This window comes from Streptomyces jumonjinensis (assembly GCF_009600885.1).
In the GTDB taxonomy this organism is placed as follows: Bacteria; Actinomycetota; Actinomycetes; order Streptomycetales; family Streptomycetaceae; genus Streptomyces; species Streptomyces jumonjinensis.
Genome location: NZ_VCLA01000201.1, coordinates 1 through 57671 on the forward strand (window position 1 = coordinate 1; position 57671 = coordinate 57671).

Sequence of the window (57671 nt, forward strand, 5' to 3'; positions counted from 1 at the left end):
GGGCGGCGGCCCTCCCGTACCGGCGGCTAGGGCGGAGCCCCGGCCCTCCCTCGCCGGGGCGATCCTCCGGACGCGCACCGGCGTGGCGGGAGGGGAGGGGGCGGTGCCGGTCGTGCCCGTACGAGCCCGCGCGGGGTCCACCGCGCGCTGGACGGCCCTGGGCTCCGGCGCGGACGCGGCGGAAGGAGCGGGGGCCGTGAAGGAGCGCACCGGCAGTTCGGACGGCGCGTTCAGGGGCGTCGTCGCCGGTGCCGGCTCGGCCGGTGTGGAGGGCGGGGGCACGGCGGGCGCACCGGCCGACGCCGGGTCCTGCCGGGGGCCCGTGGTCCCCGGCAGGACCCGACCACGGTCACCGAGCAGCGGAGCGTCGTCGCGGAGCCGGGCGGTCGGCGGCAGCGAGGGGAGGGCGGCGCCGATCCCGCCGCGGGTACGCGCCCGTGAGCCGGACCCGTCCGCCGGTTGCGGGGACCGAGGGGGGCGGGGGTGGCTCGACGGCTCCGGCCCACCCGTGGGGTGCGACCGTTCCGGCGTGGGCGCCGATGCCCTTCCCGGGGCAGGGGCAGGAGCGGGGGCCGGTGACGGGGCAGGCGCGGGAGCCGGTGACGACTGGATCGGCAGGGGAGACCGGGCCTGCGGAGACGGTTGCTGACGCGCCGAGGGCTTCGCCGGCTCCGGCGGGAATGCCGTGGCCGCCGAGTCCGGCGTCTGCCGCCCCAGCACGGGCATGCCCGCTTCCCCTCGCTCTGCCGGGCCGGAGGGCACGGCCATGCCCTGCGCCGCCGGGCCGGAGGGCACGGCCCCGGCGGGCAGCTCGCGCAGAGGTCTGCCCAGGGCGGGGCGCACCGTCGTGGGGGCGGGACCGTCAGCGGCGCGGTGCGGCGGCGGTGCAACGTCCGGCGGGTCGGCCGGAGTCGACCCGCCGGGGCCGCCGCCCGGCCGGTCGGGCGCGGTCGGCCGCACGGTGGTCGTGGTGCCGGAAGCGGCCGGTTCGGAGGGTGCGGATGGTGCGGATGGCGGAATCCCGGCGATGTGCCGCAGCTTCATCGCCGGACGCCGGGCCACGGTCAGGGGCGGGGCGCTCCGCCTCGGACGTACGGCGGCGGGCCGGGCCCGCTGGACCGAAGCCGAAGCCGAGGCCGGAGCTGAAACCGACGACGAAGCCGGTCCGGTGTCCACGGGACGCCACGGCGCGGGCGTGGCGGCCGGGTCCGGACTCTCGGCAGCCGTCGTGTCCTTCGCCGGATCCGCCCCCGCCGTGGCCGGTGGAACGGCATCGCGACCGGTCGGCGGCCGAGGCCGCCGCCCAGGCGCCCCGCTCGGCCGCCGGCCGATCGCGGGGACCGGCTTCCCGCCGGTCGTATGAGTCGCATGAGTCGTATGACCCGCCGGGTCCGCCCCGGGCTCCGCTTCCCCGTCCGCACCGGTCCAGGCGGCGCGCAGCAGCAGCGGTCCACCGGAGGAAACGGAACGCGGGCCGCCCGGACGGGCGACGCCGTGGATGAGGCCCACCGGTGCGGACGGCAGTACGGCATGGCCGAGTTCGCCCCCGAACGAGGGGTTCTGCCACGCGGCGAGGCCGGACCTGAACCGCAGTCCGTCGCTCACCCCGATCGAGGACCGGGCGACGATCGGCGCCGGCGGCGCGACCCGCCGCCAGCCGCCGTCCCAGTCGTCGTGCCAGCCGCCGTCCCGGCCGCCGCTCCGCCCGGCTTCCGGCGCCGGACCGCGCCCGGCGTCCGCCCCGGCTCCGGCCACGCCCCCGTCCCCATCCCCGGCCACGTCCTGGGAGGGTGCCCCGGCCCGCAGCCGGTCCCCTCGGCGGAACCAGTCCGCGAATCCCACTCGATCACCCGCCTTCGTTGACGCGGGTGTTGATCCGCGCAATCTCCCGCACCCACTGCTGACGCTCGCCGTGGGTGAGGTCGAGGATGTCCTCGCGCTGCCAGTGGAAGTGGTAGGCGATGTACGCGATCTCCTCCCGCAGCCGGGGAAGCGCGTACGTCACGATTCCCCCAGGCGCCCACCCGAGAGATCCACCTCGAACGATCCATGGCACAGCGGACAGGTCACCGCGGCGTGCGTATGGCCCTCGCTGTTGATCCGGCGGTAGAAGTCCTGGAGAAACGCCACATCCGTGGCGTACATCCGCTCGACGACCCCGGCGTGCACATCGGTGACCTCACCGAGCCGGGTGATCACCTGGCTCAGCAGCACCACGCTCAGATACGCCGGGTTCTCCTTCACCCGCAGATCGATCTGCGGGCGGAGCTCGTCCCGTGCCGTCGCGAGCCGCATCGAGCCGTGCCGGTGCACCCGGCCGTCGTCGTCGACGTAGCCGCGCGGGAGCTCGAACGCGAACTCCGTACGCAGCTCCTGCCCGTCCCGCTCCCGGGCCCCGGGCGGCGCGGGAGTCTCCGCGCGTGCGGCGGGCGGGGCGGGCGCGAGATCGTCCCGGAGGTCGTCGAGCCCGCCGGACGTAACGGTCCTGCGCCTCATTCGACGACGATCTCCTCGAAGGTGATGGTCACCGTCTCGGTGGCGGCGCTGGACTCGCCGGCCTTCAGCGAGGGGCCCTCCCATTTACTGGCCCACCCCTGCATCAGCTGGATGCGCCGGACCGTCGCGCCCGTCGAGTCCTTGATCTCGATGGTCAGGTTCTGGCGCGCGGTGTCGACGGCCCCGTTGTTGAGCGTCTCCTTGATCCAGTTGGTGAACTCGCTGCTCTGGTCGAGTCCGCGGGTGATCGTCACCTCGCCCGCCTGGCGTGCGCCGGGCTGCTTGCGGATGATCTGCTTGCCCTCGGCGGTCACCTGACGGACCTCGACGACTTCCTCCTCGACGGTCATGCCGCTGACCTCTTGGATCGACTCGACGAGATAGCCGCCGAGCTGCACGCCGAAGACGTGGGTGGAAAGAGCGTCGCCCTCTGCCATGACTCTGTGTCACCTATTCGTTCGCGGACCCTGCCGGGTCACTCGTTGACGAGGCTGGTGCTGTCGGAGAACTGTGCGAGGCGGAAGACCACGAACTCCGCGGGCTTCACCGGCGCCACGCCGATCTCGCACACGACCTGGCCGAGGTCGATCGACTCCGGCGGATTGTTGTCGCGGTCGCACTTGACGTAGAACGCCTCTTCGGCCGTGCGGCCGAAGAGAGCGCCCCGGCGCCACTCCTCGGTGAGAAAGGCGATGACGTTGCGCCGGATGCTCGACCACAGGCGGTCGTCGTTCGGCTCGAACACCACCCATTGGGTGCCCAGGAGGATCGACTCCTCCAGATAGTTGAAGAGACGGCGTACGTTGAGATAGCGCCAGGCCGGGTCGGAGGAGAGCGTGCGCGCGCCCCAGATCCGGATGCCGCGCCCGGGGAAGGCGCGTACGCAGTTGACGCCGATCGGGTTGAGCAGGTCCTGTTCGCCCTTGCTGAGGCGGATCTCCAGATCCACCGCGCCGCGGATGACCTCGTTGGCGGGGGCCTTGTGCACACCGCGCTCGCTGTCGCTGCGCGCCCAGACGCCGGCGACATGGCCGCTCGGCGGCACCAGGGTGTTGCGGCCGGTCGCCGGGTCGAAGACCTTGAGCCACGGGTAGTACACGGTGGCGTAGCGCGAGTCGAATCCGGCGTCGTCGTTGCGCCAGGCGCGGACGCGCTGGGCGTTCATGCCGGGCGGGGCGTCCAGGACGGCGACCCGGTCGCCCATCTGCTCGCAGTGCGAGATCACCGCCAGCTGGACGGTCTTGACGCCCTCGGCGTCGATGTCCCCGCGCTGGTAGGCGCTCATCAGGTCCGGTACGGCGACCATGGTGACCTCGTCGATCGCTTCGAGGCCCGCGAACCCGGTGCGGGCCGAGGCGTCGCCGACGTACTCGGACGGGTCGATCCGTGCCACGCCGGCCCCGGGGCCGGCGGCGGGGGGCGCGAGGGAGAGGGTCTGCTTCTCGGGGCGGCTCTGGGCCGCCCCGGGCTGCTCGGTGACCTCGATGAGCTTGGACTCGCGGGTCTGGGTGACCAGATAGCCCTTGACGTTCTTGCGGCTGGAGACGTCGTAGGTCTCCACCGTCTTGCCGGCCCGCCGCACCAGCAGCCGGAAGCGGTCCTCCGGAGGGTTGTCGCCCTCGGCGTCGGCGACCTCCACGGAGAGGTCTCCCCCGGCGCCGGGCCGTGCGGAGACGAGGAACCCTCCGATGGCGACGGGCGGGACCGCTTCGGGCTCGGCTCCCCGCGCCGAGTCCGAGTCCTGCGCGGGGCCGCCGATGCGCACGATGTAGGCCGCGCCGCCGCCGTTGGCGAAGTAGCCGTAGACCGCGGCCGTCAGATAGGTGTCGGCGGTGAAGGCGCCGAAGGTCTGGACGTACTGATCCCAGTTGGTCACCAGCGTCGGCTGGTGGAAGGGGCCGGTCTCCGCGAAGCCGACGAAGGCCGCGACCGCGGTGCCGACTCCCTCGATGGGCCGCGCTCCGGACTGCACCTCTTCCACGTATACACCGGGGGTGAGGTACGACGGCATGCTCGCTCCTTCGGGTGGTCATCCGTTCGGCGCTCAGTCTTGCCCGGCGGCCGTGGCGGGCAGTAGGCCGCAAGGTCCTGGACCCGGGGCAAGGTCACTGCCTTTCCGGGCACCCGCGTGACGGCGATTCCTGCCCTCGCGGACCGGCGCGTGGACCGGCACCCGGACCGGCGCGTGGACCTGTGCCCGGACCTGCTTATGTCCGGCTCCGGCCGATGCCCGTGCGCGCGTCTCCCCTGCCCCGGGAATCCCGGACATCGCACGTCGCGCCCGCGACGGTTGGGCAATAAATGCCAAGACATCGAGAATCAGCCAGAATTTACCGCGTATTACGAGCCGTCAGGGGAGGTCTCAGTGGCTGAAACGGACCCTTGGCCGCCCACCCGGGCCCGCGACCGTACACCCTCCACCCCGCCGTCCGGAGTGACGGGGAATTTAAAGGTATAGACCTTTAATGTTGATAAGAGAAGGAATCCGCCAACGATCGGCAAGACGGGTTTCCCCCGGCCGGGTTTTCTGCTGTTCTCATCCCCCCTAGGGGGGAGGCCCCCTGGAGGGAGGCGGGAGGCCCGGCGCTGTTGTCTCTTCGGTCGTCTCCGCAGTCGTCTCTGCGGCTGTCTCTACGGTGCGACATCGCTCAGTACGCCGCTGACGTTGAGCACCTGGTGGCATTCGGAAGCCTGCGTCCCGGTCGCTGGAGTGCCAGGTTTCGCGCAGGTCACGGCGGCGGTGACCGTGGCGTTCGCCGGAATCTGGATGGGGGTGACCCAGTGGTAGTCCTGATTGCGAAAGGTCTCCAGAGCGATGGTGGTGATCTTCCGCTCTCCGAAGGAGATGGTCAGCACCCCTTCGTCGCCCTGGAAGTTCGCCACCACGATGTCCGTGACGCGGAACACCTTCCCCTCCGGGACCCGGTACGTTCCCTCCTTCTCGTCCCCGGTCCCGGTCTGCACATCGATCGTCGCCGAGCTCTGCTCGGCTTCCCCGGCGCCCGTGCCCGTGCCCGTGCTGGAACCGCCCGGAGCACCGCCCGTCTCACCGCCCGGAGCGGAGCCTCCAGGCGGGGCCGACTCCCCCGGAGCGGTCCCCTGTCCTTGGCTCTGGCCCTGGTTCTGGCCCTGCCCGCCGGACGGGGCGTCCGTGCCGCCCGGCGTCGCCCCGTCCTGCTGCCGGGCGCGGGCCGTCTCCTCCTGCGCGGCCTGGGTCGCCGCCTGCTTCGCGGTGCTCCGCACCGCGGGCCGGACCAGCGCGAACCACACGAGCAGCAGCGCGAGCAGCGCGGCCAGGACGATCAGCAGCCACCTCGGCAGCAACGGCAGTTGCGCGAACTCGCCCGGCAGCGCCTCGGCCCGGCCGGGCGGCTCTCCTCCGGCGTCTCCCTCGGCGCTCTCCGCGGCGCTCTCCGCGGCCTCGACCTCGAACGGCCAGGCGACCGGCTCGCCGAACCAGATCGGCCGCTGGGCCCGTACCCGCAGTCGCGCCTCGGCGGACTCGCCCGGCTCCAGCCGCCATCGGCCCGGAGTGAAGGTCAGCCGCAGTTCCTCCCCGGCCTGTGTGCCGGTGAGGGCGACGTCGACCGCGGTGTTCCCCTTGTTCTGTACCGCGGTCCGGAAACGGGCGCCCAGCCAGCCGCGGCGCCGGCCCGGGTCCAGCTCCGCCCGGAGCTCGTGAAAGGGCTCGATGACCACCGTCGCCTCGGGGACCACCACCGACTCGGGGTGCTCCGCGGGCAGCACCCGGACGCCCAGGGGCGTCTCGCCCGCCCGGACCTCGTGGGACCGGGGCGGCGCGAGCGTCACGGTCACGGCCTCGGAGGTGCCCGGATAGAGGGACACCCGCGCCGGCTCGACGGTGCTCCACGCGGCGCAGTCGCCGACCACTTCGAGCGTGTACGCCTCGACGATGTCGCCGTCATTGCGCACGGTGAGGGTCATCGTCGCTTCGGCGCCGGGCGACACCGTCACCGTGGGCCTGTCGAGTTCGGCAGATGCAGTCACGATGCGACGTTAAGCCGCCCCCGCCGACCGGCAGCAGAGACGCGAGGGCAACGAGCGGGCAGGGGTGGTGCCCCGGCGGCACACCGGCACGGCGTCCCCGCGCTCCCTCCCCGGGCCCGGGCCCCCTGCCTGAGGCCGGTGCGGTCGAGAGCGTCGACAGACATACCACGCGGAAGCACCTGAGAAAGACGGGCACGGAACGATGACGACGACGGACATGAACAACAGGACGGCGGAGCGCGGCCGGTACCGCGGGCCCGCCGTATCGGATCGCTCCGCCGAGGGCGGCGACCAGAGGACTTCCGGCGGGAGAGTCTCCGTAGCGGTGTACGCGGAGGACCTGATCCTGCAGACCGGCACGGTCCACCAGCTGCGTACGCGGCCCGAGATAGAACTGCTCGCGGAGTCCGAGGCCGACCGGGCCCAAGTCTCGTTAGTGGTCGTGGACATGATGGACGAGCCCACCGTCCGGCTGCTGCACCGCCTCCAGCGCAACACCGCGACCCGCACCGGGCTCGTCGTCGGTCTCTTCGAATCGGGCGCGCTCCAGACGATGATCGAATGCGGCGTCGCCGCCGTGCTGCGGCGCGGGGAGGCCGACCCGGACCGTCTCGTCCACCTGGTGACGGCGATGGCGAACGGTGAGGGCGTGCTCCCGGGCGATCTGCTCGGAAAGCTCCTCGACCATGTCAGCAGCCTCCAGCGCACGGTCCTCGACCCCCGGGGGCTCTCGCTCTCCACCCTCACGGCGCGGGAGGCGGAGATGATCAGGCTGGTGTCGGAGGGCTTCGACACCGCGGAGATCGCCGAGCGGACCTCGTACTCCGAACGGACCGTCAAGAACGTGCTGCACGAGGTGTCGACACGGCTCGAACTGCGCAACCGGGCCCATGCCGTCGGGTACGCCATGCGGCACGGGCTCATCTGACGCCCTGCCGCTCCAACGCTCCGGGGGGAGGGACCGCCGCAAAGGGCAGCGGCTCCTTCCCCCGCTCCGGGTGCTCCGGGCCTGTTCTCTGCTCCGAGCGAGCACGATGCTTGTGGTGGAGAGTCGTCGATCTGACTGTGAGGTGGGCCGTGACCGGCACCGCTGGCCCGTCGATCCACACCCGGCTGGGCCGACTGACGGGCGCCGTGGTGCTGTTGGCGCCGCTGCTGGCGGTGGGCCCCGCGTCCGCCCCGCAGGGCACGCCGGGGCTCGCCGCAGCGGCGGCGGACGACACCCTGGCGGAGGCCGGACGCATCGGCTTCGCCGGCACCGAACACCGCAGCCTCGGCCGGGTCGCCGACCCGCAGACCAGCGACCCGCTGTTCGGCCCCGGACCGGCCCACTACGACCAGGATCCCTCCGCACGCGGCGAGACGCTGGTCTTCACCAGCCGGCGCGACTCCGCGCGACCGCAGGTGTACGTACGCGACGCGGACGGGGCGGTGCGCAAGCTCACCACCGGCCGGGACGCCGCACACCCCGAACTCTCCCCGGACGGGGAGACCGTGGTGTTCGACTCCGCGGAGCCGGACCCGGGACCAGGACCGGGCGACGCGGCCCAGCGCGATCTGTGGACGGTCGGGGTCGACGGCTCCGGCCTGCGACGGCTGACGGAGACCGCCGACGACGAGACCTCCCCGACCTACTCCCCGGACGGCTCCCGGATCGCGTACTCCGGCGACGGCGGCCCCGTGCTGGGCCGGCAGATATACGAGCGGGCCGTGTCCGGCGGCCAGGCGACCCGGATCAGCGACGGCCCGCCCGGCGACGCCACCGAGCCGGCGTGGAACCCGGTGGACGACGACTCCCACCGCGCGCTCGTCGCGTACACCCTCGAAACGGACGACGGGACCGGACCCCGGCTCCGGGTGACCGAGGGCCTCGGAACCGACCGTCCCCTGCTGGCCGGGGACCAGGCCGGCTGGGCCACCCGCTCGGCCGGCTGGCTGCCGGACGGGAACGACCTGGTCTTCCTCAGCCCCGATCCGGACTGCGACTGCGACCACGTCCACCGGGCGACCGCCTTCGCCGGCGCCGCACCGCAGCAGGTGCTCGGCGAGGACCGCGCGGTCGAGTCGCCCGTCTGGCTCGGCTCCATGGGCTCCGGGGCCGTCGTCGTGGCGCGGACGAGCGCCTCGGCGGCGAACGTGGTGACGCTCCAGGACGTCAGAGCGGACGGCTCGGACCCCCGCGACCTCGGACTCACCCTGCTGCGCGAGGACCCGGCCGCCTATACGAACACCGACCCCGCCGTCGATCCGCTGTTCAACCCGGCCGAGGGCTACGACCCGTGGACCGAGCGGCAGAACTACACGCCGGACGGCAGACGTGTCGTCGTGACCCGCTTCGAGGACTTGGACGCCGGGCGCGTCGAGCGCATCTGGCTGACCGACGCCGACGGCTCGAACGCGGCGCCGATGCCGCTCGCCGGACGCGGCCCCCGCGACTGGGACACCGACCCCACCTTCTCACCGGACGGCACCAAGCTGGCGTTCACCAGGACCTCGCCCGGCGGGGTCGGCGGGGCCGCGGGGCCGAGCCGCATCGTCATCGCGGAGGTCGCCACCGGGGCGGTCATCGGCGAGATCGTCCCGCCGGACGGGGAGCAGACGGGCGGCGACGCGCAGCCGACCTGGTCGTCGGACGGCACCACCCTCGCCTTCACCCGCAATCAGGTGATCGACGGCGCCGGCGGCTTCAAACACGTCTGGACCGTGCCGGTGAACGCGCTCGACCAGCAGCGGAACCTCAGCGTCACCGTCTGCCCCGATGGCTGCGGGGTGATCGACGACAGCCCCGCCTTCTCCCCCGACGGCGGCACGCTCGCCATGAACCGCAAGGACGGCGGCGGCGTGGTCAACGAGCGCGCCGGAATCGTGGTGACCTCGCTGACCGGCGGCGACTGCCGGGTCGTGCTGCCGTCCGTCCAGCGGGACGACCCCGACGCCTGCCGCAAGGCCATTCCCGACACCTCGCAGACCGGCCCCTTCCAGCCCCGCGACGCGGCCTGGTCGCCGGACGCGGAACAACTGGTGCTGAGCTCGCGCAGAGCGGTCGCGCCGAACTCCCCGGAGCAGCTGTCCGTGCTCGACCTCGCCTCCGGCGAGCTGACGCCGCTGGGCGACGGACTCCCCGGACGGCAGAAGGAGCCCGCCTTCCAGCAGTCGGTCGATCTGTCGCTGACCGCGCCGCCGACCGGACCCACGGTGGAGGTCGGCTCCTCCGTGTCGGTGACGGTCACCGTCACCAACCAGGGCCCCGCGCCCTCGCCCGGCACCACGTTCACCGTCGACGCCCCGGCCGGAGTGCACTTGGAGGAGCTCACCACCACGGCCGGGAGCTGCGCCGCCGGGTCACCCCAGTGCGCCCTGGGCGTACTCCGGCCCGGGGCCGGTGCGCAGATCACGGCCCGGCTGACCGGAGTGACGACGGGGGACCAGCGGATCGGCTGGTCGGTCGCCGGAGCCGTACTCGATCCGAACCCCACGGACAACGCCGCCGGGACGATCCTCCCGGTCCAGGACACGCCCCCCACGCCGTCGCCTTCGCCTACTCCGTCGCCTACGTCTACGCCTTCGCCTTCCCCTTCGGAGCCCACGCCTTCGGAGTCCACGTCACGTCCGCCTTCTCCCTCGCCTTCGGAGTCCACGTCGCCTGAGCCGCCCGAACCCGAGGCGGGGCCCGCCGTCACGGTGCGGGCGCAGCCCAGCCCCGGCTTCGTCGGCGGCCGGGTGGTGGTGACGTACACCGTGCGCAACGGCGAGAACGCGCTCGCCACCGGTCTGCGGCTGAGGCTCGGACTGCCCTCGCGGATCCCCGCGGGTTCGCTCCCGGCGGGCTGCGCCGCCGGGGTGTGCGCGCTGTCCGACCTGGCGCCGGGGGCCTCCACGGTCGTCCGCGTCGTACTGTCGCCGGACCGGGCGCTGAGGACCTCCGTCACCGCGAGGCTGACCACGACCGGTACCGACGCCGACGCCGGCGACAACGTCTCCCGAATCCCGCTGCGCATCCTCCAGCCCCGTATCGTCGCGGTGCCCGCCGTCGGCGAACCGGGGTTCGTCACCTCCGTACGGGGCAGGGACTTCCCGCCCGGAGCGCCGGTGAAGCTCACCTGGAAGCCCGGGATCACGGCGACCGCGCCGGCCGCCGTCCCACGCGGCGACCGTACGTTCATCGCGCAGCTGCTGATCCTGGTGAAAGACCAGACGGGGCCGCGCACGATCACCGCCGAGGGACCGGGGTTCACCCCGGTCACCACACCCTTCCTGGTGGTCGGCGGCACCATCGTCCCGCCGGACGAGACGGGGCGCCGGTGATCCACGAAGTGGACGAGGGGCTACGGCTGCTGATGGTCGAGGCCGGCCTCCAGGAGAGCGGCGTCGAGCTGGTCTTCGACGCGCCGACGAAGGACTGGGCCGCCCGGCGCAACGCCCCCACGATCAGCGTCTTCCTCCACGGCATCCGTGAGGACACCGACCGCCGCCGTACCGGCACGGCCGAGGAGTACGACGACCGGGGAATCGTCATCGGCCGGCGGACCCAGCCGCGCTGGTTCGAGCTGACCTATCTGGTCACCGCCTGGACCAACCGCCCGCAGGACGAGCACCGGCTGCTCTCCGAGGTGTTGCGCTGCCTCGTACGGTCCGACGTGCTGCCCGTCCGTATGCGCACGGGCAGCCTCGCCGAGCTCGGGCTGACGGTGGAGATCGAGGCGGCGGGCCGGAGCGCCGACGGGCCGTCCGCCTCGGATCTGTGGTCCGCGCTCGGCGGTGAGCTCAAGGCCGGGATCGACCTGCGCGTATGGGCGCCGCTGGCCGGTGAGCGAACTCCCGTGGGCCCGCCGGTCACCGAAGGGCTGGTGGTGCGGGCCGCGCCCGCACCGGGCGGCGACGGGGCAGCACCGGGGCGACGGCTGCGCTACCACGGGGCGTCCGATCCCGAGGCGTCCGACCTCGGAGCGTCCGATCCCGGAGCGTCAGACCCCGGGGCATCCGATTCCGGGGTATCCGACCCCAGCGCGTCCGACCTCGGCGGGCATGGCTTCGCACCGGAACGTGAACGGCGGTCGCCGCCCGGCCGGCGCAGGCGCGGGGGCGGGGGCACGGCTCGATGACCATGACACCGGATGCCCGCGCCGTCCATGAACCGTCGGCCGTTCGTGAACCGTCCGACCCGGAGGCTATCCGTGAACCGTCCGACCCGGAGGCCGTACGTGAGCCGTCCGACCCGGAGGCCGTACGTGAACCGTCCGACCCGGAGGCCGTACGTGAGCCGTCCGGCCCCCAAGCGGCGGGCGTCGAGGACCTCTGGCAGCGGCTCGCCCATGTCGAGCAGCGGGTCAGACACGCCGTGGCGGCCCGGCACGCCGTCGACCCGGAACCGGACGATCCGTACCGGGGGCAGTACCTCACCCCCGAGGCGGTGGAGCGGATCGTCGCGTCCCGCGACGCGTTCGCGCCCGTACCGGCGTACGGCTCCGGGCCCGCGCCGCACTCCCCGCCCGGGAGCCGGATCGGGCGGCTCGCCGAGGACTTCGGCCTGGCGCCGCTCGATGTCGAGCTGCTGCTGATCGCGCTGGCCCCCGATGTCGACATCCGGTTCGAGCGGCTCTACGGCTACCTCAACGACGATCTCACCCGGCGCAGACCCGCCATCGGCCTGGCACTCGAACTCTGCGGACTGCCCGCCGCGAGCTCCGGCCGCTTCCGGTTCTCGCCGTCCGCCCCGCTCGTCGCGGGCGGGCTGCTGGAGATCCTGGAAGCCGACCGTCCGCTGCTCTCGCGGGTGCTGCGGGCGCCGGACCGGATCACCGCGCATCTGCTCGGCGACGACGAGACCGACGGGAGGCTGCACGGCCTCGTCCGGGCGGCCTGGCCCGGGGCGGAGCCCGGCACGGGACCGGAGGCCCGGCGGGTCGCGGCGGCGCTGGGCACGGGCAGCGGACTGGTGTATCTGCTCGACCGGGGCGGCGACCCCGGCGGGCTGGCGGTCGAGGCGCTGCTCGCCGCCGGGCGCCGTCCGCTGGTGGTCGACGCCCCGGCGCTCGCCGCCGCTCCCGGACCGGCGGAGCTCGTACGGGCGCTGGCGGCCGAGGCCCGGCTGAGCCGCGGCGGGATCGTCCTCGGGCCGGTCGAGGCGCTCGCCCCGGAGCGGCCCGAGGGGGCCCGGCTGCTCCGGGGCCTCTGCGCGGCGGTCAGCGGCGCTCCCCTGATCGTGTACGGGAAGAAGAACTGGGACCCCCTGTGGACCGGGGAGAGCCCGGTTCCGGTCCGCGTCCCGCCCCCCGGCCCCGCGGACACGGCGCGGCGGTGGCGCCGGGCGCTCGCCGAGGCCGGCGCGTCCGCCGGGCTGCCCGCCGGTCCCCCGCCGGACGACGACGGACTCATCGAGGCCACCGCCTCCTACCGGCTCGACTCGGAGCAGCTGCGCAAGGCCGCCGCCGTCGCCTCCCGGCTGGCCGTCCTGGCGGAGCGTCCGGTGGACGTGCGGGACCTGCGCACGGCGGTACGGGCGCAGAACGGCGCGGGGCTCGAACGGCTCGCCCGCCGCATCGAGCCCGCGGTCGGCTGGGACGATCTGGTGCTTCCTTCCGCGACCCGTCGCCAGCTGTCCGAGCTCGCCCTGCGCGCACGCCACCGCGACCAGGTGCTCGGGCAGTGGCGGATGCGGCCGGGCGGCGGCCGGGGGCGGGGGGTCATCGCCTTGTTCGCCGGTGAGTCCGGCACCGGCAAGACCATGTCCGCCGAGGTGGTGGCGGCGGAGCTCGGCATGGAGCTCTATGTGGTGGATCTGTCGTCCGTGGTGGACAAGTACATCGGCGAGACCGAGAAGAATCTCGAAAGGATCTTCGTCGAGGCATCCGATGTCAACGGCATCCTGCTGTTCGACGAGGCGGACGCGATCTTCGGGAAGCGCTCGGAGGTCAAGGACGCGCACGACCGCCACGCCAATGTGGAGTCGGCCTATCTGCTCCAGCGGATGGAGTCCTTCGACGGGATCGCGGTGCTCACCACCAATCTGCGGGCCCATCTCGACGAGGCTTTCACCCGCCGTCTCGATGTGATCGCGGAGTTCCCCATGCCGGACGCCGGGCAGCGGCTGGCCCTGTGGGAACGCTGCCTCGGGGAGGCGATACCCCGTGACGCGGAGCTCGATCTGGAATTCTGCGCGGGACGCTTCGAGCTGGCGGGAGGATCGATCCGCGCCTGCGCGGTGACCGCCGCCTATCTGGTGGCGGAATCGGGGACGCCGCTCGGTATGGAGCAGATCGTCTCGGCCGTGCTCCAGGAGTACCGCAAACTCGGCCGGCTGGTCCTGGAGAGCGAGTTCGGCCCGTGGCTGGAGCGTGCGCGGGGGCGCGGCGAGGGGTAGGCCGTGTCCGATGGATCGCGCCGGGGCTCGCGTGCCTTGACGATACTGTTCCCGACCGGGCTCGCGTGCCCTGGCCGCGCTGCTCCCGACCGGGCTCGCGTGCCCTGGCCGCGCTGCTCCCAGGCGCCCCCCTCCAGGCCGGTGCTGCGGGTCCGGGGCGGATGTGTGCGTCCCGGAGGGCTGGGGGCGCTGCCTTACGGGGCAACTCCCGCTGCCCGCACGGCTCTTCCTTCCACCGGGTGCGCCGCTAGGCTCGTACGGGTGAGCCCGCGGGGTGAGCGGCGTCCGGTCCGACCGTCGTCGCCCCGGTCGCGGCGGAAGGGGCCGGCAGCGGTGTACGCACATGAACGGCCGGCGAAGGCGGTGCGCCCAGGACCTTCGGCGCGGGCGGCCGGACGTGCCGGGTCGGCGTCCCGGCCCGGCCCCGGCCCGCTGACGCCCGCACGGCTGATGGAGCTCCAGCGTGCCCTCGGCAACACCGCCGTGGCGCGCATGGTCGAAGAGGAGGCCGGGCACAGCGCGGCCGGACCGGAGCACCGGCAGCCCGTACAGCGCGCCACGGCCCACACGGTGCTCCGCTCGCCGGGCCGGCCGCTGGACGACGGCGTCCGTGCCGAGATGGAGACCCGCCTCGGCTCCGACTTCTCCGATGTCCGCGTCCACGACGACAGCGCGGCCCGTGCCTCCGCCGTGGAGGTGGGGGCCCGCGCCTACACCTCGGGCAACCATGTCGTGATCGGTCCGGGCGGGGCCGACCCGCACACCCTGGCCCATGAGCTCACCCATGTCATCCAGCAGCGCGAGGGGCCCGTGGCCGGCACTGACCACGGCGACGGCCTCAAGCTCTCGGATCCGTCGGACCGCTTCGAACGCGAGGCGGAGGCCAACGCGAGGCGAGCCATGGCCGCTCGGCCGCAGAGCGCGAGCGCGGACGCCCGCTCCGGCTCCCGGACGATCTGACGCCGGGCCGACGCCGAGCCGGCGTCGGCCCGTAAGGGGCGACCCCGCGAGCCCATACAGGCCCGGGTTCCGGCTGCTCGGGAGTGCTCAGCACCGGCGACCACGGGCGACGGCCCACGCTCCCGGCCCAGCGCGTACCAACAGCACGTACCAACAGCACGTACCAACAGCACGTACCAACAGCACGGCCGGAACGGAGCACACCGCTCCACGAGTTCCCGGCACACCGCACCCCGGCCCCTGCCGCCCTCGTACGGCCGCATGCCGCCGCACCGGTCCAAGGGGCCGGATTCCGCCGGGCCCCGATGCTCACCGCCCGTCAGAAGACGCCCGCCCGGCGGTCGGAAAACCCGGCACTTGACTGAATCTACTCAATCCCGTTGTCATTCCTCGACAAAGAAAATGATCGTCTCCTACGTTTAGCGCTCGCCGGTCCTGGCGGCCACTCCCGCGACGGAGCCCCATGGCCCGAGTGCATACGGTCGATTCCCTACGGAGGCACTTATGACCGACCTCTTGACCCCGTTGGCCAGACCCCGGGACCGTGTCTCCCCGGCACGGCGGAGGGGGATGCCGGCGGCCTCCGACCGACCGTTCTATGTCCTGCTCGGCCCGGACGGCGCGGGGAAGTCCTCGGTCCTGACGGAAGTCGGGAACCGGCTGCCCGGCTGGCGCATGCTCTCCACGGACGACGACTTCGCCCACTCCGGGCACCCTCTCATCAGCAGACTGCGGCGCGATGTGGTCCAGGACGTCCTGCCGGGCCTCGGCACCCACTACTCCGCCGACTTCCTCGCCTGCCTCCTCCAGACCGCCGTGGTCCACCTCCGGGACCAGTTGGAGCGCCAGCCCGGCGAACTGCCGCTGCTGATGGACTCGTACTACTACAAGATTCTCGCGAAATGCCGGCTGGCCGGAATACCGACGAACCCCATGTACGCCTGGTGGCGTTCCTTCCCGCAGCCCCGCGCGGTGCTCTATCTCGATGTCTCGCCCGCCTCGGCGTGGCGGCGCTCGGGGAACGGGGCCCGGCTCAATCCGCTGGAGTACTTCGGCGAGCGCCCCGAGTGGCCGGGGTTCGAGAGCTACCAGAAGAGCCTGCGCGAACTGATGCTGGAAGAGGTACGGGAACTGCCGGTGACCGTCATCGGCGAGCAGAGCTGTGTGAACCGGACCGCCGACGCCGTGACGGAGGTGCTCGCAGCATGACCGCTGACACCGATCCCACCAGCGCCGATCCCACCGGCACCGGGAGCACCGGCACCGGTGCCGCCGGCGGCTGGGGCTCCCCCGGCCACGCCGACCGCTACCGACGGCGGGTCTGCGCCGAGCGTGACCGGCTTGCCGTCGCCCTCGGGAGCATGCGCGCCCACCAGCACGACGTCCTCACCGATCTGCTCTCCTTCAACGCGGATACCGCATTCGGCCGGGAGCACGGCTTCGCGCGGATCCGCGACATCGACGACTTCCGCCGGGCCCTCCCCGTACAGGACTACGCCGCCCACGCGCCGCTGATCGAGCGGACGGCGGCCGGGGAGCCGAACCTCCTCTCCGCCGACCGGCCCGTGGTCTACTTCACCAGCAGCGGCAGCACCGGCGACCGGAAGAAGGTCCCGGTCACCCCGCGGTTCATGCGCACCACTTTCTTCCCCTTCTACTACGCGGCCTGGGCGCCCCTCGTGGAGAACTTCCCCGACATCGCGCACCGTCCCGACGCCGTCCTCAACCTCAAGCACGACCCGATCGCCCAGCCGCCCACCACAGCCGACGGCCGCCCCCATGTCGGGGCCAGCCAGGTCGACTTCGGCGCGAAGTTCGGCGAGCCGCTCTCGGCCGAACCGGGCACCGCCGCCCCCTGGGGCGCCCTCCCCGTGGGCGTCGCCCCCGACGACCACCTGGAGAAGATGTATCTGCGGCTGCGGCTCGCCGTGCAGAGCGACATCCGCTGCCTCATCGGCATCAACCCGGCGATGATCGCGGCCGTCCCCTACCAGCTCGCCCTCTGGTGGGAGCGGATCGTCCGGGAGGTGCGCGACGGCACCCTCGGCGGCGTCCCGTACGGCGCCCCCGACCCGGCCCGCGCGGCCGAACTGGAACGGCTCGCCGCGTACTTCGGCACGGTCTCGCCCGCGTATGTGTGGCCCCGCGTGCGGGCGCTCTTCGGCTGGACCACGGGCGTCGCCTCGCTCTATCTGCCCGCGCTGCGCGAGCAGTTCGGGTCCGGCGTGACGGCGCTGCCCGCGCCGGTCGCGGCCTCGGAGGGGCCGGTGGGGGTACCGCTGGACCGGCACGGCTCGGCGGGCAGCCTCGTCGTCACGGCCTCGGCGTACGAGTTCGCCGACGCGGAGGCCGATCTCGCGCCCGACTCCGCGACCCTGCTGCCGCACGAGCTGGAGGCAGGGCGCGAGTATCACGTGATCTTCAGCCATGTCGGCGGGCTGTACCGGTACGCCGTCGGCGATGTCGTCCGCGTCCTGGACATGCCGGGCGGGGTGCCCCGCGTCGAGTACGCGGGCCGCGCGGGCCGGTCCGACGCCGCCGGGGAGCGGCTGCGCGAGTCGCAGGTGATCCGCGCGCTGCGCGCCGCGCTGACGGCCACCGGTCTCAGCCTGGTCAACGTCGCCTGCCGGACCGAACAGGCCCCCGGCGGGCGTGAGGCGCCGCGCTATGTCTTCGCGATCGCCCCGCGGAACGCCTGGCGGCCGGAGGAGACCGAGCGCTTCGCGGCGCTGCTGGACCGGGCGCTGGAGCGGGAGTCCGCGGAATACCGCGGGGTGCGGGCGCGGGGGGCGCTGTCCGCGCCGGCGGTCCGGCTGCTGGACCCGGAGGCGTTCTTCCGGGACTGGCACACGGCCGTGGGGAGCGGGATCCGCCCCACGCAGGTGAAGGACCGGCTGTTCCGGCAGGATGATGCGTTGTGGAAGCGGCTGACCGACGGGTCCGGCTGACGCCCCGACTCCCCCGGTCCGGGCCTCCTGGGGCTCGCGGTACGGGTTTGTACGGGCGGTACGGGCGGGCGTGCCCGTACAACCCGTACAGCCGCCGTGCACGGCCGCATGGGTGCACAGGAGCACGGGTGCGATCCACCCCGTACGACCTGCCCGGAACCCGTCCGGGACCACGCGGCCGACGGGTCCCGGACCGGCCGTCCGCCCGACCGCTTCCGTCATCGGGCGTCCCGGACCGGTGCACCCTCGAACCCGCCGTACGGCCAGGGGAGACCGACCCTGCCGAGGCCGCCCGACCGCAACCGGACCGCCCCGACATCGGCCACCGGGGCTTCCGGGGCCGCCCCGGGAGCCCCCGCCGACACCCCGTCACCCCGACACCCCCGTCCCCGAAGCCCGCAGCGCACGCGGCGCCCCCACCCCACCCCCATCCGACCCGAGGAGACCGACATGATCGACCTGAGCTGCCCGGTGGAGCGGACCGCTCTGCTCACCGCCGCCCTGCGGGCCGCCGAGACCCGGCGCGAGGACCGCATCTACACGGACCCCTACGCCGCACGGCTGGCCGGCGACGCGGGCCCTGAACTGCTCGCCGAGGTACGGGCCGCCACCTTCCCGGCCGGCCGGCGGCGCACCGTCCCCGACACCCCCGACTTCAACGCCATCCGCACCCGGTTCTTCGACGACTTCCTCCACGACGCCGCCCGCGAGCCGGGGATGACCCAGATCGTGATCGCCCCCGCCGGCATGGACTCCCGCGCCTACCGCATGGAGTGGCCCGGCCACATCCGCTTCTTCGAGATCGACCGCACGGATGTGGTGGAGTTCAAGGCCGAACGGCTGCACGGCGTCACCCCCCGGGTCGCCCACCGCACCGTCGCCGTCGATCTCACCGACGCCGACTGGGAGACGCGGCTGACCGACGCGGGCTACGACCCGGAGCTGCCGTCCACCTGGCTGCTCGAAGGGCTGCTCTACTACCTGCCGGAGGGGGACGCCCGCCGTCTGCTGGAGCGGGTGGCCGCCATCGCCGCGCCCGGCAGCCGGATCGCCGCCGACCTGGTCAACTCGGCGGCCCTGACCCTGCCCAGCATGCGCGAGCTGCTGGAGGTCTTCGCCGGCTGGGGCTGTCCCTGGCAGTTCGGCAGCGACGAGCCCGAGGCCCTGTTCGAGCGGTGCGGCTTCGCTGTGGAGGCCGTCCAGCCCGGTGAGCCCGGCGCGGACTTCGGCCGCTGGCCGGACCCGGTGCCGGACCGCTCCGTCGAGGGCGTCCGCCGGGTCTTCTTCGTCCACGGACACCGCCGATGACCGCGCCCGCCGCCGGCCCGGCCCGGCTTCCCCGTCCGGACGCCGCGGGGCCCACCGCCGGTGGAGCACCCGTGATGGGAACATGACCGGCCCAGCACGGCCCCGGGTCCTGCTGGCGCCGGTCACCGTCACCCCGTCGAAGCCGCTGACCCCCAGCCATCTCAAGGGCCTGCTCTGGGCCGATGTGATGTACCGGGCCACGGCGCCGCTCGCCGAGGTGACCTACCGCTACAGCCATACGACGTACCATCCGACCGAACAGACCCTGGGCTTCTGGGAGTTCCTCGACCGCACCCACGGCGACATCGACTACTCCGGTCTGTCGGAGACGGAGATCGGCGAGTTGTACGTGGCCTACCGCGGCGAGGGCGCGACCGCCACCGCCGGGGACATGCGGCCCTACGCCGACGCCGTGGAGCGGACCGGCTTCGTCCACCCGGCCAGCGCGCTCGTACTGCGGCTGTGGGCCGGACACTACGAGAGGCTGGGGCTGTACGATCCGGGGCTGCTGACCCACCAGCCCCCCGGCTACGGCCTGGAGGAGATGGTGTCCGACCTGGTCGCGGCCGGTCTCGGCCTGGACCAGCGGAGGCTGGGCGGCCCGGTCTATCTCGACGCGACCCGGTTCGGGCTGCCGCTGAGGCAGATCATCACCGCCGAGGGCCGCCCCAACTATCTCGCCTGCGCCCTGCGCGAACTGCTCCCCCTGGCACCCCGGTACGACGAGATCGTGGTGCTGTACGACCGGGAGCTCGACCCCGACTACCAGCTGCTGGAACGGGTGCTCGCCCAGCGGGGCCCCACCGTGCGCCGCGTCCCCATCGGCCGGGTGCCGATCGAGGGGCGGATCACCTCGGCCCGGCACGGGGGCTGGCACGGCCACACCGTCGACGCCCTGCTGCGGACGCTGGGCGACCACTGCTCCCCCGAGGCGCTCCGGCTCGGCGTGCGGCTGTACTTCATCGCCGGCCTCGGCCCAGGACAGCGGGAGTCCTTCCGACACGAGCTGCTGCGCCGCAGCATCGCGCGGGCCGGGCAACTGCTGGAACGGGCCGGGAACCAGCCCGACGAGCCGGCGGTACGGCGGACGCCTTCGCAGCTGACCCGCCTCCTGGAGCCGCACCGGCGCGACCATCTCCACATCGATCCGTACCGGCTCACCTCCTCCCTGCTCAAACGGGGCCGGACCCCCTCGCGCCCACTGCTCTCCGAGGTGTTCCTATGACGCTCAGCCCCACGTTCCTGCTCTCCGTCGCCGCCGGCCGGCTGCGGACCACCCGCCCCGACCTCGCGGCGGACCTGGACCTGACCAGCCTTGAGGGCCTGCGCGGGGCACAGGCCGTCCTCGCGGACCGGGAGGCGGCCGAGCACGGCGACCGGACGGTCGTCGTCGCCGTCGTCGGCGACTTCGACCTGCCCCGATGGGTGGTCGACACCTGCCGGTTCGCCCTCGCCGTACCCGCCGAACGGGCCGGAGCATGGCGGCACGCCTTCACCCGTACCGTCTATCTGGCGGGCCGGCCGGACAGTCTGCGGAAACGATTCACCTTTGACCATGTCGCCGAGGACGGCTCGATCGCCTGGTCCGGTCCCGCCCCTGAGGCGGACACGGAGAGCCTGCGGCGGCTGCTCAAGACCTTCAGCGGCGGCCGGGAACTGGCCGCGTGGGCTCCGGTCACCGTCACCGTGCCCGGGGCTGGGCCGCCGCCCGGGGCCACGGGACGCATGGAGGGCGAACCGCACGGGGCCGGAACCCGCCAACCCGTCGCCCGGGATCTGTACATCGCCACGGCGCGGGTCACCGTGGCCGACGCCCTCGTTCAGGTGAACCACCTGCTCGTGGAGTCCGCCATGGACGGGACGGTGAGACCGGGCGACCGGCTGACCCTGCGCTCGGTCCCCCGTCTCACGGGCCTGTCCGTGCCGCTCGCCGCCCTGCGCGTGGACACCGACCCGCACCGCCCCGGCGAGCTGCGAGCCTACGCCGGCCTGACCGAAGCGACCGAGGACAGCTCCGGCCTCCCGGGCTGATGGCAGTAACGGCCGGAACACGGATTCCAAAGTGCCGACGAGGCACCGTCATGGGCGACGGGCCGCCGGGTCTTCCCGGCGGCCCGTCGCTTCCATGAGGGTGCGCGCCGTCCACGGAGGCTGCGGAAGCGCCCGGAAGAAGGGGCCGTCGGGCGCGAAATTCCGCGAATGGATGGCCGTTTCCTCGCCCTGGAGATACGCGAGCATCCATGCGTTGAACGTCATCGCGTACTCGGTGGACACGCACTCGTCCCGCTCGATGACAGCGACGCCCCAGTCATCCGAGCCCTTCCGGGGGCTTCGTGGTCTCTGTCGCCGGCCGGTGCCATCAGGGCTTACAGCAGCGTCGGCGCATGGAACGCGCCGAGGCCGGAGGACAGGTCCCGGTCGACCCAGTAGCGGCGCGGTTCGACGAGCATGACGTCGACGCTGACCGCGAGGATGCCGGGGATCTCGGCCAGCTCGCTGTCGATGAAGAGCGCCAGGGCGGAGCGGTCGGCGACCAGGCCGGTGGCGAGGACGGACATGTCGCTGGCGACATGGGCGACGAGCCGGGTCTGGGGGAGCTGGTCGATGCGGCGCATGACGTCGGGGGTCTCGCCCGGGGCCACGCGCAGGCGGAGCATGAAGGGGGTCTGGAAGCCGAGCCACTCCGACACGATCTCCAGGCGCGGTCTGACCCATCCCTCGTCGAGGACCCGGCGGACGACGCGGTGTGCGGTGGAAGTGGCCAGGCCGGTGGTCCGGGCGATGCTCGCGGCGGATGCGCGACTGTCCTGGATCAGCTCGGCGACGACGGTGCGTTCGGCCTCGCTGAGTGGTTTGGCGGGAGGTGTCGCGGTCGCGGTGGCGGTGCCCCCGGGCCGGGCGCCGGTGAGCTTCAGCAGATCGTCGCGTTCGGTGCCGGTGAGGAACTGAGGGTCCCAGGTGATGCCCCGGCGCAGGGTGCTGAGGGCGGGCAGGGCGTTGACACGGCGTACACCCGGGACGGAGAACATCCGGTCGATCGCCTTGCTGGTAGCCGCCTCGGAAGGGGCGTGGACCACGACGTAGAGAGGGTAGTCGCCGGAGATCTGCGCCAGCAGTTGGAGGTGCGGCAGGTCACGGAGCCGCTGGAGGACGGCCAGCGGAGTCTCCCCGGTGATGTCCAGGAAGACGTGAACCGGCATCGCCGTGGAGTGCATGCCCCAGTCGGCCTGCCCGATCACGCGGACCATCCGCGCCTCGCGCAGCCGGTCGTAACGGCGTTTGAGCGTGCTGGCATCGGCGGCCAGGATCCCGCCGATGTCGTCCCAGGTGCCCCGGGGTGCCAGATGCAGCGCGCCGATGAGGCGCCGGTCGAGCTCGTCGAGGAGAGGGCGGGTCATGGCGTCCTACCTTAGCCTGCCGGTTAATCCCACCGTTACCTCCAAAGGCTAGAGAATCTCTCACCTAAGTGTCATTGTTCGCAGGAACATCCTTCACGTCCCCGAAGAGGTACCGATGAGCACCACCTCCGTCCAGCCTCCGCCGGCCGAGCCGCAATCGAGAGTGCTGCGCACCGCGTTCCGGGGTTTCGCGGCGATCGAGAGGGTCGGCAACCGACTCCCCCACCCGTTCTGGCTGTTCTGGATGCTGGCGGGGGTCGTCGCCGTCCTCAGCGCCGTGCTGGCGGCGGCCGACGTGAGCGCCGTGCACCCCGGCACGAACGAGACCATCACGGTGGAGAACCTGCTCAGCCAGGGCGGTCTCACCATGGCCATCGAGGGGGCCGTCGACAACTTCGCGGCCTTCCCGCCGCTGGCCACCATCCTCACCGTGATGTTCGGCATCGTCGTCGCCGAGAAGAGCGGACTCTTCTCCGCCCTGCTGCGCCGCATGGTCGCGCGGGTGCCGGGCAAGTACCTCACCTTCGCCCTGTCGCTGACAGCGATGGTCAGCCATGTCGCGGGCGACGCCGCCTACTTCACCCTCGTCCCGATCGGCGCGCTGATCTTCCGTGCGGCGGGCCGAAGCCCGGTCCTCGGCTGCATCGTGGCCTATGTCTCGATCTCCGCCGGGTACAACGCATCCCCGTCCCTCACCACCACCGACGTCCTGCTCTCGGGCATCTCCACCGCCGCCGCCCAGACCATCGACGCGGATTACGTCGTCACCCCGGTGGGCAACTACTTCTTCGGAATCGGCTCGTCGGTCCTGGTGGCCCTGGTGATCACCCTCGTCGTCGACAAGGTCATCGCCCGGCGCTCGGACCTTGAGCCCGACGAGCCGACGGCCGAGCCGAACGCCACGGAGCTGGAGGCGATCGAGGTCACCGCGGAGCAGAGCCGCGCGCTGCGCGTGACCGGGCTGGTCGCCATCGGCTTCCTCGCGTTCCTGGTGGCGGCCATGACCCCCGCGTCGTCACCGCTGCGCGGCGAGGGCGGCGGCATCGTCAACTCCCCGGTGATCGGCGGGATGGCGCTCGTCCTGGGCCTGTTCTTCGCCGTGCTCGGTACGGTCTACGGGCGGATGACCGGCAGCTTCTCGGCCGCCCGCGACATCATCGCGGCGATGGTCGACGGCACCCGGTCGATGGCGCCGATCCTCGTCCTGTTCTTCGCGATCTCCCAGTTCCTCGCCTACTTCAAGTGGACCAACATCGGCGACATCCTCGCCGTCAAGGGCGCCGAGACGCTGCGCGCCCTGGACATGCAGGGCTGGACCGTGCTGGTCGGCATCGCCGTACTGATCACGATCATGAACCTCGTCATCACCAGCGGCTCCGCGCTCTGGGCGCTGGCCGCGCCGGTGCTCGTGCCCATGCTGATGCTCATCGGCATCTAGCCCGAGACCACCCAGGCCGTCTACCGCGTCGCCGACTCCGTCACCAATTGCGTCACCCCGATGAGTCCGTACTTCGTGATGGCCCTGGGCTTCATCCAGCAGTACCGCAAGTCCGCCGGGATCGGCACCCTGGCCTCCTTCACCATCCCGATCGCCGCCGTCGTCTGGGTCGCCTGGATGGCGTTCTTCGTGGCCTGGTACCTGCTCGGCATCCCCTTCGGCGTCAGCTGACCCGCCCTTCCGCCGGAAGCCTCCCCTGACCTCGTACGAGAAAGCAGATCATGACCGCATCGCCCGCAGCCGTCCTCACCGCCCGCGCCCAAGAGGTGTCATCGGAGATCGTCGCCGACATCCTGCGGCTCGTCCGCCACGAGACCAACAGCTACGATCTGCCCGGTCTCGCAGGGGGCCTGGACCTTCTGCGCGAGCTGACCGTCCACCGGCTCGGCCGGCCCGACCGCGAACAGCGTCATCCCGGCGGCGAGTGCGGCGACACCCTCACGCTGACCTACACCGGCGCCGGCGCCGGGCACGTCGCGCTCATCGGCCACTACGACACCGTATGGCCGGCCGGCGCCCTCGCAGGATGGGAGCAGCCGACGACGCCCGACGACGGCCGGGTCAAGCTCAGCGGGCCGGGTGTCTTCGATATGAAGGCGGGTCTGATCCAGGGCATTTGGGCCCTGAAGCTGGCCCGGGAGAGCGGCGCTCCCCTGCCCACGGTCACCTTCCTCTTCAACGGCGATGAGGAGATCGGCTCCCTGTCCTCACGGCCGGTGATCGAGGAGGTCGCGCAGCAGGTCGATGCCACGCTGGTGCTGGAGCCGACCGCCCACGGCGCGGTCAAGACCGCCCGCAAGGGTTCCGGGATCTTCCAGGTCACGGCCATCGGCGTCGAGGCGCACGCCGGGCTCGCGCCTCAGGACGGGGCGAGCGCGATCACCGCGCTCTCCGAGTTCGTGATCGCCGCCGCCGCTGTCGCCGCCCCCGACCAGGGCACCACGATCAACACCGGGCTCATCACGGGCGGCTCCGCCACCAACGTCGTCGCCGGTCAGGCCACCGCCAGCATCGACATCCGGATCAGCAGCGAGGCCGAACAGGTCCGTGTCGACAGAGAAATGGACGCCATCAGGGTCAGTGACCCCCGCGTCCGCATCGAGATCGACCACGCCTGGAACCGGCCGCCGATGACCCTCGGCGCCGCCTCCGCCCCCCTGCTCGACCTCGCCCGCGAGGTCGCCCGCGAGCAGGGCCGCCCCGGCCTGCCCGACGCCGCCGTCGGCGGCGCCAGCGACGCCAACTTCGTCGCCGCCCTCGGTCTGCCCGTACTGTGCGGCATGGGCGCGGTCGGCGACGGCGCCCACGCTCAGGGCGAGTTCATCTACCCCGACACCGTACCGGCCCAGACCGCCCTGGTCGCGGGCCTGCTGGGACGACTGGCAGCACCGCTGCGAGGCTCGGCCACGGCGTCCTGACACACGACACGGCAGCGCGCCGGCCGTGGACCGCGTATCCGTGGTTCCTCGGCCCTCCCCCGCAGCCGGGCTCCGCTCCCGCTGGTGGCCATCGCGGCCATCGCGGAAGGGCGGTCACACGCGGCGACCAGGTGGGATGCCCCGAGGGACCCACCCCGCCCGAACCGATCCTGTTCGGCGTTCACGACGAGTCGCGCTGGAGAAGTCGCTCCATGGCGGCGACGTCTTCGGCGAAGGCGTCGTGCGGCTGACGGGGGCCGCAGCCTTGGACGAGGCGGGCGTAGTCGGCTGCCGCGCGGCTGATGCGGTCGGCCAGAGCCGCGCCGCTCTCGTGGGAGCCGAAGTCGTCGGTGGCGGCGTAGACGCCTCGGGGCGACACGATGGCGTGCAGGTAGGAGAACATCGGCCGCAGAGCGTGTTCGAGAACGAGGGAGTGCCGTTCGGTGCCGCCGGACGCCCCGATGAGCACGGGCATGTCCGAGAGGGTGTCTTCCGGCAGTACGTCGAAGAACGCTTTGAACAACCCGCTGAAGGAGGCGTTGAAAGCAGGGGTGACCGCGATGACGCCGTCGGCCTCGGCAACCGTGCCGAACGCCTCCTCCAGGGGCGCCGTAGGGAAACCGCTCAGCATCGCGTCGATGATCGCGTGTCCCAGCGGGCGCAGTTCGACGAACGAGGACTCGACCGTGCTGCCGGCGAGGGTGAGTTCTGTGCGCACCGATGTCCCGAGCCGGTCGGCCAGCAGGCGCGTCGAGGACGGTTCGCGCAGTCCGGCGGTGATGATCACTATCTTGGTGGCCATCTCATCGCGCTCCTCTCAGCTCCCCGGCGTCTGCGGGGTCTGCGGCGTCTGCGGCCCGGTTCCCGCGTCGCGCGCCCGGAGCAACGACTGATGCGTGGGGGCGTCGGGGGCGTCGGGGGACCTGCCGACGGCGAACTCCTTGCGGAGCACCGGCACGACCTCTCCGCCCAGGAGATCCAGTTGTTCCAGCACCGTCTTGAGGGGCAGTCCGGCGTGGTCGACGAGGAAGAGCTGGCGCTGGTAGTCGCCCGCGTAGTCGCGGAAGCCGAGGGTTTTGTCGATCACCTGCTGGGGAGATCCGACCGTCAGGGGCGTGAGCGAGGTGAACTCTTCCAGCGACGGCCCGTGCCCGTACACGGGCCCGTTGTCGAAGTAAGGGCGGAACTCCCTGACCGCGTCCTGGCTGTTGGGGCGGATGAAGACGTGCCCGCCGAGGCCGACGACAGCGGCCTCCGGCGTACCGTGCCCGTAGTGCTCGAAGCGCTTCCGGTAGAGCTCGATCATCGTGCGGGTGTGGGAAGCGGGCCAGAAGATGTGGTTGGCGAAGTACCCGTCCCCGTAGTAGGCCGCCAGCTCCGCGATCTCAGGGGTGCGGATGGAGCCGTGCCACACGAAGGGCGGAATGCCGTCCAGGGGGCGGGGGGCCAGGGTGAAACTCTGCAGCGGGGTACGGAGCTTGCCCTCCCAGTCGACCACCTCCTCGCGCCACAAGCGGCGCAGCAGCCCGTAGTGCTCGACGGTCAGGGGGATCGCCTGGCGGATGTCCTGGCCGAACCAGGGGTACACCGGCCCGGTGTTCCCCCTCCCCAGCATCACATCGGTCCGTCCGTCGGCCAGGTGCTGCAGCACACTGAAGTCCTCGGCTATCTTGACGGGGTCATTCGTGGTGATCAGCGTGGTCGACGTCGACAGGATGATCCTCTCGGTCACCGCGGCGATGTAGCCGAGCAGCGTCGTCGGCGAGGACGGGACGAAAGGCGGGTTGTGGTGCTCGCCCGTGGCGAAGACGTCCAGTCCTACCTCCTCCGCCTTCCTCGCGATGGCCACGGTGGCCCGGATGCGCTCCGCCTCGGTCGGCGCACGGTCCGTGGTCGGGTCGGGGGTCACATCACCCACGGTGAAGATGCCGAACTGCATCCCGGTCATAGCGCTGCCACTCTCCCTACCTGTGTGACGCACGCACCTGTCTGCCGTTCCCGTCCCTCCCATGAGGCGGGCGCTGTCACTCCTCTATGTACGGCGTTCGGCGCACTGCACCCGGGACGTACGGCGTTCGGCGCACTGCACCCGGTACGTACGGTGTTCGGCGCACTGCACCCGGCCGATCTCGGGGATACGGCAACACGCACCTCACCAGCCTCACGGCACCCCTAAGTGTTCCCCCTGCGGGTCGGAGTCGAACCGCTATCCCGCAGATGCGAGCAAAAGGTGAGGTAATGGTCAAAGAGGGGCAACCTCTTCCGCGAACCGGCCGCGCGCGCCGCCCGGCGTGCGGGGGGGGGAGTCACATGGGCGGAGGTCCCCACTCGGAGGCCCTACCGTGATCCCCCGGCGTGACGCGTTCGGGATCGGCGAGCACCCGGCGGGCGACAGCTCTCAGCCCAGGAAACTCAGCCGGACCTGGCGGCGGCGTTGTCCTTGTTGGCGTCCGCCAGCCTCCGTTAGTACAACCTCCACCGTACTCACCAGCCAGGCCGCACCGAGCAGCAGTTCCTTACGGAACCGATGTGGTTGTTCGGCAGGTTGTGTGCAGTCGATGACCCAGTGGTGGTGACGCTGTCTCCGTTGAGGATGCCGCCGACACTGTCGGCGTCCGAGTGGCTCGGCGCCTTCACCAGCAACACCCCGGTCCACCTGATCACCCCCACCACACACCCGGCCCGCCGACCCGGCCCCGTCGCCCGGTACAAGGACTACCTCCCCGAGCGCAACCGGGCCGCCTCCCGCATCACCCCGGTCAAGGGTGGCCGGTCGGGGCATGACCCCGGTCGGTCGCTCCCCGGCGGGACGCGCGGGCCGGAGGAGGTTCCGCGAAGCCCGTCGAAGCGGGAATGCCCGACGTGAGCCCCGCCCGAACCCGATCGTGGTGCGCGGTCCCTCCGGCCGGGTGCCGCAGGGCCGTCGCACCGCGGTCACGCCGCCGGTTCCGCCCCCACACCCACCGGCGGCATACGACGCCCCGGTGACCGGATTCCCCCGGACACCGGGGCGTCATCCGTTCAGCCGTGCCGACGGGCATCGGACGCGTCGGACCGAACGACCGGGTCGCCGCAACTGTGAGCCCGGCAGAATCAGCGCGGTCGGGATCATTTCCGCACGCCAGCTCATCCCACACGCATGGCATGTAACGGACATCACTCTGCGGGGAACGCATACGACGTCACGGGGGAGGGGACCCCCTGAAAGACCGTCATCAACCGGATCCGCCGCCCGGGACCGGCGCACGCGCCCCGCCGACGTGGATCCGCCCGCCCCGAAGGGTTTCTTCTCATGGCCAAGGTGTCCCGCAAGGTTCTCTTACCCGCGCTGCTCTCGCTGGCGGCCTTCGCGCTGCCCTCGCCCGCCACGGCCGCCACGGTCGCCACGGCCGACGCCGCACCGTCCGGCGCGGTCGCCACCGCCGACGCCGTACCATCCGGCGCGGCCGCCCCGCTCGTCGGCAACCAGTGTCTGGCCACGAGCTACCCCTCCTTCTACGCGGCCAGCGTGAAATCGTGCAACGGGTCCTCGTCCGAACAGCGCTGGACCGTCAGCGGCGAGCTGATCCGGATGGCCGCCCACCCCGGCATGTGCCTGTCCACCAACTACCCGTCCTTCTACGCGGTCAGTGTCGACGGGTGCAACGCCTCCTCCGCGAAGCAGCGCTGGACCTTCGACGGCGAACTGATCCGGATGGCCGCCCACCCCGGCATGTGCCTGTCCACCGGCTACCCCTCGTTCCTCGCGGCCAGCGTGTCCGGATGCAACGCGTCCTCGTCGCAGCAGCGCTGGACCGGACTGGGCGAGCTGATCAGCCTGACCGCGTACTGACCCTGCCCCCGCCGGCACCGGGACGGGCACCGGGCCGGCACTCCGGGGCCTTCCTGGCGCCCTCGGCCGGCGCCTGCCGGGTGCGGAGACACCGCGCACCCCATCGGGTTGGCACGCGGCGTCCGAAGCTCACGGGTCAATGAGCAGTGGCACGGGCAGGATTTGTCGGACGAGGACAGTCTCATCCTCCATGAGGAGGAAAGCTACTGGGCTTTCGTCATCCACTACGGGGGGAATGTGCCGGACTGGAGCCCGGGGGCGGATCGCACCGCGTGGGTTCCCAAGTCCCCGCCGTCCGCCGATTCGGGTTTCTGGACCGTACTGGCCTGATACGCGGGGAGGAAGCCGTCAATTTTTTGGAGTCGGTGCATGGCGGTTTCCAGCCTCGATCGTGTACAAGGGTCCGCGGCTTACTGACGGGCCCTTTCTGCCCGCTCAGAGGGGGGATTTCTCCTTGTGGGCAGGCGGACGGCCCAGCTGTCGTGCCGGGTGGGCACCGGGTTCCACGGCTCTGGCAGGTCCTTTTTCCCTGGTCGGAGGGTAGGAACTGGTCCGGCCTCCGTTGTCTCGTGCTGCTCCGTCCAAAGGTCTCCGCGCTCCCCTTGCGCTCCCCTGCTCATGCCCTCCCGGCACCTGGGTGCCGGGCGCTCCGCAGCACCAGCCCTTCGAGGCGTTTGTCGTGGCCCTACAGCAGTTCCCGCCCCCCCCGGGGGCCCTGGGGCAGCCGGTGGCGCCCAGGGGTCGGGCGGGGCCAGGATCGTGCAGATGTCGCCTTCGGTGCAGGTGGCCGGGTCGGTGGCGGCGGCGCGGCGGGCGAGGGTGTGCAGGGCGTCGCGGGTCTTGGCCAGTTCGGCGAGGCGGCGTTCGATGTCGGCGAGGTGCTGGTCGATCAGTGTGGTGACGTGGTCGCAGGGGGCCTGACCGCTGTCGCGCAGGGCGAGGACGGAGCGGATCTCCGCGAGGGTGAGGCCGGCGCCCTGGGCGTCCCGGATGAAGGCGAGCCGGGCAGTGGTCCGCTCGGGGTAGTCGCGGTATCCGCCGGGCGTGCGGGGTGGGGCCGGGAGCAGGCCCGCCTGTTCGTAGAAGCGGATGGTCTTGGTGGTCAGCCCGCTGGCTGTGGCGAGGTCGCCGATGCGCATGTCCCCAGGCTACGCCTTGACCTTCCAGCGCACTGGAAGGTCTAGCGTTCGGGGCGAAGGTCGGATGAGCTGGAAGGACGGGCAGGATGCGGATCACGGTGCTGACGGTTCCGGGGTGCCCGAACGCCCCGCTGGCAATGGAGCGGGTCGCCGCCGCGCTGGCGGGCCGGGCGGCGCGAGTGGAGCTGGTGGAGGTGCACGACCAGGCGCAGGCTGTCGAGCGGGGTATGAACGGCTCGCCGACGATCCTGCTGGACGGGGTGGACCCGTTCGCGCCCGAGGGTGCGGTGCCGAGTGTGTCGTGCCGCCTGTTCCGGGACGCGGACGGCACGGTGTCCGGGGCGCCGAGTGTGGCCGCGCTGCGTGAGGTGCTCGGCGGCGGCTCCGAGAGCGGGTCCGATGCCGTACCGGTTGACTGCTGCACGGCGGACGATCCGCTCGACGTGGTCGGACGGGCCGGTCGGGGGCGTCGCGCGCCTGCCGTGCGGGGCTTGCGGGCGGTGCACCAGGCGGTGCTGCGGCACTTCGCCGCCACCGGCGCCGCACCCGGGCCGGAGGTGCTGGAGCCGGTCGCCGCGCAGGCTGGGCGTACGGCCGGGGAGGTGCTGGCCGAGCTGGCCGCCGAGGACTTCCTGACCCTGGACGAGGCCGGGCGGGTCCGTGCGGCCTACCCGTTCTCGGCCGTGCCCACCCGTCACCGGGTGCGGATCGCCGACGGGGTGGAGGTGTGGTCGATGTGCGCGATCGACGCGCTCGGCATCCCCGCCATGCTGGACGCGGACGCGGTGATCTCCTCCACCGACCCCATGACCGGCGAGCCGGTCACCGTCACCATCCGCGACGGGAAGACGGTGTGGGAGCCGCAGGAAGCGGTGGTGTTCGTCGGGCAGCGGCCCGGCGGCGGGCCTGCGGCCACAGCCTGCTGCGACGCGCTGAACTTCTTCACCAGCGATGCCACCGCCCGCTCCTGGACCGCCGGGCACCCGGGCATCCCGGGCCTGATTTTGGGCCAGGCGCAGGCCGGGCAGATCGCGGCGCAGACCTTCGGCCCGCTGCTCGCCCCCTGATCCCCTGATCCCCTGATCCCCTGATCCCCTGCGGGTCAGACCCGGGGCTCGACGCCGAGTTCGCGGGCCTGCCCGTGACCGCCGCCGAACTCACCACCCAGGCCGCGCCGAACGCAGCGGGCGGAGAGTCTGTCGTCCGGAAGCTCTCCACCCTCGACCGGTATCTCGCGGTGTGGATCCTGCTCGCCATGGGCGTCGGCCTCGGTCTGGGGCGGCTGATCCCCGGGCTGAACGACGCGCTGGCGAAGGTGGAGATCGGCGGTATCTCCCTGCCGATCGCGCTCGGCCTGCTGATGATGATGTACCCGGTGCTGGCGAAGGTCCGCTATGACCGGCTGGACGCGGTCACCGGCGACCGCCGGCTGATGTTCTCCTCGCTGGTGGTCAACTGGGTCGTCGGCCCGGCGGTGATGTTCGCGCTGGCGTGGATCTCCTTCCGGATCTGCCCGAGTACCGCACCGGGCTGATCATCGTCGGCCTCGCGCGCTGTATCGCCATGGTCATCATCTGGAACGACCTCGCCTGCGGCGACCGCGAGGCCGCCGCCGTCCTCGTCGCCCTGAACTCCGTCTTCCAGATGATCGCCTTCGGGCTCCTGGGCTGGTTCTACCTCGATCTGCTACCCGGCTGGCTCGGCCTCGGCGACGGCGAACGGCTCTCCATCTCCATGTGGGAGATCGCCCTGAACGTGGTGATCTTCCTCGGTGTCCCCCTGGCCACCGGGTTCCTGACCCGCCGGTTCGGCGAGCGGAAGATGGGCCGCGAGGTGTACGAGTCGCGGTTCCTTCCGAGGATCGGGCCGTGGGCGCTGTACGGGCTGCTGTTCACGATCGTGATCCTCTTCGCGCTCCAGGGGAAGACGATCACCTCCCAGCCGTGGGACGTCGTCCGGATCGCGCTGCCGCTGCTGGTGTACTTCGCGGTGATGTTCTTCGGCGCCTTCGCCCTCGGCAAGGCGCTGGGGATGGCGTACGACCGCACCACCACGCTCGCGTTCACCGCGGCGGGCAACAACGTCGAGCCGGCCATCGCGGTCGCCATCGCCACCTTCGGCGTCACCTCCGGCCAGGCCCTCTCCGGTGTCGTCGGCCCCCTCATCGAGGTCCCGGTCCTGATCGGCCTGGTCTACGTCGCGCTGGCCTGGCGGCGGAAGTTCACCCGGGCCTGAGTCCGACATGCCCGGCCCCGGCCAGCTGCTCAAAGGCTTCGCGCTCGGGCAGCTCGGGGAGGTCGCCCTCGTGGCTGTTGGGGGTTGGGGTTGCGGATGCCGGCGTAGCAGCCTTCGGCGAACGCCATGGCCTCGCGGTGGACGCTGCGGAAGGTGTCACCTCCGCCGTCGGGCATCAGCCGGAGCCTCACCTCGCCCTGCTTGGCCGCCAGCGAGAAGGCGTTCTTGCTGCGCTCGTCGCTGATCCCGGTACGCCAGCTGGGTACGACCCAGGCGAGGATCTGCTCCACCACGTATGCCTGCTCAACGATCTCCGACTCTGCGGCCCGATTGGAGAGCAAAGCGCCCAGGCGACATCGACGCTCATCGCTCCATCGTTCCGGCCACCACCGACAGCCCCGATGCCGGAGGGCGTCAGGCAGCGTCTCGTACCCACTCCGAACGGTCGCTGTTCGAGCTTCGGGGTCAGGCTGCGGCCGAGGCGCTGGCCAGGATCCTGCCCATGGCGGCGAGGACGGACGGCTCGACGCGGTAGTAGACCCAGGTGCCGCGCCGCTCGGAGGTCAGCAGCCCGGCTTCCTTGAGCTTCTTCAAGTGGTGGGAGACGGTGGGCTGGGAGACGCCGACGTCGGAGATGTCGCACACGCACGCCTCCCCGCCCTCATGGGAGGCCACGGCCGAGAAGAGCCGGAGCCGGACCGGGTCACCGAGCGCCTTGAACATCCGGGCGGCGACCTCGGCCTCGCCGGCGGTCATGGGGCGCTCGGTCAGCGGCGGGCAGCACGGCGCGACACCGCTCTGCTCGGCGGTCTCGATCAGCGGCAGCGCCTTCACGTTCGACATACGCCTATGTTGACACATGTCGAATCAAGGGGCGAGGGTCACGTCGACACCGGGGTCCGCCCAGGTCAGCGCCGCCCGAGCAGGGCGGCCAGGCGGCGGGCGGTCCGGGCGGCGTCGCGGCCGGCGCCGCGCAGGGAGTTCGAGGTGAGGCTGCGCTGCCACTCCAGCCCGGTGAACGCGAGGCCGGGGTGGGCGAGGGCGCGGCCTATGCGGTGGCGCGGCAGCCCGGCCCGGTCGAGGGCGCCGTCGAGGCGGGCGAGGTAGGGCAGGTCGGGGCGGTGGGGACGGCCGAAGGAGCCGGAGGCGGCGACGACGGCCCGCGCCGTCAGCCGCTCTCCGCCCTCCGTCTCCATCTCGAAGCCGTCACCGGTCCGGCGTACGGCGCGGACCCGGCATCCGGTGCGCAGGTCCGCGTCCAGGCGTGCGGCGTAGGCGGTGAGGTAGGCGACGACCTCGTCGCGGTGCGGATAGCGGTCCGGGTCTCCGGGGAAGGGCAGGCCGGGCAGGGCGCTGTAGCGGGCAGGTGAGAAGAGGGTGAGGCCGTCGTAGTAGCGCGGCCATGATCCCGCCGGCCGGTCGGACGCCTCCAGCACCACCGGCTCCAGTCCCTGCCGGACCAGGGCGCGGGCGGATGCCAGCCCGGCCTGCCCGCCCCCGATCACCACCACGTCGACGCGCTCCACAACCAGCCCTCAATTCGATAAATGTCTATGTTGACGCTCATCGAAGCAGATGCCATGCTGGCGGCGCAAGCCATCGACAGACGTCGAAACAAGCAGGGAGTCACCGTGCCAGCGTCGTCCACCGCCGCACTGCCCGTCGTCGTGATCGGGGCCGGCCCCGCCGGACTGGCCGCCGCCGCCCACCTCACCGCCCGGGGCATCGAGTCCCTGGTCCTCGAAGCGGGCCCGACCGCCGCCAGTGCGGTGCGCGGCTGGTCGCACGTCCGGCTGTTCTCCACCTGGGGCGAGGTCATCGACCCCGCCGCCGAGAAGCTCCTCGCCCCCACCGGCTGGACCGCCCCCGACCCGGCCACCTGTCCCACCGGCGGCGACTGGGCGGAGCGGTACCTTCAGCCGCTGGCCGACGCCCTCGGGGACACGGTTCGCTACGGGGCACGGGTCACCGGGGTCTCACGGGCCGGGCGGGACCGGATCGTGGACGCCGACCGCGAGGCCCAGCCCTTCGTCGTCCACGTCGAGCACTCGGACGGACGGGAGGAGCGGCTGTCCGCCCGCGCGGTCATCGACGCCTCCGGCACCTGGTCCACCCCGTCCCCGGCCGGCGGCAGCGGCCTGCCCGCCCTCGGCGAGAAGAGCGCCGCCGACCGTATCGCCTACCGCGTCCCCGACCTGACCGACCCGGCCGTCCGCGCCCGGTACGCCGGGAGGCGCACCGCCGTCATCGGCACGGGCGCCTCCGCGTTCACCGCGCTCGCCTCCCTCGCCGGCCTCGCGAAGGCCACGGACGGCAACGGTACGAAGGCGGTGTGGGCCCTGCGCCGGGGCATCTCCGGCTCCACCTTCGGCGGCGGCTCCGCCGACCAGCTCCCCGCCCGGGGCGCCCTGGGCCTGGCGGCGAAGGCCGCCGTCGAGGAGGGTCACGCGGACGCGGTCACCGGCTTCCGTACGGAGACGATCGAGCGGGACGGCGACCAGGTCGTCCTCGTGGCCGAGGACGGCCGCCGGCTCGACCCGGTGGACGAGGTCATCGTCCTGACCGGCTTCCGCCCCGACCTGTCCTTCCTCTCCGAGGTCCGCCTCGGCCTGGACGAGCGTCTCCAGGCACCGGTCGAGCTGGCGCCGCTGATCGACCCCAACCAGCACTCCTGCGGCACCGTCCACCCCCACGGCCACAACGAACTCTCCCACCCGGAGCGGGACTTCTACCTTGTCGGCATGAAGTCCTACGGCCGCGCGCCCACCTTCCTCGCCATGACCGGCTACGAGCAGGTCCGCTCGGTAGCCGCCGCCCTCGCGGGCGACCTCGCCTCGGCCGACCAGGTCGAACTCACCCTCCCCGAGACCGGCGTCTGCGGCGGCTCCGGCCTCTTCGACACCCCCACCCCCGACACCGAGGCGGACGGCGGATGCTGCGGCACGCCCGAACCCCAGCTCGTCACGCTCACCCCGGCGGCCACCGCACCGGCCGCGAGCTGCGGCACCACAGCCGGCGGCTGCGGCTCGTGACCCTCGACACCCACGAAAGCAGGGCCGTGACCGGTACGAAGGACCGGTCACGGCCCCGTGCCGTACTCCCCGCCCTGTGCGTCACCCAGATCACGTCCTGGGGCATCGTCTACTACGCGTTCTTCGTCCTCAACCCCGAGATCACCGCCCGGACCGGCTGGTCCACCGGCGCGACCACCGCCGCGTTCTCCCTCGGGCTCATCGTCTCCGGCCTCGCCGGGATACCCGTCGGCCGCATCCTCGACCACCGGGGCCCGCGCGCCGTCATGACCCTCGGTTCCGTCCTCGGCGCGCTGAGTCTGGTCACCATCGCGACCAGCCCGAACCTGACCGTGTTCTTCGCGGGATGGGCCCTCGCCGGGCTCTCCATGGCCGCCACCTTCTACCAGCCCGCGTTCGCCGCCCTCACCCGCTGGTGGGCCTCCGACCACATCCGCGCCCTGACGATCGTCACGCTCGCGGGCGGACTCGCCTCCACGGTGTTCGCGCCTTTGACGGCCGTGCTCGCCGAGCACCTGACCTGGCGTCAGAGCTATCTCGTCCTCGCCGCCGTCCTCGCAGCGATCACCATCCCGGCCCATGCCCTGGCCCTGCGCGCCCCCTGGCCACCCGCGCCGCCGGCCCCCGCACACGCGGCGGACAGAGCCGAGGCGGTGACCCGCAGCCGCCCCTTCTGGGTCCTCGCGGCCGTGTTCACCCTGTCCGCGTTCGCCCTGTACGCCGGCGTGGTCGCCCTCGTCCCCCTCCTGCTGGAACGCGGCTACACCACCAGCCAGGCAGCCTGGGCGCTCGGCCTCGGCGGCGCCGGACAGACCCTCGGCCGCATGCTCTACGCACCCCTCGCCCACCGCACCGGACCCGCCGCCCGCACGGCCGTCCTGATTCTCCTCGGCGGTGTGACCACCGCCGCCCTGGCCCTCACCCCAGGCCCCTACGCCCTCATCCTCACCCTCTCCGTCCTCGCGGGAACCGTCCGCGGCAACTTCACCCTCCTCCAGGCGACCGCCGTCACCGACCGCTGGGGCACCACCCATTACGGCCGTCTCTCCGGACTCCTCTCGGCCCCCGCCATGACCGCCTCCGCCCTCGCCCCCTTCGCCGGGGCGGCCCTCGCCGCGCCCCTCGGCGGCTACCACCACCTCTTCGGCATCCTCGCCGCCGTCTCCCTCCTCGCCGCGCTCGGCATCCCATGGGCATCACCGGCCAACCCGAAGGCGGCCGTAAGACAGCTACCTGGCAGCGGCACCTGACGTGCCGGTGGGCTGGGGGTTCGTGTGAGTGGCCTGGAGGCGTTCAGGGTGCAGGACGAGCGTGCGGTGGAGATGGCGGCGGCCCCACCGGTCTTCAGGCGGGGCGTTTGGCCATGATGACCAGGCCCGGCCCGCTCTGCTCATCCGCGGGGAGCCGGAGTTCGGCGACCGGGCGCAGCCCAGCCTGCTCGATCAGGTCCACGAGCTGTTCCGGCCGCCATTTGTGCGTGGTCCAACGGACGGGCACTCCTCCGTATGCCTCGGTGCGCACCGCGTCTTCGTCGCCGACGTGTGTTGCGGTGATGAAGTGGCCGCCTGGCTTCAGGGCGCGCGCGAACAGGGCGAGAACCTGAGGAACGATGTCGCGGGGGAGGTTGAACAGCGACCACCACCCGAGCACGCCGCCGAGGGACGCTTCTCCAAGGTCGAGGTCGGTGGCGGAGGCGACGCTGAAGCGGCATTGCGGATGAAGACGGCGCGCGTTCTCGATCATGCGGGGTGAGAGATCGACTCCGGACACGTCGAGTCCGCGTTCGGCGAGGTAGGCGGTCACCGTTCCGGGTCCGCAGCCGACGTCGAGGACAGGCCCGAGCCCGCTCACGGTGTCAGCGAAGGCGTCGATTGACGCCTTGAGCCATGGGTGGCTACGGATGTCACCGACTCCCGTCGTCACCACCATGTGGGCGTAGTTGTCAGCCACCCGGTCATAGGACTCACGGACCACGTCGAGATCTGCTGGGCGGTCAATATGGTGTGCGCGCATCAGCCAACAGTAGGACGGCGGTCTTGATGCTGGTGGGCCAATAGGAGTAGGCGGTCTTGAACACGGTGGCGCCCCGGAACGCGGGCAGCCGGCCCTTGCGGCCCAGCGGCGAAGTCGGCGTGGCTCTGGGTTTCGGCTTCGGCTTCGGCTTCGGCTTCGGCTTCGGGGTACGCGTACGCCTTGTGCCCTGCGTACGGGTGACCCTCCACCGGCCGGCCCGCCACCGGCTTGCACCCGGTGCGTGCTGCCGTAGCGTGCGGCTGTTCCCCTGCCCGTCACGGCCGAAGGCAGCCCCGTTGTGGATGCGTCCGGACTCCTGCCGATCACCGCGGTCTTCTTGCTGGTCACCGTGGAATTCGGGGGCCACGCACTGCTGCAGTTCATCACCACCCGGCACGGCACGCTCACACCGCTGCGTGAGCGGTTCTTCCGCGCCGGTCACGCCCACGCCGGTGTGCTGCTGATTCTGTCGCTGGTCTACTTCCTCTATCTGCCGCGCGCCCGCTTCTCCTCCGGTGCCGAGTGGGTCTTCGGCATCCTCCTGCTGGCCGGGGTGCTCGCCCAGTCCGGCGGGTTCTTCCTGCACCTGGCCCTCGGCTCCGAGGGGCGGTCCTCCCTGGGCACGCATCTCACGCGAACCGGTGCCGTCCTCATCGCCGCAGCACTCGTCGCCCTGGGGATCGGCCTGATTCAGAACCTTTGACCGGTCTGGGCAAGGGGCATGGCCAGGAGCGGGACCGCGACCGCTCCCCAACCGGAACCTCTCGCGCTCCGACGGACAGCTCATGACTCATCGGAACAGCGCGAGCACCGTCCTGCACTACGGCGAGGACGGCGCCCTGACCGGTCCGGCGCCGACGAGAGCGGTGTCGGGCACCCGCCATCAGCCGATCGGCTGATGCTCCTTCGAGCGCGATGGGCGATGTCCGCCCTCGGCCTGCCACGGCACGCTCGTCCACATGGCAATCATCGAAGTCAGCGGCCTGCACAAGGCCTACGCGGACAAGAAGGCCGTCGACGGCGTGTCCTTCGACGTCGAGGAGGGAGAGATCTTCGGAATCCTCGGCCCCAACGGCGCCGGCAAGACCACCACGGTCGAGTGCGTGGAGGGGCTACGGCGCCCCGACGGCGGCAGCGTCCGCGTCGCCGGGTACGACCCCGTCGCCGACCGCGACTCCGTCACCCGCATCCTGGGCGCGCAGCTCCAGGAGAGCGAACTACAGCCCAAGATCACAGTCAGCGAGGCGCTCGAACTGTACGCCGCCTGCTACCCGGACCCCGCCGACTGGCGTGCCCTCGCCGAGCGCCTCGGACTCACCGACAAGCTCCGTACCCGGTTCGCGAAGCTCTCCGGCGGCCAGAAGCAGCGCCTCTCCATCGCGCTCGCCCTGGTCGGCAAGCCCGACATCGTCGTACTGGACGAGCTGACCACCGGCCTCGACCCACGCGCCCGCCGCGACACCTGGCAGCTCATCCAGGACGTTCGCGACAGCGGGGTCACCGTGCTGCTGGTCACGCACTTCATGGAGGAAGCACAGCGCCTGTGCGACCGGATCGCCCTGATCGACAAGGGCCGGATCACCGCGCTGGACACCCCGTCCGGGCTGATCGGGCGTACCGCGGGCAGCACAGAGGTCTCCTTCGCTCCCTCGGCCCCGCTGGAGATGCAGTTGCTGACCGACCTGCCCTCGGTCGCCTCCGTGACGCGGCAGGACGACCGGATCGTGGTCAGCGGCACGGATGAGACCGTGCACGCCGTGCTCTCGCTGCTCGCCGGGCGGGGCATCACCGCCCACCAACTCCGCGTCACCGAGGCCACCTTGGACGACGCCTACCTCGACCTGACGGGAACGAACACATGACCACCCTCACCCGCGGCCGGACGACGGCCGTCAAGGGCAGCGCCGTCGCCGTCCTCAAGGCCGAGGCCCGCCTGATCCTGCGTGAGCCCGCCTCCCTCTTCTGGGTGCTGGCCTTCCCCGCGATCCTGCTGGGCATCCTGGGCGCCATCCCGTCCAACCGGGAGCACGACGCCGATCTGGGCGGCCTGCGCGTCGTGGATCTCTATGTCCCTGTCGCGCTCCTGCTCGCTGTGATCATGGCCGGCCTCCAGGCCATGCCGCCCGTCCTCACCGGCTACCGCGAGCGCGGCATCCTGCGCCGCATGTCCAGCACCCCCGTGCGGCCCGGCTCTCTCATCGGCGCGCAGATTGCGCTGCACGGCGCCGCCATCGCGGTCTCCGCGCTGCTCGCCCTCGCCGTGGGCCGGATCGTGTTCGACGTGGCCCTGCCCCGCCAGCTCTTCGGATACCTGGTGGCGCTCGCTCTCGTCACACTGGCCGCCCTGGCGCTCGGCGCCACCATCTCCGCCGTCTGCCGCACCACCAAGATCACCCAGGCAGTAGGCTCGGCAGTGTTCTTCCCGGCGATGTTCGCCTCCGGTGTCTGGCTGCCGGTCGCGACCATGCCCGACGTCCTCCAGCGCATCGTGACCCTCACCCCGCTGGGCGCCGCCGCACAGGCCCTCGACGAGGCCGCTGCGGGAGAATGGCCGGGCTGGACACACCTGGGGGTCACGGCGCTGTGGGCGGTCCTGCTGATGGCCGCGGCCCGCCGCTGGTTCAAGTGGGAGTAGCTCAAACCATGACGATGACGGTCGAGGAGCGCTGGGCGCAGTTCTTCCGGTACGGCCCGTACGCCCTGCTGGGCCTCGCCACGCTGCTCGCGGCCGTGTCCGCCTCCCTGGTGATGACCCGGCAGGAGATGTACGCCGCGGGAGCCCTGCTCCTCGCCGCGCTGGTCCTTGAGGCATGGTGGTCCCGGGCCGTGCCTCGGCTGCTGGCGGCGGACGCGGCCGAGCACGCGGCCGGCGCCGACCCGGGGGCCGGCGCCCCGGTGCTGCCCGAGGGGACCATCGCAGGTCGCGTCCACTTCACGCTGCGCACCACCCTCGCCTTCGCCCTCACCTGGCTCAACCCCTTCTTCGCGATCTACGCGTGCCTCGGCTGCTTCGACGCCGGGCACCTGCTGCCGCCGCGCGCCGCCCGGGTCGGGCGCATGGTGACGGCTGTCGCCCTGGCGGGCTCCCAGTCCGGCGGCCTGCCGCCCACCTCGCTGACGCAATGGATCGCCTTCGGCGCGCTGTTCGCCTTCAACGCTACGCTCGCCATCAGCCTCGACCACCTCGGCGTCAAGGAGGCCGAGAAGACCAAGGAGCGCGCCGAGACCATCGCCGCCCTGGAGAAGGCCCTCGCCGAGAACGCCGCCCTGCACACCCAGCTCGTCCTCCAGGCGAGGGAGGCCGGCGTCGCCGACGAGCGTCGCCGCCTCGCCGCCGAGATCCACGACACCATCGCCCAGGGCCTGACCGGCGTCATCGCCCAGCTCCAGGTGGTCTCCTCCACCGCCGATCCGGCCCTGGCCCGCGAGCACTTGGACCGCGCCCAGGCGCTGGCCCGCCGCTCCCTGGGCGAGGCCAGGCGCTCCGTACAGAACCTCGCTCCCGCCGCCCTGGAGCACGACACGCTCCCGGAGGCGCTGAAGAAGACCGTCAGCGAGTGGTCCGAGCGCACCGGCGTCACGGCCCGGCTCACCGTCACCGGCACCGAGGAGCCGCTGCACGACGAGGTCGCCGCCACCCTCCTGCGGATCGCCCAGGAGGCCCTTGCCAACACCGGCGGCCACGCCCGCGCCGCCCGCGCGGGCGTCACCCTCTCCTACATGGGCGATGAGGTCACCCTGGACATACGCGATGACGGCTGCGGCTTCGACCCCCTCGCCGCGGTGCCGCGCACCGGCAGCGGCGGCTTCGGCCTCGACGGGATGCGCGCCCGCGCCGAACGCATCGCCGGAGCCGTCGCCGTCGAGTCGGAACCCGGTCAGGGCACCGCGATCAGCGCCCGCGTACCGTTGGTGCGCCATGGCTGACCGGACCATCACCCTGCTGATCGTCGACGACCACCCCGTCGTCCGGGACGGCCTGCGCGGCATGTTCGCCTCCGATCCCGGCTTCGACGTCCTCGGCGAGGCCGCAGGCGGCGTCGAGGGGGTAGAACTCGCCCTGCGCCTGGACCCGGACGTCGTCCTGATGGACCTGCGCATGCCCGCCGGCAGCGGCGTCGAGGCGATCGCCGAACTCACCCGGCGCGGCGCCCGCGCCAAGGTCCTCGTCCTCACCACGTACGACACGGACTCCGACACGATCCCGGCGATCGAGGCGGGCGCCACCGGCTACCTTCTCAAGGACGCGCCCCGCAACGAGCTGTTCACAGCAGTCCGCGCAGCCGCCGAGGGGCGCACCGTGCTGTCGCCCGCCGTCGCATCCCGCCTCGTCGGCGCCGTCAGGAAGCCCGCCGCCCTCGCGGCCAAGGTGCTCTCGGCTCGCGAGCGCGAGGTGCTCGAACTGGTGGCCAAGGGCACCTCGAACCGCGAGATCGCCCGGGAGCTCTTCATCAGCGAGGCGACGGTCAAGACCCATCTGACCCATCTGTACGGCAAGTTGGGGGTCAAGGACCGGGCGGCAGCGGTGGCGGCGGCGTACGACCGCGGCATTCTGGGGTGAGCCTCGGGCGTCCCGGCCCCGGGGGCGGGGGCGGGCCGGGCCCACCAGCCCGGAGGACCTGGACCGGCTCGCGCCCCCGGCCCCCGGGATCCCGTCGCGCCGGCCCGGGCCAGAGCGCCTGGAGACGGCGGGAGACCGGCCGGCGTTCTCCGGCCCGAGGGCCGGGGAGCGCACCGGTCTCCCGCCGACTCGGCGGCCCGGGGCGGCTCACCAGTGGATGAGGACGGCTCCCGTGCTGCCCGCGGTGCTGGGGGATCCGGCGGGGCCGGCCCGGCCGTCAAGGCCGTCCGATGGCGTGCCGCCGTCGCTGCCCGCACCGCTGTTGCCGCCGTAGCCACCGCCGGCGCCGTTGCCGCCCGTCCCGTAGGCGTAGGGGCCGGCCCCGGTCGGTGCACCGCCCTCGCCTCCGGTGCCGGGCTCGCCGCCGAACCTGCCGCCGCCCCCGTACCCGGGACTGGGCAACGGGCCGCCGATCGCCGCATTGCCGTTTCTGCCGCGCTGCCCGTCGGCGCCGTCCTGACCCGCGCCTCCCGCCGTACCGTTGACGATCCGGCTGCCGCTCCCAGGGCACTGGGAGGTGAGGAGAGAGCGCGCGCTCGGGAAGATGCTGCCGCCACGGCCTCCGGCCCCGCCCGGCCCGCCGTCCCCGACCGGTTCGAGGAGGCCTCCGGCACCGTCGCCTCCGATGCCCGTGAGGGCTACCGCTCGGATGACAACGGCGCACCCGGCAACGTGTTCTGTGCCCACGACCTCCACCTCGCCGTCAACGCCCGCGCCCTCGGCGGCCCCGAAGTCCCCTTCGTCACCACCGCCATGCACCTCGACCCCGCTGGATCCCATGGCTGGAGACGACGAAGGTGTTGTCCGCGTCGTTGAGATCGCTGATGAGAATGAACAGGGCGTCCTCGGGCAGTCGTCGGCGTGGTCGGCGTGGTCGCCGTTCTCACTGGCGGCACAGTAGCCCGTTACTGCGGTTGCTCAACGTGCGGCCTTGCAGGCGAAGGTGTGCCAGGCCGCACGTCGGGTCGGGGGTGACAGGTTCCGGGAGGCCGATGGTGAGTCGCCGTGATGCGGCTGTGGAGGTCCTCCGAGGGTTATCGGGTCCTGAAGCGGCGGAAGAGGTTTCGGGCCACGTACACCCCCGGGCCGCCGAAGCCGACGATGTCGACGCGTCCGTCACCGGTGATGTCGGCGAGGAAACGGGGGTGGCGGTCGACCCGCCAGCCGCCTGCGTCCTCGCTGTACCCGAACCCGCGGCACACCAGCTGGGCCTGCTCGAACTGGCCGCCGCCGCGGCTGTGGGACACCCAGACGCCCTCGTTGCCGAAGCCGACGATGTCCGGGATGCCGTCGCCGGTGGTGTCGGCGAGGAAGCGTAGGCGCTTTTCGCTCGCCCAGCCCTGGGCGAGCCCGAAGTCGTTCAGGACGAGCTTCGAGGGCTCGGCGATCGGCGCGAGCCAACGGCTCGCCATGGCACGTCATCATTGAGCGTCGCCGGTACGGCAAGCCGCTGGAGAACCACGATTGCGCAGGTAGGCGCGGTTCGCGCGGGAGGAGTACGCCTTGTCGCCCCACACCCGCAGCGGGCGGGCCCTCGGCCGGCCGCCACCGCTCGGCACGGCACACGAGGGAGGTGCACGCAGGAGTGAAGCTCACCTGGCCCAGACCATCGCTTCACGGATTGCAGAGTCCGGTCCGCGTCCGCCGATCGCTGACATCCTCCACTACTCGGTGGTACCGTATAGTGGTACTCGGTAGCACGCAGTACCGATAGAACCGAGGAGGACTCGCGATGGACGACCTGACGGAGATGCTGAAGGGCACGCTCGAAGGATGCGTGCTCGAAATCATCGGCAGCGAAGAAACCTACGGGTACGCCATCACCCGTCAGCTGAACGAGCTCGGCTTCGCCGACGTCATCGAGGGGACGGTGTACACCATCTTGCTGCGACTGGAGAGGAAAGGACTCGTCCAGGTGACGAAACGACCATCCGGGGTCGGTCCGCCGCGCAAGTTCTACGCGCTCAACGACGCCGGACGCGAGGAACTCGCGAAGTTCTGGACGAAATGGCAGTACGTGTCATCACGCATCAACAGGCTCAAGGAGGGCGGGAGATGAACTTCTGGGAGACCATCACAGGCAGTGATCTCACCAGGGAATGGAACGCTTTCGAAGCCCGGGCCGCGGCCTTGCCAGATGAATACCGGGCGGCGTGGGAACAGATCAAGGGCCACCTCTTTCCCCATGGGGGCTTCACCGGTCGCAACCTGATGCCGATCCTCGACGCAGCCCTGGGGCTGCTCGAAGAGACAGCGGCGGACGGGCAGAGCGTCCACGAGGTGCTCGGCGACGACATCCGGGGCTTCTGCACGGCGCTGGCCGGTGGCGAGGGGGCTCGAACCTATCGCGACCAGTGGCGCGAGCAATTGAACAGGAACGTCGCAAGGAAATTGAGCCGGCTGGGAGGCTGACGTGAGCATCCAGGACATCATCGAGGGTAAGAAGCAGTGGCGGGCGCACATGGCCCGGGTCAAGGCGCTCCCGCCGGACTACCGGATCGTCTACAAGGAGATTCAGAAGTACCTGTTCAAGGTCGGGCCGATCGACCTGCCTGAGGGGCCCCTGCTCCCCGGGATCGTCGACTTCTTCGAGGAGGGCGTCGCCGCGGGCAAGGGGGTCCTGGAACTCATCGGCAAGGACGTCGCCGCGTTCTGCGACGACCTGGTCAAGGACTCGCGCACCTATGCGGACGTCTATCAGGAGTCCATCAGCGGGGAACCCGGCACGGCCGAGAAGTAACACCCGTCGCCCCATAGCAGTGAGCGTAGCCCGCACGCGCGGTTCGTTCGCCTTGGCGCAGCGCGAACAGGCGCGTGGCCGACGGCAACCAGAAGCCGCCGCAGATCCTGTCCACCGAGGTGGTCGAGCAGGCCGGCGAGACCTGGCTCACCCCCTGCCAACGCCCCCGGCAAGGGGGTCTCCGGCGGCGGGCCGCTCGACACTGTTCCCCAGGACGACGCGACTGACGCGTAGTCACGGACAGTCACTCAATCCGAGTTCCGAAACAGCTTCCACTCCCCCTGTGTCTTCAGCCTCCGAAAGGAAGTCGCCATGCCTTCATTTGTCATGCCCACATCCAATCAGGGTGACGGTCACCCGTCGCCGACCGCCGTCTCCGCCGTCGGGCTACGCAAGTCATACGGCGACAAGACCGTCCTCGACGGCATCGATCTGCACATCCCGGCCGGGTCCGTGTTCGCGCTGCTCGGCCCGAACGGCGCCGGCAAGACCACCGCCGTGAAGATCCTCTCCACCCTCATCACCGCCGACGCCGGCGACCTGCACGTCGGCGGGCACGACCTGGCCGCCGACCCACAGGCCGCGCGGGCCGCGATCGGTGTCACCGGGCAGTTCTCCGCCGTCGACGGCCTGATCACCGGCGAGGAGAACATGCTCCTCATGGCGGACCTGCACCACCTGTCCAAGAGCGAGGGCCGGCGGGTCGGCGTCGAACTCCTGGAGCGCTTCGACCTGGTGGAGGCCGCGAAGAAGCCCGCCTCGACCTACTCCGGCGGCATGAAGCGCCGCCTGGACATCGCCATGACGCTGGTCGGCAGCCCGCGGATCATCTTCCTCGACGAGCCGACCACCGGACTCGACCCGCGCTCCCGCCACACCATGTGGGGCATCATCCGCGGCCTCGTCTCCGACGGCGTGACCGTCTTCCTCACCACCCAGTACCTGGAGGAGGCCGACGAACTCGCCGACCGCATAGCCGTGTTGAACGACGGCAAGATCGCCGCCGAGGGCACCGCCGAGGAGCTCAAGCGGCTCGTCCCGGGCGGGCACATCCGGCTCCGCTTCACCGACCCGGTCGCGTACCAGTCCGCCGCTGACGCCCTGCGCGAGGTCACCCGGGACGACGAGGCACTGTCGCTGTCCATCCCCAGCGACGGCAGTCAGCGCGAACTGCGCTCCATTCTCGACTGGCTCGACTCCGCCGGCATCGAGGCGGACGAACTGACCGTCCATACCCCCGACCTCGACGACGTGTTCTTCGCCCTGACCGGCCCAGCCAACGTCCCCAACCAGCCCAAGGAGTCCCTCCGATGAGCTCCCTCTCTCTCGCTGTACGCGACTCGAACACGATGCTGCGCCGCAACCTCCTGCACGCATGGCGCTACCCGTCCGGGACCCTGAACCTGCTGCTCACGCCGATCATGATGCTGCTGCTCTTCGTCTACATCTTCGGCGACGTGATGAGCGCCGGCATCGGTGGCGGCGGCGCGGACCGCTCCGACTACATCGCCTATATCGTCCCCGGCCTGCTGCTGATGACCGTCGGCAGCACCGTGATCGGGGCCGCGGTGTCCGTCTGCGTGGACATGACCCAGGGCCTCACCGCCCGCTTCCGCACCATGGCGAGCCACCGAGGCTCTCTGCTCGTCGGGCATGTCGTCGGCGGCGTGCTGCAGTGCGTGATGAGCGTGGTCCTCGTCGGCGCCGTCGGGGTGGCGATGGGCTTCCGGTCCACGGACGCCACGGCACTGGAGTGGATCACGGCGTTCGGGCTGATCACGCTGTTCGCCCTGGCACTCACCTGGATCGCGGTCGGGATGGGCGCGGCCAGTCCGAACCCCGAGGCGGCCGGCAATATGGCCATGCCACTGATCCTCCTGCCGCTCATCTCCAGCGCATTCATCCCGGCCGATACGATGCCGGCCTGGTTCCAGCCGATCGCCGAGTACCAGCCCTTCACCCCCGCCATCGAAACCCTCCGCGGCCTCCTCCTCGGCACCGAAATCGGCAACAACGGCTGGATCGCGATCGCCTGGTGCGTCGGCCTGATCGCGCTCGGCTACCGCTGGTCGACGGCGCAGTTCAACCGCGACCCGAAGTGACCGAGACGAACGCGCCGGCCGCGCTGACCACCTCCCGCAACTCATCCCGCCCCGTCCACGTGCAGATCTGCACCCGTATGCCCGGCCGGTGGCGGGGCTGATCGCCACAGCCCTTGGCGGGCCGGCTCCGGCCCGATCCCGCCACACCGCACTGATCCGCACTGATCCACACCGAATCGCAGTCGACCAGCTGCGGCGAGGGAACGCTGGAACGGTGCTGGGACCGGCAGGGCGGAGAAGTCGTAGGGGGCGATCCGCCCCTGCCGGTTTGTGGCCCCACTCCTCGGAAGGACAACGCAGCAGCCTGCTGGCTCAGGCTCGTACTCGCTGCCCAGAGCTTAGGGAGTACGCTGTTCGCGCGACTGCGGAGCTGTTGAGCGATGCCCTGGTCAAGGCCAAAGATCGGATCGAAGACCTGCTGCCCCTGATCGAGCGGTCAGAAGTCCTCGACGAGGCCATCACGCTCTATCTGGACCATTGCATGGCGCAGGCGGACTGGACGTCTGACATCGCCAGGAGAGCTATCGCGGCTTCAAGTGCTTCTGAAGAGATCTGGGATCACGTGCTGGCCTTCATGAACGAGGACCAGAGCAGCGCGACCCGCGCGGCCGATCTCGTGGGCGCGCTCATGGAGAAGTTCCCGAACACTCTGCCAGGTGACGCCGTGGGTCTTCTGACGCCTGTGCTGAGAGACGCTGGCCCCGAGCTGGCTGAGGCATTGGGACACGCTTTGCGCCCCTCTCGCAAGTCAGTGAACAAGCTCCGACGGGCAATGAGCGGTTTCAGTAGCCCCCCTGCTCAGCGGGCGCGAAACGCTGCCTTCAAGGAGGGTGCCGGCCTCTGAGACACCCACTCCTCTGGGGCAGGTGTCGCCGCGAAAGCGGTGGCCGTGGACTGCATGGCCGTGCGGTCCACGCCCACCGCCGTGACGAGTGCCCAGCCAATTCAGCAGCCGTAGCCAAGGAAGTGGATGCGCCGACCATGGCGAAATTTCGGCCTCGCACACGGCGAACAGGCAGTTGTCTCAGTTGCTAATCCTCGACTCCGCCAAACTCTGCTAGGCCAACCTTCACCATAGTCGAGCGGTTCTGAGCACGTGAAAGACCTCCCCCGCCCCCGTGCCGACTGCCGTACCACTCAGAAACACAGTCGTCCGGCTCAGCCCTTCTCCACCATGGCCAAGCCAACGGCGATCCACGCCCACGAGCGTGACGAGCACCCAGCCAATCCAGTCACTGTAGCCAAGGGAGCGGATGCGCCAGCCATAGTGAATTCTCGGCCTCGCACGCGGCGAACGGGTCAGTTGTCCCGCCATCGACGTCATGCTCTGCGCCACCGCCCTCGCTCAGCCCGGCCGCGTCACTGTCCTGACCTCCGACATCGATGACATCACCATGCTCACCACCGACCATCCGCGCGTGACCGCCGAGAAGGTCCGACTCGCGCCGCTGCACGCATACGCCTCACGCGTGAGCCGGCGTTGAGCTCCTCGCAGGCCGCCGTCCTCTTCGCCCCCACGCTCGTCGGCACTATCCACGGCCAGCGGGCCGTCCACGCATGACCCGGACCGGCGGCGAGTCGTCACCTCCGCCGTGGCGTTCCGCCTCCGAGCAGGGTGGGCAGGGAGGCTGTCACGGTCTCGGGGCCGGCCGGCAGCGCGGTGGCGGCGGGGGTGCGCAGGCCGTCCAGCAGGAAGGCGATATGACGGCGCCAGGCGTCGGGTGCTGTCGCGGCGGTGGTGCGGGTCAGCTGGGAGTTGAGCCAGAACACCACGAATACGTCGTCGGCGGTGAGGTCGGGGCGCAGTGAGCCGTCGGCCTGGGCCTCGGCGAGGAGCCGGGTGCCGTAGACCACCGACTCCGCGCAGATCGCGGTCAGTTCGGCGGCGCCCTGGTAGGAGCGGGCGATGATGTCGTTGAGTGCGGTGTCGGCGGCCTGGAGCGCGCACATCTCCTCGATGTAGGCGGCGAACCGCGACCAGGGAGTGGGCTGTGCTCCCGCGCGCCGCATGGCTTCGCCGAGCTTGGCCTCGGCGAGCTGGGGCACCACCGCGTCGATCAGTTCCTGCCGGCCGCCGAAACGGTTGTAGAGCGTCCCGATGCTGACCCCCGCGCGCTGGGCGACCTCCTCCAGCGGCGCGCTCAGACCTTGCTCCCGGAACACCTCGGCGGCGGCGGCCTTGAGTTTCTCCAGGTTGCGGCGGGCGTCCGCGCGCAGGGCGGGGGCGGGGCGGTCCGGCATGACACCTCCATTAACTTGACGACACCTCTCAGGTTAGCGGTACGGTGGAATCACAACTTGAGGTACCGCCTCAATCTATGGTGGACGGAGGGCGGAGTCATGCGCAGAACCGTGGCCGTGTTCGGTGCGGGGAGTGGAACGGGGGCCTCGGTCGCCCGTCGCTTCGGCCGCGAGGGACACCGGGTGGCGCTCGTCGCCCGCCGCCGCGACCCGCTCGACAAGCTGGTCGCCCGGCTGGCGGCCGACGGCGTCGAAGCGGCGGCATTCCCGGCGGACCTGCGGCACACGGAGCGCATCCCGGCGCTCGTCTCGGCCATCGAAGCCCGCTTCGGGCACATCGACGTGGCCGTGTACGCGCCGTTCGTCCCCGCGACCCTGATCCCCGCCGCCGCTGTGGACGCGGCCGTCCTGCGCGCATGGCTCGACCTCTACCTGCTCAGCCCCGTCGCACTCGCGCACACGCTGCTGCCGGGCATGCTGGAGCGTGGCGACGGCGCCCTCCTGTTCGGCTACGGATCCTCCGTGGTCACCCCCGCGGCCGGCCTGTCCGGCCCCGTACCCGTCCTCGCCGCACTCCGCAACTACCTCCATACGCTCCACGGCGAAGTCGCGGACCGCGGAGTCCACGTCGGCGGCCTGGCCGTCCGTGCGGTGATCGAACGCAGCGAAGGCCACCGGGCCCTGCGCTCGGGCGACATGAGCCTCGCCATCGACCTGCCCACGGTCGACCCGGACGAGCTGGCCGACCTCGTCTGGAACCTCGTCACCCAGCGGGACCGGATCGAAGTCGTCCACCCGGCCCCCTGACACCCCACCGCAGCCCCGCCACCCGACCTCGAAGGACTGCGTCATGACGTACCGCGTCACCGTCGGCACACCCGTATCCGTGCGCGACGGCACACAGCTCGCCACCGACATCTGGCGCCCGGAGACCGACACCCCCGTACCGGCGCTGCTGGTCCGCAACCCCTACGGCAGACACCAACTCGCCAACTACGGCTTCACCTCGCCGAACATCTTCCGGCTGGTGGAGGCGGGATACGCGGTGGTGCTCCAGGAGTGCCGGGGCACCTTCGGCTCGGAGGGTCACTACACACCTCATATCCACGAGGGCGCCGACGGCGCGGACACGGTGGCCTGGCTCGCCCGGCAGGAGTGGTGCGACGGCACTGTCGGCACCTGGGGCGTCTCCTACCTGGGGATGACGCAGTGGCAGACCGCCGCGACCGGCGTTCCCGGCCTCAAGGCCATCGCACCGTCGATCGCCTCGGCGGATCTGTACCGCGCCCCGTACTACTCACCGGGCGGCGCCCTCTCCCTCGACACCGTCCTGATGTTCGCCACGATCATGAGCGCGAACGACGCCCTGCGGGACCTCGCCTGCGGCACGGGCGATCCGGCCGAACCCGCCGCAATCGGATCGGCGTTCGACGACCTCACCGCCCAAGCCTCCATCACCCCGCCGACCGCCCATCCCGCACTGGCCGCGCGCATACCGTGGATCTTCGGCCAGGCGATGGGACACCCCGGCCGGGATGAGACCTGGCGGGAGCTGTCCGCCCTGGACAAGGCCGGATCGATCACCGTCCCCGCCCTGAACATCGGCGGCTGGTACGACCCCTTCGCCGGTGAGACCCTCCGGGCGTACACGGAGATGAAGCGCCACGGCGGCTCACCCGAGGCCCGCACCGGACAACGGCTGATCATGGGGCCATGGACCCACTCCTCCACCACCGGGGTCTTCCCCGACCGGAGCTTCGGCTTCACGGCGTCAGCCGACGCGGCGGACATGACCGGCGCGCATCTCGCATTCTTCGACCGCTGGCTCCGGGGCCGGGACGACCCGCTGGACCGCCCGGCACCGGTCCGGATCTTCGTCATGGGCACGGACCGATGGCGCGACGAGGAGGACTGGCCCCTGCCCGACACCCGGTACGCCCCCTACCATCTGGACGGCCCGGGGCCCGCCAACACCTCTTCCGGGACCGGCACGCTGACCGTGAAAGCCCCTGAGGACGACTGCACCGACACCTACCTCTACGACCCCCGCAGACCGGTCCCGACCCTGGGCGGCTCGCTCATGCGGCCCACCGGCTCCGCCGGGCCCGTGGACCAGCGCCCCGTCGAGAGCCGGGACGATGTCCTCTGCTTCACCAGCGCCACCCTGGACACCCCGGTGGAGGTGACCGGACCGGTGTCGGCGACCCTCTTCGTCTCCTCCTCGGCACCCGACACGGACTTCACCGTGAAACTGGTCGACGTCCATCCCGACGGCCGGGCGATCAACCTCTGCGACGGCATCCAGCGCATGCGCTACCGCGACTCGCTCGACACCCCCGAGCCGATGGAACCGGGCACCGTCTACGAGATCACCGTGGACCTGATCGCCACGGCGAACGTGTTCCTGCCGGGCCACCGCATCCTGGTCGAAATCTCCAGCAGCAACTTCCCCCGCTACGACCGCAACTCCAACACCGGAGGCGTCATCGCCACGGAGCACGACACACAGATGTCCACCGCCGTGAACAGAATCCACCGCGGGCCGGGACACCCCAGCAGAATCACCCTTCCCGTCATCACCCGCGAGACCCCGGTCCGGTGAAGCCCCACCATCAAGACGGCCGCCGGAGCTCGCCGCCCGTGCTCAGCGCGCGCGCACCGGCCGAAACCCGGTCACCCGGCATGTCCCCGCTCCACAGCCGGTGATGTCGCCGATCCAGTCCCGTACGCGAGCATTCGGCAGCTCACCATGGAGGAGATGAGAATGGCGACGTATGTTCTGGTCCACGGGTCATGGCACGACGGATCCGCCTGGCGGGCTGTCGTGTCGCGCCTGGAGCAACTCGGCCACGCCGCCCATGCCCCTACCTTGGCGGGCCACGGCAAAGGCGTCGGCAGGGCAGTGGATCACAACGATTGCGTCCGGTCCGCGGTCGACTTCATCGTGGACCGGGATCTCACAGAAATCGTCCTGGTCGGCCACAGCTTCGCCGGCACGGTCATCGCCCGGGTCGCGGAGGAGATCCCGGAACGCCTGCGCCGACTGGTCTTCTGGAACGCGTTCGTTCCCGAGCCGGGCAGCAGCCTGCTCGACGAATGCCCACCGCACTACCGCGAGATGTTCCACGAGCTCGCCGCCGCGTCCGACGACAACACCATCACCCTGCCGTTCCCCGTCTGGCGCGACGCCTTCATCCAGGACGCCACCCCTGAGACAGCGCGAGCAACCTACCAACAGCTCTCCCCCGAGCCGTTCCAGCCGTTCGTCGACAGACTGGACCTCAGGCGGTTCTACGAATCAACGCTTCCGAAGAGCTATCTGAACTGCACCGAGGACCTCGCCCTGCCGCCGGGGGAATGGGGCTGGCACCCGCGTATGTCCAGCCGACTCGGCACGTACCGGCTGGTCGAGATGGTCGGCAGCCACGAGGTGATCTTCACCGACCCCAGGAGGCTGGCCGACGAGATCGCCACTGCCGGCAGGGACTGAGGAAGATCGCGCCCCGGAGGCGGACCGATCACCCGCCCCTCCGCTGCCAGAAAGATCCCGCGCTCCCGCCCGTCGCACCGGACCCGGTCACCCAGCGACAGGCAGCGGGCGGTGCACCCTCCACAGCGCCCGCAATGGAGGCGCGGGGTCAGGTCCCGCAGGGGGCAGGTGGCTTGCCCGAGCCGGCGGTGCGGTGTTCAGGCGCCCGCGCCGCTGTCATGGAGGCGGGGCTCGTGGGCGGGTCAGTGCATCAGCAGCAGCCGCGTGTTCGGCACGAGTTTGCGGTTCACGCTGGTGCTCTGCACGAAGATGGTGAAGTCGTCGTTGTGGTCCGGCTTGATACGGACCTCCACATCCGGCAGGCCGAGCAGGGCTCGGGCCTCGGGCCCCGTGTACACCCGGTCCGTCTTCTTCTCCAGCACCGCGATCTGCTTCCGCGCCTGGATCTTCTCCGTCTTGCTCAGCTGGTAGAAGGCACCACCGGTACGGTAGGCGTGCCCGGATTCGACGACCCAGTTCCGGATCGCCGTGTCACGGTCCACCAGGATCAGCACAAACGCCGACGGGTCCACCGGGGTGAGGCCGGCCGCCTGGATGGTGTCCTTGTTGACCGCCTCCGTACCCGTGGAGAACACCGCCCGCGATCCCCGGATGCCCTTGGTACGGCCCACCATGAATTTCTCCGTGGCCTGCCGGATGACCTGCCCGGCCTCCTCCAGCCCCTGTGTGGTCGTCGCGTCCCAGACGGCTATGTTGTCCTTCGGGAAACCGCACTGCATCGCCTCGCGCTTGCCCACTTGGTCCGGCACCAGGACGGCCAGCGTCCAGTTGTCGTTCTGCGTCTCGATCATCCCCGTCACCGCCTGGACCAGCTCCTGCGGATTCCTGCTGGGGGCATCCGGGCAGCGATGACTCGCGTTCTCCTGCCCGTCGGTGAGCACGAACGTCAGGAAGCTGTGGTCGCCGTACAGCTGGGCCGTCTGCGCCAGCTCCCGCTGCGACTTCAGTGCCGCCGCCAGCAGGGCCGTCATACCACCTGCCCGGTACAGCTGCTTCAGCGACGGCATCCGCAGCACGTCCTTGTCGTAGATGACGCACTCCACTGTGTCGGCGAAGACGTACACCGTGACACGGGTCTCCTGGTCCAGTTCCCTCGACCGGCGCGCGAGATATGCGATCTGCTGGTCGGCGACTTCGACGACCTTGCGGCTCAGGTGCGACATCGACGAACTGGCATCCAGCACAAGAGCGACGTGGTTGATGTAGTTCTGGCTTCCGGACACGGACAGCTCCCCCTCGTGACGAGTCGATGCTCCTTACCGTCTCACCCACCACTGACAATCGATTCCGGCTCCTGGCCCGGACAGCGAGCCCACCCGCTCCGGGCCCCGGCACTACCGACCGGCATCCCGCTGACACCAACCGGAACCGGCGGTGCTCGGGACGAGGGCACGGGTCTCGTCGTCGGCGACCACGAGATCCCGGCCAGGGCAACTGTCCTCCACCCCTTCTGGACCGTCCGTATTTCCGCCTCGCCATGGTCGAGGCCACCCTGACCCTCGCTGTCCGCTCAAGCGGTTCCGGTTCCGGCTCGTCCCCGGACACGAGGTCGTCCCGGTCGAAACGCTGCGAGGGCCCGGTACCGCGAACACGACGGGGCGGACGGCGCTGGCGTGGCGGGCCTGTTCGGGCAGGGCGAGCACCGTGAGAAGGCGATGGTGGGCGGGGGCATGCAGGATGCCAGGGACCGGAGCCGGGCACTGTTCGCCGCAGGTGAAGCGCCGGGCGGCGCAGTACGTGATCCCGCCCTTGGCGCCCAGGGTGTCGAGCGCCCGCCCCGCCCAGCGTCGGGAAAGGGTGGCGGAGGCTTTGCCCTCCACCGCGCCGAGCCGCATTGTGCCGAAGGCGGAAGGCCGTTCCTCCTGCGGATCTGCGCCGTCGTCCAGAGGCGATCCGCACGTAATTCCGCGAGCGCCGCACCCAACGGAGTCGGACGCCTTCACGGAGTCGGACGCCCTCCCGGTGGATGGCCGCGTACCGGCCCGGCTCTCATGAGGCTCCGGGGCGCCGGTGGACTTCGGAGCCTCCGCGTCTGCACACCGCCGACCGTACGGCTGGGCTCAGCCGGAACGGACCCGCCGGATCGGCAGGATCGCGCTGGTCACCCTGGGCGAGGGGGCTTCCCCTCCTGTGAAGGCAGTCCTCACCCCTGGAGCGGCACCGCTGAAGAAGCTCAGTGAGGCCAGGACTACGAAGCCCCCGCCCCGTGCTTCCGGGGATCGCTGCGTGGCGGCATCGCCTCTCGGGCGAGCGGGTTTACGGCATCGAGGCGGCCCGTGTCATGGTCAATGTGGAAGACGAAGGCCCTGGCCTGGTCGGCGAAGGCCGCGGCGGGACGGCTCAGCCAGCCGTTTGTGATGAGGATCAGCCGCTTGGGATGCTCCGTGCCGGCTGCCGCGGCTACGCCGTTCAACCGCTCCACCTCCGGCTTCGACAGAGTCTTGGACTCCCGGTCGCGCCAGACGACGTGGTAGGTGTCGGACTGGACGAGTGCGTCGCCGTCGCCCGCTTTGAGGTCGCTGAAGCCGAGGAGGGGCAGCTGGGCGAGGACGGCTTCCTCAAGGTCGAAGCCGAACGGTGTCGGTGGGGTGTAGAGCCCGATCGGCGCGAGCTGGATGTCTTGGGTCCAGGTGTCCGGCCCACCGGCGATCAGTTCGGCGATCTGCTTGATGTCAGCCTGGGGGCTGAGCATTCCTGGCGTGGGACGACTTCGGCCCCAGAGGGCGAGGTTGAGATCGACGCGCCCCCACGCGCTCAGATCCGGGAGGTACCGGTCGAGCAGCCAGCCGAGGTGTGGTGTGACCGAGGCGTGGACGACGACACCTCCCGGACTCTCTGCTTCGACCAGGTTCCCCTGGGCGCTCTCGACGATGTCCAGTTCCGGTGCGTAACCCGAACCGTAGGCGAACCACCTGTTCCCGGCCACCACACGGCGCACCGTGATGCCGTGTTCGACCAGTAGGTCGGCCAGCTCCGTCACCTCCGACCGCTCACTCTCGTCCCAGCGCCAGGGGGAAGCCACGGGCACTCCCGCGAGACGAGCGGTGGCCTGGGCGGCCAGGGCTTCGATCAGCACCTCGCGAGGGGTGCCGGGCGCCCAGACGGACGGGAGGCCATCCGGTTCCGGGCCGGTAAGGGTCCAGGTTTCGGCGTGTCCCAGCCGGCAGATGGCCAAGACGATTCCGCTCTCGCCGGACATCCTGACCTTTACGTACAGCAGAGGCCCGGCGGAGTTGAAGAAGACCCGATGGGCCAGTTCGGGGTGGCGTTCGCGGAGCTCTTGTTCAAGGCCCGAGAAATACAACCACTTGCCGTGCGCGGCGAGGGTGTCACCGGTCGGGAACGGGCTACGGGGCGTCGCTGGGTACGGAAAGACCGGAAGCGCATGTATGGGTGCAATCGTAACAAACGGGACGTACGGAACCGGAGACGGGCAGCTCACCCGACTCGGCGACCCAGGCCCACTCAGCGACCCGGGCCCACTCGGCGACTCAGGCCCGCCGCGTGGGTCAGACCGACAGCCAGACCGCCGGGGAGATCAGCCCGAGCCCCGAGCAGGCGCAGATGAGCGAGCACTTGACCAGAACCAGCTTGCGCCAGGTGATGTGCGACATCGTCACCAGCTGGCCGCCCAGGACCTCCAGGACATCCGTGTCCCGCAGCATCGTGACGACCTGCTCCGACGGCATCGTGCGCAGCGTCCCGAAGTAGACGAAGTTCTCCGTCGCTGCCGGGTCCCCGGGCTCCGGCCAGCTGCGCGGGAACAGCGCCGCCGCCAGGAAGACGCCCAGCAGGACGAGCACCATGCCCGACGCCATGAGCACGGCGGTCAGAACGGTCCCGTCCGGCCCCGTGCCACGACGGGACGAGATCAGCGCCATGTCCCCCCGCCAGGACCGCGAGTTCCACACTCAGGGCCGTCGACGCCTTCGTATCCGCCCGGCCGGTCCACTCCGCCAGTGAGGCGTGGATGCGCCAGGCCGTCGTGACCGCCACCGGCTCCACGACTTCCTGACCCGGCGGTGGGTGCGCGCCGGGGGTGGAGGTACCGGTCATAAAGCATCCCCCTCGATTCACGAAGCGTTCCGTCACCGACGACGGAGGCCCGGCGTCCGGCCGGACACCGCCGGCGTTCCGATGGTGTCCGCGGATGGACCCGAGGCTGTAGGTCAAATGCCTCTCAACGGCCCACTTCTCCCTCTACAGTTGGCCGCCTTGGGCTCCCCGTCGGGCATGCTTCCGTCGACCGGGTGCCGACCGGTGACAGGAGGGGGTCCTGTGCGCGACGAGGTACGGCGGCCGCCGGATTCCGGGGTTTCCGGCCTGACCGGGCCGCAGGTGTTCAGCCCCGGCCAGCTCGCCCTTCTGCAGGGGGCGGGCGTCCCGCAGACATGGCGGCGCGGTGACACGCTCCTGCGCCAGGGGGAGACGGCCGACCGCGCCATCCTGCTGACCGGCGGCATGGTGAAGATCGTTTCCGAGTCCGTGGGCGGGTACACCAGCCTGCTGGCCTTCCGGGGGCCCGGCGAGCTGGTGGGCGAACTGGCCTGCATCGACGGTGGCGTGCGCTCCGCTTCCGTCGTCGCCCTCCAGGACGGGTGCGGGACGGCCATGGCGGGCGGCAGATTCACCGCGCTGCTCCGCGCCAACGGCGACCTCGGTCTCGCGGTGCTCCGGAGCATCAGCACCCGGCTGCGCCACGCGGACGTCCAGCGCAAGGCGCTGGGCGCGGAGCCCGCCGCTGTCCGGGTCGCCCGGCTGCTGGTCGAACT

51 protein-coding genes and 4 pseudogenes (1 of these 55 running past the window's edge) are annotated in these 57671 nt (G+C 71.4%); 34 read left to right on the forward strand and 21 right to left on the reverse strand.

Annotated elements, in window-relative coordinates; translation table 11 throughout:
- The 6 genes and pseudogenes from FF041_RS39815 to FF041_RS35560 form a co-directional block, all read right to left on the reverse strand.
- A pseudogene (locus FF041_RS39815) lies at positions 1-282 on the reverse strand (hypothetical protein); the annotation flags it as partial.
- A gap of 1564 nt (positions 283-1846) precedes the next feature.
- Positions 1847-2005 (reverse strand): DUF6760 family protein, encoded by a 159-nt coding sequence (locus tag FF041_RS35540; protein WP_228387052.1) that lies wholly within the window; start codon positions 2003-2005, stop codon positions 1847-1849.
- Positions 2002-2496, reverse strand: a complete 495-nt coding sequence (locus FF041_RS35545; RefSeq protein WP_153485377.1) for a hypothetical protein — start codon at positions 2494-2496, stop codon at positions 2002-2004. The genes FF041_RS35540 and FF041_RS35545 overlap by 4 nt, the downstream gene beginning before the upstream one ends.
- The gene (locus FF041_RS35550) at positions 2493-2933 is read right to left on the reverse strand and encodes a phage tail protein (protein WP_153485378.1); all 441 of its coding nucleotides are present in this window, start codon (positions 2931-2933) and stop codon (positions 2493-2495) included. The genes FF041_RS35545 and FF041_RS35550 overlap by 4 nt, the downstream gene beginning before the upstream one ends.
- 38 nt (positions 2934-2971) lie before the next feature.
- The gene (locus FF041_RS35555; RefSeq protein ID WP_153526635.1) at positions 2972-4507 is read right to left on the reverse strand and encodes a phage tail sheath family protein; all 1536 of its coding nucleotides are present in this window, start codon (positions 4505-4507) and stop codon (positions 2972-2974) included.
- Positions 4508-5127: 620 nt separating this feature from the next.
- On the reverse strand, positions 5128-6504 hold the full coding sequence (locus tag FF041_RS35560) for a COG1470 family protein (protein WP_323393661.1): 1377 nt from the start codon (positions 6502-6504) through the stop codon (positions 5128-5130).
- A 202-nt stretch (positions 6505-6706) separates the two neighbouring features.
- On the opposite strand from FF041_RS35560, the gene FF041_RS35565 reads away from it, so the two are divergent.
- The 10 genes from FF041_RS35565 (at position 6707) to FF041_RS35610 (ending at position 21111) form a co-directional block, all read left to right on the forward strand.
- Positions 6707-7432 (forward strand): helix-turn-helix transcriptional regulator, encoded by a 726-nt coding sequence (locus FF041_RS35565; protein ID WP_153526637.1) that lies wholly within the window; start codon positions 6707-6709, stop codon positions 7430-7432.
- Between the two features lie 149 nt (positions 7433-7581).
- On the forward strand, positions 7582-10809 hold the full coding sequence (locus FF041_RS35570; RefSeq protein WP_323393662.1) for a hypothetical protein: 3228 nt from the start codon (positions 7582-7584) through the stop codon (positions 10807-10809).
- Positions 10806-11606: a DUF4255 domain-containing protein gene (locus FF041_RS35575; RefSeq protein ID WP_323393663.1), complete on the forward strand. Its 801-nt coding sequence runs from the start codon at positions 10806-10808 to the stop codon at positions 11604-11606. The genes FF041_RS35570 and FF041_RS35575 overlap by 4 nt, the downstream gene beginning before the upstream one ends.
- Entirely contained in the window at positions 11603-13864 is a 2262-nt protein-coding gene (locus FF041_RS35580) for an ATP-binding protein (RefSeq protein ID WP_228388881.1), read from the forward strand. The genes FF041_RS35575 and FF041_RS35580 overlap by 4 nt, the downstream gene beginning before the upstream one ends.
- 333 nt (positions 13865-14197) lie before the next feature.
- Positions 14198-14824 carry an eCIS core domain-containing protein gene (locus tag FF041_RS35585; RefSeq protein ID WP_407698228.1) on the forward strand — a complete coding sequence of 209 codons (627 nt, stop codon included), beginning with the start codon at positions 14198-14200 and terminating at the stop codon, positions 14822-14824.
- 504 nt (positions 14825-15328) lie between these two features.
- The gene (locus tag FF041_RS35590; RefSeq protein ID WP_228388882.1) at positions 15329-16033 is read left to right on the forward strand and encodes a nucleoside/nucleotide kinase family protein; all 705 of its coding nucleotides are present in this window, start codon (positions 15329-15331) and stop codon (positions 16031-16033) included.
- The gene (locus FF041_RS35595; RefSeq protein WP_153526639.1) at positions 16030-17772 is read left to right on the forward strand and encodes a GH3 auxin-responsive promoter family protein; all 1743 of its coding nucleotides are present in this window, start codon (positions 16030-16032) and stop codon (positions 17770-17772) included. The genes FF041_RS35590 and FF041_RS35595 overlap by 4 nt, the downstream gene beginning before the upstream one ends.
- 450 nt (positions 17773-18222) lie before the next feature.
- Positions 18223-19080 (forward strand): class I SAM-dependent methyltransferase, encoded by an 858-nt coding sequence (locus FF041_RS35600; RefSeq protein ID WP_153526641.1) that lies wholly within the window; start codon positions 18223-18225, stop codon positions 19078-19080.
- Between the two features lie 82 nt (positions 19081-19162).
- Positions 19163-20305 (forward strand): hypothetical protein, encoded by a 1143-nt coding sequence (locus tag FF041_RS35605; protein WP_153526643.1) that lies wholly within the window; start codon positions 19163-19165, stop codon positions 20303-20305.
- Positions 20302-21111 carry a DUF6182 family protein gene (locus tag FF041_RS35610; RefSeq protein WP_153526645.1) on the forward strand — a complete coding sequence of 270 codons (810 nt, stop codon included), beginning with the start codon at positions 20302-20304 and terminating at the stop codon, positions 21109-21111. The genes FF041_RS35605 and FF041_RS35610 overlap by 4 nt, the downstream gene beginning before the upstream one ends.
- 48 nt (positions 21112-21159) lie before the next feature.
- On the opposite strand, the gene FF041_RS35615 is transcribed toward FF041_RS35610, so the two are convergent.
- The gene (locus FF041_RS35615; protein WP_153526647.1) at positions 21160-21354 is read right to left on the reverse strand and encodes a hypothetical protein; all 195 of its coding nucleotides are present in this window, start codon (positions 21352-21354) and stop codon (positions 21160-21162) included.
- 92 nt (positions 21355-21446) lie between these two features.
- Complete coding sequence (locus FF041_RS35620) at positions 21447-22478, reverse strand: Lrp/AsnC family transcriptional regulator (RefSeq protein WP_153526649.1); 1032 nt, start codon at positions 22476-22478, stop codon at positions 21447-21449.
- Between the two features lie 115 nt (positions 22479-22593).
- On the opposite strand from FF041_RS35620, the pseudogene FF041_RS35625 reads away from it, so the two are divergent.
- Together FF041_RS35625 and FF041_RS35630 are read left to right on the forward strand one after the other, a co-directional pair.
- Positions 22594-24147 (forward strand): annotated as a pseudogene (locus tag FF041_RS35625) (AbgT family transporter).
- 50 nt (positions 24148-24197) lie between these two features.
- Positions 24198-25394: a M20 family metallopeptidase gene (locus FF041_RS35630; protein ID WP_153526651.1), complete on the forward strand. Its 1197-nt coding sequence runs from the start codon at positions 24198-24200 to the stop codon at positions 25392-25394.
- Between the two features lie 181 nt (positions 25395-25575).
- On the opposite strand, the gene FF041_RS35635 is transcribed toward FF041_RS35630, so the two are convergent.
- A complete protein-coding gene (locus tag FF041_RS35635; RefSeq protein ID WP_153526653.1) occupies positions 25576-26196 on the reverse strand; it encodes a CE1759 family FMN reductase in 621 nt (206 codons plus the stop codon).
- Positions 26197-26211: 15 nt separating this feature from the next.
- On the reverse strand, positions 26212-27333 hold the full coding sequence (locus tag FF041_RS35640) for an LLM class flavin-dependent oxidoreductase (RefSeq protein ID WP_153526978.1): 1122 nt from the start codon (positions 27331-27333) through the stop codon (positions 26212-26214).
- A gap of 648 nt (positions 27334-27981) precedes the next feature.
- On the opposite strand from FF041_RS35640, the gene FF041_RS35645 reads away from it, so the two are divergent.
- A complete protein-coding gene (locus tag FF041_RS35645; RefSeq protein ID WP_194292321.1) occupies positions 27982-28260 on the forward strand; it encodes a hypothetical protein in 279 nt (92 codons plus the stop codon).
- 426 nt (positions 28261-28686) lie between these two features.
- Positions 28687-29226: a ricin-type beta-trefoil lectin domain protein gene (locus tag FF041_RS35650; protein ID WP_153526657.1), complete on the forward strand. Its 540-nt coding sequence runs from the start codon at positions 28687-28689 to the stop codon at positions 29224-29226.
- Between the two features lie 410 nt (positions 29227-29636).
- On the opposite strand, the gene FF041_RS40795 is transcribed toward FF041_RS35650, so the two are convergent.
- Complete coding sequence (locus tag FF041_RS40795; protein WP_434094554.1) at positions 29637-30365, reverse strand: MerR family DNA-binding protein; 729 nt, start codon at positions 30363-30365, stop codon at positions 29637-29639.
- A gap of 86 nt (positions 30366-30451) precedes the next feature.
- On the opposite strand from FF041_RS40795, the gene FF041_RS35660 reads away from it, so the two are divergent.
- Positions 30452-31432, forward strand: a complete 981-nt coding sequence (locus FF041_RS35660; RefSeq protein WP_153526659.1) for an alkylmercury lyase family protein — start codon at positions 30452-30454, stop codon at positions 31430-31432.
- 74 nt (positions 31433-31506) lie between these two features.
- A pseudogene (gene arsB, locus FF041_RS35665) lies at positions 31507-32600 on the forward strand (ACR3 family arsenite efflux transporter).
- Between the two features lie 29 nt (positions 32601-32629).
- On the opposite strand, the gene FF041_RS35670 reads toward arsB, so the two are convergent.
- From FF041_RS35670 to FF041_RS35680, 3 genes are all read right to left on the reverse strand, one after another.
- Entirely contained in the window at positions 32630-32941 is a 312-nt protein-coding gene (locus tag FF041_RS35670; protein WP_153526661.1) for a hypothetical protein, read from the reverse strand.
- 124 nt (positions 32942-33065) lie between these two features.
- Entirely contained in the window at positions 33066-33443 is a 378-nt protein-coding gene (locus FF041_RS35675) for an ArsR/SmtB family transcription factor (protein WP_153526680.1), read from the reverse strand.
- Between the two features lie 65 nt (positions 33444-33508).
- The gene (locus FF041_RS35680) at positions 33509-34126 is read right to left on the reverse strand and encodes an FAD-dependent oxidoreductase (protein ID WP_323393664.1); all 618 of its coding nucleotides are present in this window, start codon (positions 34124-34126) and stop codon (positions 33509-33511) included.
- Between the two features lie 105 nt (positions 34127-34231).
- Between FF041_RS35680 and FF041_RS35685 the strand changes: the two genes are divergently transcribed.
- Together FF041_RS35685 and FF041_RS35690 are read left to right on the forward strand one after the other, a co-directional pair.
- A complete protein-coding gene (locus tag FF041_RS35685; protein WP_323393665.1) occupies positions 34232-35632 on the forward strand; it encodes an NAD(P)-binding domain-containing protein in 1401 nt (466 codons plus the stop codon).
- Positions 35633-35658: 26 nt separating this feature from the next.
- Positions 35659-36882, forward strand: coding sequence for an MFS transporter (locus tag FF041_RS35690; protein WP_323393666.1), 1224 nt, complete (start codon positions 35659-35661; stop codon positions 36880-36882).
- A 94-nt stretch (positions 36883-36976) separates the two neighbouring features.
- Here FF041_RS35690 and FF041_RS35695 read toward each other — a convergent pair whose 3' ends face one another.
- Positions 36977-37645 carry a class I SAM-dependent DNA methyltransferase gene (locus tag FF041_RS35695; RefSeq protein ID WP_153526686.1) on the reverse strand — a complete coding sequence of 223 codons (669 nt, stop codon included), beginning with the start codon at positions 37643-37645 and terminating at the stop codon, positions 36977-36979.
- 298 nt (positions 37646-37943) lie between these two features.
- Between FF041_RS35695 and FF041_RS35700 the strand changes: the two genes are divergently transcribed.
- The 5 genes from FF041_RS35700 (at position 37944) to FF041_RS35720 (ending at position 42206) form a co-directional block, all read left to right on the forward strand.
- On the forward strand, positions 37944-38348 hold the full coding sequence (locus tag FF041_RS35700; RefSeq protein ID WP_228388883.1) for a hypothetical protein: 405 nt from the start codon (positions 37944-37946) through the stop codon (positions 38346-38348).
- Between the two features lie 256 nt (positions 38349-38604).
- Positions 38605-39507, forward strand: a complete 903-nt coding sequence (locus FF041_RS35705) for an ABC transporter ATP-binding protein (RefSeq protein WP_153526688.1) — start codon at positions 38605-38607, stop codon at positions 39505-39507.
- Entirely contained in the window at positions 39504-40280 is a 777-nt protein-coding gene (locus FF041_RS35710; protein ID WP_153526690.1) for an ABC transporter permease, read from the forward strand. The genes FF041_RS35705 and FF041_RS35710 overlap by 4 nt, the downstream gene beginning before the upstream one ends.
- Positions 40281-40288: 8 nt before the next feature.
- On the forward strand, positions 40289-41572 hold the full coding sequence (locus FF041_RS35715; protein ID WP_153526692.1) for a sensor histidine kinase: 1284 nt from the start codon (positions 40289-40291) through the stop codon (positions 41570-41572).
- Positions 41565-42206 (forward strand): response regulator, encoded by a 642-nt coding sequence (locus FF041_RS35720; RefSeq protein ID WP_153526694.1) that lies wholly within the window; start codon positions 41565-41567, stop codon positions 42204-42206. Before FF041_RS35715 ends, FF041_RS35720 begins: the two co-directional genes overlap by 8 nt.
- A 207-nt stretch (positions 42207-42413) precedes the next feature.
- On the opposite strand, the gene FF041_RS40200 is transcribed toward FF041_RS35720, so the two are convergent.
- Both FF041_RS40200 and FF041_RS35730 read right to left on the reverse strand, forming a co-directional pair.
- Positions 42414-43046 carry a hypothetical protein gene (locus FF041_RS40200; RefSeq protein WP_153526697.1) on the reverse strand — a complete coding sequence of 211 codons (633 nt, stop codon included), beginning with the start codon at positions 43044-43046 and terminating at the stop codon, positions 42414-42416.
- 254 nt (positions 43047-43300) lie between these two features.
- A pseudogene (locus tag FF041_RS35730) lies at positions 43301-43648 on the reverse strand (FG-GAP repeat domain-containing protein); the annotation flags it as partial.
- A gap of 350 nt (positions 43649-43998) precedes the next feature.
- On the opposite strand from FF041_RS35730, the gene FF041_RS35740 reads away from it, so the two are divergent.
- From FF041_RS35740 to FF041_RS35770, 7 genes are all read left to right on the forward strand, one after another.
- Complete coding sequence (locus FF041_RS35740; protein WP_153526700.1) at positions 43999-44325, forward strand: PadR family transcriptional regulator; 327 nt, start codon at positions 43999-44001, stop codon at positions 44323-44325.
- Positions 44322-44678 carry a DUF1048 domain-containing protein gene (locus FF041_RS35745; protein WP_153526703.1) on the forward strand — a complete coding sequence of 119 codons (357 nt, stop codon included), beginning with the start codon at positions 44322-44324 and terminating at the stop codon, positions 44676-44678. The genes FF041_RS35740 and FF041_RS35745 overlap by 4 nt, the downstream gene beginning before the upstream one ends.
- Position 44679: 1 nt before the next feature.
- Positions 44680-45006: a DUF1048 domain-containing protein gene (locus FF041_RS35750; RefSeq protein WP_323393667.1), complete on the forward strand. Its 327-nt coding sequence runs from the start codon at positions 44680-44682 to the stop codon at positions 45004-45006.
- A 312-nt stretch (positions 45007-45318) separates the two neighbouring features.
- The gene (locus tag FF041_RS35755; RefSeq protein ID WP_153526705.1) at positions 45319-46320 is read left to right on the forward strand and encodes an ATP-binding cassette domain-containing protein; all 1002 of its coding nucleotides are present in this window, start codon (positions 45319-45321) and stop codon (positions 46318-46320) included.
- Positions 46317-47108, forward strand: coding sequence for an ABC transporter permease (locus FF041_RS35760; protein ID WP_153526707.1), 792 nt, complete (start codon positions 46317-46319; stop codon positions 47106-47108). The genes FF041_RS35755 and FF041_RS35760 overlap by 4 nt, the downstream gene beginning before the upstream one ends.
- Before the next feature lie 373 nt (positions 47109-47481).
- The gene (locus FF041_RS35765) at positions 47482-47952 is read left to right on the forward strand and encodes a hypothetical protein (protein WP_153526709.1); all 471 of its coding nucleotides are present in this window, start codon (positions 47482-47484) and stop codon (positions 47950-47952) included.
- A 478-nt stretch (positions 47953-48430) separates the two neighbouring features.
- Complete coding sequence (locus FF041_RS35770) at positions 48431-48592, forward strand: hypothetical protein (RefSeq protein ID WP_153526711.1); 162 nt, start codon at positions 48431-48433, stop codon at positions 48590-48592.
- A gap of 97 nt (positions 48593-48689) precedes the next feature.
- On the opposite strand, the gene FF041_RS35775 is transcribed toward FF041_RS35770, so the two are convergent.
- Entirely contained in the window at positions 48690-49349 is a 660-nt protein-coding gene (locus FF041_RS35775) for a TetR/AcrR family transcriptional regulator (protein ID WP_228388884.1), read from the reverse strand.
- Between the two features lie 99 nt (positions 49350-49448).
- Between FF041_RS35775 and FF041_RS35780 the strand changes: the two genes are divergently transcribed.
- From FF041_RS35780 to FF041_RS35790, 3 genes are all read left to right on the forward strand, one after another.
- A complete protein-coding gene (locus FF041_RS35780) occupies positions 49449-50156 on the forward strand; it encodes an SDR family NAD(P)-dependent oxidoreductase (RefSeq protein ID WP_153526713.1) in 708 nt (235 codons plus the stop codon).
- Between the two features lie 43 nt (positions 50157-50199).
- On the forward strand, positions 50200-51951 hold the full coding sequence (locus FF041_RS35785) for a CocE/NonD family hydrolase (protein WP_153526715.1): 1752 nt from the start codon (positions 50200-50202) through the stop codon (positions 51949-51951).
- 162 nt (positions 51952-52113) lie between these two features.
- The gene (locus FF041_RS35790; protein WP_153526717.1) at positions 52114-52839 is read left to right on the forward strand and encodes an alpha/beta fold hydrolase; all 726 of its coding nucleotides are present in this window, start codon (positions 52114-52116) and stop codon (positions 52837-52839) included.
- 242 nt (positions 52840-53081) lie between these two features.
- Here FF041_RS35790 and FF041_RS35795 read toward each other — a convergent pair whose 3' ends face one another.
- The 3 genes from FF041_RS35795 to FF041_RS35805 form a co-directional block, all read right to left on the reverse strand.
- Positions 53082-54122 carry a vWA domain-containing protein gene (locus FF041_RS35795; protein WP_323393668.1) on the reverse strand — a complete coding sequence of 347 codons (1041 nt, stop codon included), beginning with the start codon at positions 54120-54122 and terminating at the stop codon, positions 53082-53084.
- Positions 54123-55087: 965 nt separating this feature from the next.
- Positions 55088-55975, reverse strand: a complete 888-nt coding sequence (locus FF041_RS35800; RefSeq protein WP_153526719.1) for a hypothetical protein — start codon at positions 55973-55975, stop codon at positions 55088-55090.
- Between the two features lie 433 nt (positions 55976-56408).
- Positions 56409-56780 carry a Pycsar system effector family protein gene (locus FF041_RS35805; protein ID WP_153526721.1) on the reverse strand — a complete coding sequence of 124 codons (372 nt, stop codon included), beginning with the start codon at positions 56778-56780 and terminating at the stop codon, positions 56409-56411.
- 397 nt (positions 56781-57177) lie between these two features.
- Between FF041_RS35805 and FF041_RS35810 the strand changes: the two genes are divergently transcribed.
- A protein-coding gene (locus tag FF041_RS35810; protein WP_323371407.1) for a Crp/Fnr family transcriptional regulator crosses the window boundary here: on the forward strand, positions 57178-57671 show its 5' portion. 220 nt of this gene lie beyond the right edge of the window; 494 of the gene's 714 nt are visible here — the first part of the coding sequence; its start codon is at positions 57178-57180; the stop codon falls past the right edge of the window.

Coding starts and splice junctions, on each gene's coding strand:
- FF041_RS35640 (WP_153526978.1), bottom strand. CDS start 27,333: ATGCAGTTCGGCATCTTCACCGTGGGTGATGTGACCCCCGACCCGACC.
- FF041_RS35630 (WP_153526651.1), top strand. CDS start 24,198: ATGACCGCATCGCCCGCAGCCGTCCTCACCGCCCGCGCCCAAGAGGTG.
- FF041_RS40795 (WP_434094554.1), bottom strand. CDS start 30,365: ATGCGCATCGGCGACCTCGCCACAGCCAGCGGGCTGACCACCAAGACC.
- FF041_RS35595 (WP_153526639.1), top strand. CDS start 16,030: ATGACCGCTGACACCGATCCCACCAGCGCCGATCCCACCGGCACCGGG.
- FF041_RS35675 (WP_153526680.1), bottom strand. CDS start 33,443: ATGTCGAACGTGAAGGCGCTGCCGCTGATCGAGACCGCCGAGCAGAGC.
- FF041_RS35720 (WP_153526694.1), top strand. CDS start 41,565: ATGGCTGACCGGACCATCACCCTGCTGATCGTCGACGACCACCCCGTC.
- FF041_RS35695 (WP_153526686.1), bottom strand. CDS start 37,645: ATGCGCGCACACCATATTGACCGCCCAGCAGATCTCGACGTGGTCCGT.
- FF041_RS35565 (WP_153526637.1), top strand. CDS start 6,707: ATGACGACGACGGACATGAACAACAGGACGGCGGAGCGCGGCCGGTAC.
- FF041_RS35590 (WP_228388882.1), top strand. CDS start 15,329: ATGACCGACCTCTTGACCCCGTTGGCCAGACCCCGGGACCGTGTCTCC.
- FF041_RS35660 (WP_153526659.1), top strand. CDS start 30,452: ATGCGGATCACGGTGCTGACGGTTCCGGGGTGCCCGAACGCCCCGCTG.
- FF041_RS35760 (WP_153526707.1), top strand. CDS start 46,317: ATGAGCTCCCTCTCTCTCGCTGTACGCGACTCGAACACGATGCTGCGC.
- FF041_RS35555 (WP_153526635.1), bottom strand. CDS start 4,507: ATGCCGTCGTACCTCACCCCCGGTGTATACGTGGAAGAGGTGCAGTCC.
- FF041_RS35705 (WP_153526688.1), top strand. CDS start 38,605: ATGGCAATCATCGAAGTCAGCGGCCTGCACAAGGCCTACGCGGACAAG.
- FF041_RS35580 (WP_228388881.1), top strand. CDS start 11,603: ATGACCATGACACCGGATGCCCGCGCCGTCCATGAACCGTCGGCCGTT.
- FF041_RS35610 (WP_153526645.1), top strand. CDS start 20,302: ATGACGCTCAGCCCCACGTTCCTGCTCTCCGTCGCCGCCGGCCGGCTG.
- FF041_RS35785 (WP_153526715.1), top strand. CDS start 50,200: ATGACGTACCGCGTCACCGTCGGCACACCCGTATCCGTGCGCGACGGC.
- FF041_RS40200 (WP_153526697.1), bottom strand. CDS start 43,046: ATGGGATCCAGCGGGGTCGAGGTGCATGGCGGTGGTGACGAAGGGGAC.
- FF041_RS35755 (WP_153526705.1), top strand. CDS start 45,319: ATGCCTTCATTTGTCATGCCCACATCCAATCAGGGTGACGGTCACCCG.
- FF041_RS35605 (WP_153526643.1), top strand. CDS start 19,163: ATGACCGGCCCAGCACGGCCCCGGGTCCTGCTGGCGCCGGTCACCGTC.
- FF041_RS35805 (WP_153526721.1), bottom strand. CDS start 56,780: ATGGCGCTGATCTCGTCCCGTCGTGGCACGGGGCCGGACGGGACCGTT.
- FF041_RS35620 (WP_153526649.1), bottom strand. CDS start 22,478: ATGACCCGCCCTCTCCTCGACGAGCTCGACCGGCGCCTCATCGGCGCG.
- FF041_RS35600 (WP_153526641.1), top strand. CDS start 18,223: ATGATCGACCTGAGCTGCCCGGTGGAGCGGACCGCTCTGCTCACCGCC.
- FF041_RS35635 (WP_153526653.1), bottom strand. CDS start 26,196: ATGGCCACCAAGATAGTGATCATCACCGCCGGACTGCGCGAACCGTCC.
- FF041_RS35775 (WP_228388884.1), bottom strand. CDS start 49,349: ATGCCGGACCGCCCCGCCCCCGCCCTGCGCGCGGACGCCCGCCGCAAC.
- FF041_RS35550 (WP_153485378.1), bottom strand. CDS start 2,933: ATGGCAGAGGGCGACGCTCTTTCCACCCACGTCTTCGGCGTGCAGCTC.
- FF041_RS35650 (WP_153526657.1), top strand. CDS start 28,687: ATGGCCAAGGTGTCCCGCAAGGTTCTCTTACCCGCGCTGCTCTCGCTG.
- FF041_RS35710 (WP_153526690.1), top strand. CDS start 39,504: ATGACCACCCTCACCCGCGGCCGGACGACGGCCGTCAAGGGCAGCGCC.
- FF041_RS35770 (WP_153526711.1), top strand. CDS start 48,431: ATGCTCTGCGCCACCGCCCTCGCTCAGCCCGGCCGCGTCACTGTCCTG.
- FF041_RS35780 (WP_153526713.1), top strand. CDS start 49,449: ATGCGCAGAACCGTGGCCGTGTTCGGTGCGGGGAGTGGAACGGGGGCC.
- FF041_RS35745 (WP_153526703.1), top strand. CDS start 44,322: ATGAACTTCTGGGAGACCATCACAGGCAGTGATCTCACCAGGGAATGG.
- FF041_RS35545 (WP_153485377.1), bottom strand. CDS start 2,496: ATGAGGCGCAGGACCGTTACGTCCGGCGGGCTCGACGACCTCCGGGAC.
- FF041_RS35790 (WP_153526717.1), top strand. CDS start 52,114: ATGGCGACGTATGTTCTGGTCCACGGGTCATGGCACGACGGATCCGCC.
- FF041_RS35715 (WP_153526692.1), top strand. CDS start 40,289: ATGACGATGACGGTCGAGGAGCGCTGGGCGCAGTTCTTCCGGTACGGC.
- FF041_RS35740 (WP_153526700.1), top strand. CDS start 43,999: ATGGACGACCTGACGGAGATGCTGAAGGGCACGCTCGAAGGATGCGTG.